General features: G+C 46.6%; 57 protein-coding genes and 1 tRNA gene (2 of these 58 running past the window's edge). 8 read left to right on the plus strand and 50 right to left on the minus strand.

Annotated features, from left to right (window positions below; genetic code table 11):
* Nucleotides 1–312, plus strand: the 3' portion of a protein-coding gene (locus QZ176_RS02420) for a hypothetical protein (protein ID WP_295150994.1). It extends 102 nt beyond the left edge of the window; 312 of the gene's 414 nt are visible here — the last part of the coding sequence; the start codon falls outside the window, past its left edge; the stop codon is at nt 310–312.
* Nucleotides 313–322: 10 nt separating this feature from the next.
* The gene (locus QZ176_RS02425) at nt 323–706 is read left to right on the plus strand and encodes a hypothetical protein (RefSeq protein ID WP_295150996.1); all 384 of its coding nucleotides are present in this window, start codon (nt 323–325) and stop codon (nt 704–706) included.
* Nucleotides 707–760: 54 nt separating this feature from the next.
* On the opposite strand, the gene QZ176_RS02430 is transcribed toward QZ176_RS02425, so the two are convergent.
* From QZ176_RS02430 to rplU, 27 genes are all read right to left on the minus strand, one after another.
* Nucleotides 761–2,227: an aldehyde dehydrogenase family protein gene (locus QZ176_RS02430; protein ID WP_295150998.1), complete on the minus strand. Its 1,467-nt coding sequence runs from the start codon at nt 2,225–2,227 to the stop codon at nt 761–763.
* A gap of 997 nt (nt 2,228–3,224) precedes the next feature.
* Nucleotides 3,225–3,974: an ATP-binding protein gene (locus tag QZ176_RS02435; RefSeq protein WP_295151000.1), complete on the minus strand. Its 750-nt coding sequence runs from the start codon at nt 3,972–3,974 to the stop codon at nt 3,225–3,227.
* Entirely contained in the window at nt 3,971–4,669 is a 699-nt protein-coding gene (locus tag QZ176_RS02440) for a 5'-methylthioadenosine/adenosylhomocysteine nucleosidase (RefSeq protein ID WP_295151002.1), read from the minus strand. The genes QZ176_RS02435 and QZ176_RS02440 overlap by 4 nt, the downstream gene beginning before the upstream one ends.
* Complete coding sequence (gene fabD, locus QZ176_RS02445; protein ID WP_295151004.1) at nt 4,666–5,610, minus strand: ACP S-malonyltransferase; 945 nt, start codon at nt 5,608–5,610, stop codon at nt 4,666–4,668. Before fabD ends, QZ176_RS02440 begins: the two co-directional genes overlap by 4 nt.
* 8 nt (nt 5,611–5,618) lie before the next feature.
* Entirely contained in the window at nt 5,619–6,269 is a 651-nt protein-coding gene (locus QZ176_RS02450) for an FKBP-type peptidyl-prolyl cis-trans isomerase (RefSeq protein ID WP_295151005.1), read from the minus strand.
* Between the two features lie 50 nt (nt 6,270–6,319).
* Complete coding sequence (locus QZ176_RS02455; protein ID WP_295151006.1) at nt 6,320–7,138, minus strand: tetratricopeptide repeat protein; 819 nt, start codon at nt 7,136–7,138, stop codon at nt 6,320–6,322.
* Between the two features lies 1 nt (nt 7,139).
* The gene (locus QZ176_RS02460; protein ID WP_177389412.1) at nt 7,140–7,613 is read right to left on the minus strand and encodes an OmpA family protein; all 474 of its coding nucleotides are present in this window, start codon (nt 7,611–7,613) and stop codon (nt 7,140–7,142) included.
* Nucleotides 7,614–7,668: 55 nt separating this feature from the next.
* The gene (gene tolB, locus QZ176_RS02465) at nt 7,669–8,916 is read right to left on the minus strand and encodes a Tol-Pal system protein TolB (RefSeq protein WP_177389413.1); all 1,248 of its coding nucleotides are present in this window, start codon (nt 8,914–8,916) and stop codon (nt 7,669–7,671) included.
* A complete protein-coding gene (locus tag QZ176_RS02470; RefSeq protein WP_295151007.1) occupies nt 8,913–9,326 on the minus strand; it encodes a hypothetical protein in 414 nt (137 codons plus the stop codon). Before QZ176_RS02470 ends, tolB begins: the two co-directional genes overlap by 4 nt.
* Nucleotides 9,327–9,344: 18 nt before the next feature.
* Nucleotides 9,345–10,313 carry a TonB C-terminal domain-containing protein gene (locus QZ176_RS02475; RefSeq protein WP_295151008.1) on the minus strand — a complete coding sequence of 323 codons (969 nt, stop codon included), beginning with the start codon at nt 10,311–10,313 and terminating at the stop codon, nt 9,345–9,347.
* The gene (locus QZ176_RS02480) at nt 10,306–10,704 is read right to left on the minus strand and encodes a biopolymer transporter ExbD (protein WP_005869629.1); all 399 of its coding nucleotides are present in this window, start codon (nt 10,702–10,704) and stop codon (nt 10,306–10,308) included. Before QZ176_RS02480 ends, QZ176_RS02475 begins: the two co-directional genes overlap by 8 nt.
* Complete coding sequence (locus QZ176_RS02485; RefSeq protein WP_005869630.1) at nt 10,704–11,279, minus strand: MotA/TolQ/ExbB proton channel family protein; 576 nt, start codon at nt 11,277–11,279, stop codon at nt 10,704–10,706. The genes QZ176_RS02480 and QZ176_RS02485 overlap by 1 nt, the downstream gene beginning before the upstream one ends.
* Before the next feature lie 2 nt (nt 11,280–11,281).
* On the minus strand, nt 11,282–11,686 hold the full coding sequence (gene atpC / locus QZ176_RS02490) for an ATP synthase F1 subunit epsilon (protein WP_295151009.1): 405 nt from the start codon (nt 11,684–11,686) through the stop codon (nt 11,282–11,284).
* Nucleotides 11,687–11,696: 10 nt separating this feature from the next.
* Nucleotides 11,697–13,094: a F0F1 ATP synthase subunit beta gene (gene atpD, locus QZ176_RS02495; protein ID WP_295151010.1), complete on the minus strand. Its 1,398-nt coding sequence runs from the start codon at nt 13,092–13,094 to the stop codon at nt 11,697–11,699.
* An 11-nt stretch (nt 13,095–13,105) separates the two neighbouring features.
* Entirely contained in the window at nt 13,106–14,014 is a 909-nt protein-coding gene (gene atpG, locus QZ176_RS02500) for an ATP synthase F1 subunit gamma (RefSeq protein ID WP_295151011.1), read from the minus strand.
* Between the two features lie 12 nt (nt 14,015–14,026).
* Nucleotides 14,027–15,541, minus strand: coding sequence for a F0F1 ATP synthase subunit alpha (gene atpA, locus QZ176_RS02505; protein WP_295151012.1), 1,515 nt, complete (start codon nt 15,539–15,541; stop codon nt 14,027–14,029).
* 11 nt (nt 15,542–15,552) lie between these two features.
* Nucleotides 15,553–16,083, minus strand: coding sequence for a F0F1 ATP synthase subunit delta (locus QZ176_RS02510; protein WP_295151013.1), 531 nt, complete (start codon nt 16,081–16,083; stop codon nt 15,553–15,555).
* On the minus strand, nt 16,083–16,598 hold the full coding sequence (locus QZ176_RS02515) for a F0F1 ATP synthase subunit B (RefSeq protein ID WP_295151015.1): 516 nt from the start codon (nt 16,596–16,598) through the stop codon (nt 16,083–16,085). Before QZ176_RS02515 ends, QZ176_RS02510 begins: the two co-directional genes overlap by 1 nt.
* 10 nt (nt 16,599–16,608) lie before the next feature.
* A complete protein-coding gene (locus QZ176_RS02520) occupies nt 16,609–17,031 on the minus strand; it encodes a F0F1 ATP synthase subunit B' (RefSeq protein WP_295151017.1) in 423 nt (140 codons plus the stop codon).
* 74 nt (nt 17,032–17,105) lie between these two features.
* Nucleotides 17,106–17,969 carry a ParB/RepB/Spo0J family partition protein gene (locus QZ176_RS02525; RefSeq protein ID WP_295151018.1) on the minus strand — a complete coding sequence of 288 codons (864 nt, stop codon included), beginning with the start codon at nt 17,967–17,969 and terminating at the stop codon, nt 17,106–17,108.
* The gene (locus QZ176_RS02530) at nt 17,957–18,748 is read right to left on the minus strand and encodes an AAA family ATPase (RefSeq protein ID WP_177389424.1); all 792 of its coding nucleotides are present in this window, start codon (nt 18,746–18,748) and stop codon (nt 17,957–17,959) included. The genes QZ176_RS02525 and QZ176_RS02530 overlap by 13 nt, the downstream gene beginning before the upstream one ends.
* Nucleotides 18,745–19,380, minus strand: coding sequence for a biotin--[acetyl-CoA-carboxylase] ligase (locus QZ176_RS02535; protein ID WP_295151020.1), 636 nt, complete (start codon nt 19,378–19,380; stop codon nt 18,745–18,747). The genes QZ176_RS02530 and QZ176_RS02535 overlap by 4 nt, the downstream gene beginning before the upstream one ends.
* Before the next feature lie 364 nt (nt 19,381–19,744).
* The gene (fmt, locus tag QZ176_RS02540; protein WP_295151022.1) at nt 19,745–20,665 is read right to left on the minus strand and encodes a methionyl-tRNA formyltransferase; all 921 of its coding nucleotides are present in this window, start codon (nt 20,663–20,665) and stop codon (nt 19,745–19,747) included.
* 114 nt (nt 20,666–20,779) lie between these two features.
* Complete coding sequence (locus QZ176_RS02545) at nt 20,780–21,121, minus strand: hypothetical protein (protein WP_295151024.1); 342 nt, start codon at nt 21,119–21,121, stop codon at nt 20,780–20,782.
* A 127-nt stretch (nt 21,122–21,248) separates the two neighbouring features.
* Nucleotides 21,249–22,304, minus strand: coding sequence for a GTPase ObgE (gene obgE, locus QZ176_RS02550; protein ID WP_295151025.1), 1,056 nt, complete (start codon nt 22,302–22,304; stop codon nt 21,249–21,251).
* Between the two features lie 110 nt (nt 22,305–22,414).
* The gene (gene rpmA / locus QZ176_RS02555) at nt 22,415–22,672 is read right to left on the minus strand and encodes a 50S ribosomal protein L27 (RefSeq protein WP_295151027.1); all 258 of its coding nucleotides are present in this window, start codon (nt 22,670–22,672) and stop codon (nt 22,415–22,417) included.
* Between the two features lie 10 nt (nt 22,673–22,682).
* Complete coding sequence (gene rplU, locus QZ176_RS02560; RefSeq protein WP_040303368.1) at nt 22,683–22,991, minus strand: 50S ribosomal protein L21; 309 nt, start codon at nt 22,989–22,991, stop codon at nt 22,683–22,685.
* 219 nt (nt 22,992–23,210) lie between these two features.
* Here rplU and QZ176_RS02565 point away from each other — a divergent pair, with 219 nt between their 5' ends.
* Complete coding sequence (locus tag QZ176_RS02565) at nt 23,211–23,639, plus strand: hypothetical protein (protein WP_295151029.1); 429 nt, start codon at nt 23,211–23,213, stop codon at nt 23,637–23,639.
* 158 nt (nt 23,640–23,797) lie between these two features.
* Nucleotides 23,798–24,259 (plus strand): DUF411 domain-containing protein, encoded by a 462-nt coding sequence (locus tag QZ176_RS02570; protein ID WP_295151031.1) that lies wholly within the window; start codon nt 23,798–23,800, stop codon nt 24,257–24,259.
* 164 nt (nt 24,260–24,423) lie between these two features.
* Here the strand turns inward: QZ176_RS02570 and QZ176_RS02575 are convergent.
* From QZ176_RS02575 to QZ176_RS02660, 18 genes are all read right to left on the minus strand, one after another.
* A tRNA-Gln gene (locus QZ176_RS02575) sits at nt 24,424–24,497 on the minus strand.
* A gap of 844 nt (nt 24,498–25,341) precedes the next feature.
* Nucleotides 25,342–26,400, minus strand: a complete 1,059-nt coding sequence (locus QZ176_RS02580) for an HAD family hydrolase (protein ID WP_295151033.1) — start codon at nt 26,398–26,400, stop codon at nt 25,342–25,344.
* Between the two features lie 66 nt (nt 26,401–26,466).
* Nucleotides 26,467–27,489 (minus strand): OmpA family protein, encoded by a 1,023-nt coding sequence (locus QZ176_RS02585; RefSeq protein ID WP_295151035.1) that lies wholly within the window; start codon nt 27,487–27,489, stop codon nt 26,467–26,469.
* 99 nt (nt 27,490–27,588) lie between these two features.
* Entirely contained in the window at nt 27,589–27,978 is a 390-nt protein-coding gene (gene rpsI, locus QZ176_RS02590) for a 30S ribosomal protein S9 (RefSeq protein WP_005869670.1), read from the minus strand.
* 2 nt (nt 27,979–27,980) lie between these two features.
* Nucleotides 27,981–28,406 carry a 50S ribosomal protein L13 gene (rplM, locus tag QZ176_RS02595; protein WP_005869672.1) on the minus strand — a complete coding sequence of 142 codons (426 nt, stop codon included), beginning with the start codon at nt 28,404–28,406 and terminating at the stop codon, nt 27,981–27,983.
* Between the two features lie 115 nt (nt 28,407–28,521).
* Nucleotides 28,522–31,440, minus strand: a complete 2,919-nt coding sequence (locus QZ176_RS02600) for a RecB-like helicase (RefSeq protein ID WP_295151037.1) — start codon at nt 31,438–31,440, stop codon at nt 28,522–28,524.
* Nucleotides 31,427–34,336, minus strand: a complete 2,910-nt coding sequence (locus QZ176_RS02605) for a PD-(D/E)XK nuclease family protein (RefSeq protein WP_295151038.1) — start codon at nt 34,334–34,336, stop codon at nt 31,427–31,429. The genes QZ176_RS02600 and QZ176_RS02605 overlap by 14 nt, the downstream gene beginning before the upstream one ends.
* 276 nt (nt 34,337–34,612) lie before the next feature.
* Entirely contained in the window at nt 34,613–35,296 is a 684-nt protein-coding gene (locus QZ176_RS02610; protein ID WP_295151040.1) for a response regulator transcription factor, read from the minus strand.
* A gap of 848 nt (nt 35,297–36,144) precedes the next feature.
* Nucleotides 36,145–37,263 (minus strand): glutamine-hydrolyzing carbamoyl-phosphate synthase small subunit, encoded by a 1,119-nt coding sequence (gene carA / locus QZ176_RS02615; protein ID WP_295151042.1) that lies wholly within the window; start codon nt 37,261–37,263, stop codon nt 36,145–36,147.
* Nucleotides 37,263–37,814 carry a DUF507 family protein gene (locus tag QZ176_RS02620; protein ID WP_295151044.1) on the minus strand — a complete coding sequence of 184 codons (552 nt, stop codon included), beginning with the start codon at nt 37,812–37,814 and terminating at the stop codon, nt 37,263–37,265. Before QZ176_RS02620 ends, carA begins: the two co-directional genes overlap by 1 nt.
* Nucleotides 37,815–37,891: 77 nt before the next feature.
* Nucleotides 37,892–39,142 carry an adenylosuccinate synthase gene (locus tag QZ176_RS02625; RefSeq protein ID WP_295151045.1) on the minus strand — a complete coding sequence of 417 codons (1,251 nt, stop codon included), beginning with the start codon at nt 39,140–39,142 and terminating at the stop codon, nt 37,892–37,894.
* A complete protein-coding gene (locus QZ176_RS02630) occupies nt 39,139–40,002 on the minus strand; it encodes an ATP phosphoribosyltransferase regulatory subunit (protein WP_295151047.1) in 864 nt (287 codons plus the stop codon). The genes QZ176_RS02625 and QZ176_RS02630 overlap by 4 nt, the downstream gene beginning before the upstream one ends.
* The gene (locus QZ176_RS02635; protein ID WP_295151048.1) at nt 39,999–44,066 is read right to left on the minus strand and encodes a diguanylate cyclase; all 4,068 of its coding nucleotides are present in this window, start codon (nt 44,064–44,066) and stop codon (nt 39,999–40,001) included. Before QZ176_RS02635 ends, QZ176_RS02630 begins: the two co-directional genes overlap by 4 nt.
* Before the next feature lie 51 nt (nt 44,067–44,117).
* The gene (modB, locus tag QZ176_RS02640) at nt 44,118–44,807 is read right to left on the minus strand and encodes a molybdate ABC transporter permease subunit (protein ID WP_295151050.1); all 690 of its coding nucleotides are present in this window, start codon (nt 44,805–44,807) and stop codon (nt 44,118–44,120) included.
* A 988-nt stretch (nt 44,808–45,795) separates the two neighbouring features.
* Entirely contained in the window at nt 45,796–46,644 is an 849-nt protein-coding gene (locus QZ176_RS02645) for an ATP-binding cassette domain-containing protein (protein WP_295151052.1), read from the minus strand.
* Nucleotides 46,631–47,023: a hypothetical protein gene (locus QZ176_RS02650; RefSeq protein WP_295151054.1), complete on the minus strand. Its 393-nt coding sequence runs from the start codon at nt 47,021–47,023 to the stop codon at nt 46,631–46,633. The genes QZ176_RS02645 and QZ176_RS02650 overlap by 14 nt, the downstream gene beginning before the upstream one ends.
* The gene (gene modA / locus QZ176_RS02655) at nt 47,023–47,790 is read right to left on the minus strand and encodes a molybdate ABC transporter substrate-binding protein (protein ID WP_295151056.1); all 768 of its coding nucleotides are present in this window, start codon (nt 47,788–47,790) and stop codon (nt 47,023–47,025) included. The genes QZ176_RS02650 and modA overlap by 1 nt, the downstream gene beginning before the upstream one ends.
* Before the next feature lie 101 nt (nt 47,791–47,891).
* Nucleotides 47,892–48,680, minus strand: coding sequence for a TOBE domain-containing protein (locus QZ176_RS02660; protein ID WP_295151057.1), 789 nt, complete (start codon nt 48,678–48,680; stop codon nt 47,892–47,894).
* Nucleotides 48,681–48,863: 183 nt separating this feature from the next.
* Between QZ176_RS02660 and QZ176_RS02665 the strand changes: the two genes are divergently transcribed.
* From QZ176_RS02665 to QZ176_RS02680, 4 genes are all read left to right on the plus strand, one after another.
* Entirely contained in the window at nt 48,864–49,583 is a 720-nt protein-coding gene (locus tag QZ176_RS02665) for a VacJ family lipoprotein (protein ID WP_295151059.1), read from the plus strand.
* A 2-nt stretch (nt 49,584–49,585) separates the two neighbouring features.
* A complete protein-coding gene (locus tag QZ176_RS02670) occupies nt 49,586–50,170 on the plus strand; it encodes an ABC transporter substrate-binding protein (protein ID WP_295151061.1) in 585 nt (194 codons plus the stop codon).
* Between the two features lie 23 nt (nt 50,171–50,193).
* Nucleotides 50,194–53,004, plus strand: a complete 2,811-nt coding sequence (locus QZ176_RS02675; protein WP_295151063.1) for an MMPL family transporter — start codon at nt 50,194–50,196, stop codon at nt 53,002–53,004.
* A 265-nt stretch (nt 53,005–53,269) separates the two neighbouring features.
* A complete protein-coding gene (locus QZ176_RS02680) occupies nt 53,270–53,998 on the plus strand; it encodes a hypothetical protein (protein ID WP_295151065.1) in 729 nt (242 codons plus the stop codon).
* Nucleotides 53,999–54,143: 145 nt separating this feature from the next.
* Here QZ176_RS02680 and trxB read toward each other — a convergent pair whose 3' ends face one another.
* The 5 genes from trxB to QZ176_RS02705 form a co-directional block, all read right to left on the minus strand.
* On the minus strand, nt 54,144–55,088 hold the full coding sequence (trxB, locus tag QZ176_RS02685; protein ID WP_295151067.1) for a thioredoxin-disulfide reductase: 945 nt from the start codon (nt 55,086–55,088) through the stop codon (nt 54,144–54,146).
* A 110-nt stretch (nt 55,089–55,198) separates the two neighbouring features.
* The gene (gene trxA, locus QZ176_RS02690; RefSeq protein ID WP_295151069.1) at nt 55,199–55,513 is read right to left on the minus strand and encodes a thioredoxin; all 315 of its coding nucleotides are present in this window, start codon (nt 55,511–55,513) and stop codon (nt 55,199–55,201) included.
* A 70-nt stretch (nt 55,514–55,583) separates the two neighbouring features.
* Nucleotides 55,584–55,922, minus strand: a complete 339-nt coding sequence (locus tag QZ176_RS02695) for a YraN family protein (RefSeq protein WP_295151071.1) — start codon at nt 55,920–55,922, stop codon at nt 55,584–55,586.
* 2 nt (nt 55,923–55,924) lie between these two features.
* Nucleotides 55,925–57,193 (minus strand): homoserine dehydrogenase, encoded by a 1,269-nt coding sequence (locus QZ176_RS02700; RefSeq protein WP_295151073.1) that lies wholly within the window; start codon nt 57,191–57,193, stop codon nt 55,925–55,927.
* Nucleotides 57,193–57,671, minus strand: partial view of an LL-diaminopimelate aminotransferase gene (locus tag QZ176_RS02705; protein WP_295151075.1) — the end only. 727 nt of this gene lie beyond the right edge of the window; the window shows 479 of its 1,206 coding nt (coding positions 728–1,206); its start codon lies off the right edge, out of view; it ends in the stop codon at nt 57,193–57,195. Before QZ176_RS02705 ends, QZ176_RS02700 begins: the two co-directional genes overlap by 1 nt.

Consider the following 57,671-nt stretch of genomic DNA (forward strand, 5'->3'; position numbering starts at 1 on the left):
TGCGACGGTAATGAATGCCGCAACGAATACAATAATAAGGCGTTTTCTATTATAACTGATAATTTAAAGGATAAGGAAAATAGAGATTGGACGTGCGGGTCTATTGACAACTATGAATACTTCATAAATTTTTACGGACCTAGCAACGATGATTTAGAAACTTTATTAAAGAATGTAGCAGAAGCGGCACAAATTCCAAATGTCAAAATTACTATATCGGTTTATGAGAGATATTGGAAATGGGGCAGCAAAACTCCGCCACCATTTAGCAAGAATATATTAACCGTAAAATTAGACACAAAATCAAATTAAGGAAAATGAAATGCTGAAATTTACAAAGTGTTTCTTTTTGATAGTCGCCGCATTTATATTATTCGGCTGCGACGGCAGGGAATGTCGAAATGAGTATAACGACAAAGCAGAAGAAATAATATTTGAAGGAATAAGAGATTTAAATCATCTAGGCGGTTCTTGGTCTTGTGGAAAAATTACCGATAGATATGAGAGTATAGCAAACATTTATGGCGCTAGAGATGATGATATAAAGTTGCTCTTAAATAATTTTTCAAAAGTTACCGACATACCAAATGTTAAAATCACGATAAATGTTTATAAAGGCATAAGGTTGGCAAATAAAAATTTACCACCAAATGATGAGCCTATATTAATCTTAAAATTAAATACTCAATCGAGTCAAGCAGAATAAAATTTCGGGCGGCGCAAACCGCCCGAAACGTAGCCCGAGGTACCGCTCTAAGCCTTACTGCTCGTAAAAGCCGCTCGGTTTGGAGATCGTGTCGATGTAGATGTTTTTGGTCTGGGTGTAGTGCTCCAGGATCATCTTGTGCGTTTCGCGACCAATGCCCGATTCTTTGTAGCCGCCAAACGGCGCGCCAGCGTGGATCTGGTTGTAGGTATTGACCCATACGCGACCCGTCTCAAGCAGGCGTGCGACCGTGAGCGCCTTTGCGATGTCACGCGTAAATACGGCGCCGCCTAGTCCGTAGAGGCTGTCGTTTGCCATACGGACGAGCTCGTCTTGATCTTTAAATTTAATCACGACGCCCACGGGGCCGAAGATCTCCTCTTGCGCGACGCGCATGTCGTTGCGCACGTCCACGAGTAGCGTAGGCTCGACGAAAGCCTCTCCCGCGCTATGTCGCTTGCCGCCTACGGCGATCTTAGCGCCCTCCTCTACGCCGATTTTTACGTACTCTAAAATTTTATCGGCTTGCTTTTTGTTGATCTGGCATCCCATCTGGGTGTTCGGATCGAGCGGATCGCCCACCTTGATGCGCTTAAATTTCTCCACGAGCGCCGGTACGAATTTATCGTAGATGCCCTCCTGCACGAAAATTCTACTTCCCGCGCAGCAGACCTGGCCTTGGTTGAAAAGAATTCCCAGCTGCACGCCGTCGATCGCAACGTCGAAGTCGCAATCGTCAAAGATAATATTCGCGCTCTTGCCGCCGAGCTCAAGCGTAGCGGGGATGATCTTTTGCGCTGCGGCTAGCGCTATGCCTCTGCCGACCTCGGTCGAGCCCGTGAATGCGAGCTTATCAAGTCCTTTGTGAGTGCGGACGAACTCGCCTGCCTTGCTTCCCTTGCCGGTTACGACGTTGATGACACCCTTTGGAAGTAGCGGCGCGATTAGGCGGATGAACTCCAAAATGCTAAGGCTGGTTTCGGAGCTTGGCTTAAACACGCACGTATCGCCCGCAGCAAGTAACGGAGCGAGCTTCCACGCGCCCATCAAAAACGGGAAATTCCACGGCACGATCTGTCCTACTACGCCGATCGGCTCGCGTAAAACGACGGATAGATAGCGCTCTTTTAGCATATTGGCGCTGCCCTCCTCGCCCAAGATCACGCCCGCAAAATAGCGGAAATGCTCGATCGACCACGCTACGTCGACCGCGCGCGTCTCGCGGATCGGCTTGCCGTTGTCGATAGTCTCTACGGTGGCGATGAACTCGGCGTTTTGCTCTAGGACGTCGGCGATCTTATTTAGCAGCGCGCTGCGCTCATAAACGCTAGTGCGGCGAAAGCTCTCAAACGCCTTGCGGGCCGCGGCGACCGCTCTATCGACGTCCGCCTTGCTAGCATCTGCGATCTTTGAAATTTTCTCGCCAGTAGCGGGATTAAAAACGTCTAGGCTCGCGCCGCCTTCGGCACTCACAAACTCGCCGTCGATGAAAAGCTTATAGCTTGGTTGGATTGTAGCCATGCTTACTCCTTACGTGAAATATGACATTCGCTATTATATATCCGCGGCGATTAATGCGGCATAAATTTCGGAGCGAAAATCGGTTAAAATTTTGCGGTGTGTAAATTTGAGAAGCAATGCGGCGCCCGCGAAATTTTAAAATTTAATCTACGCGCGCGACAGCGGAGGTTTGAAGCGGCTTTGAAGCGGAGTGAAATTTGACCCGGCGCAAGCGGATAAATTTCAAAAGGTAACGTTTATGGAATGAGAGCGAGAATTCGGCTACGATAAAATTTCAGAATTCGGCTTTGCTAAATTTTAAAATTCGGTTGCTTTGAAATTTTAAAATTTGGCTCCGCCGGAATTTTGAATTCGGCTTCGTTAAAATTTTGAAATTTTGCGAGGTAAAATTTTAGAAACATTTTGCGGAATAAACTTCTAAAACAATCTTTTGCGGAGCGGGCGGTTTAAATTTACGGTGCACGACGATCGAGTCCGCACCCGCAGCCCGAAAGGAAGCCTCCGATAAAATTTTAAAATTTTACGGGATTAAATTTCTAAAGCATTTTTTGAGATGAAATTTCTAAAACTGTCTCTCGCGCAAACTTTGCAAGCCTCCTAAAGCTCGCCCATAAAGCTCGCTTGAGCGGCACCCGAGTATGACGAGAGTACAGCGCCGAAAGCAACCGCAAGCGTTTCGAAAAAGCAGATACAGGCGGCGTAACCCGCTTTCGCTCGTAGCTTCTCGGGTACAGAGGGCGTAACCGCTCGGGCGCACAGCCTAAGCTCGTGTGTACAGCTTCGGACGCAGAAGCGTAATCACTTGTGCTGCAATTTAAACGCAGTAAGCCAACCGCTCGCGCTGCGGCTCGCGGCTCATTCGAGCGCAGGAAGGACAACCGCTCCGCGTGTATCAAGCCCATTCAAGCCAAAAAATCGAACCGAGCGTACGAAGTCTCCGTCCCCACAAAAGCTATGCTCGGGCTTTTCTAACAGAGAGATCAAACCGCTTAAAATTTTAAAATTTAGGCTCGAAAAAGGTCTCTTCGTGGATGTTGGCAAAGGCGGCTTGTAGACTGATAAAAAACCTCGGATGGGCCTTTTCGTACTGCGCCAAAAGCTCCTTCGTAGCGGCGCGCGCAGTGGGCTCCTTGCCGCCGTATTGCCTCGCGGGGCAAACCTCCTCCTCGCGCATGATCGGAAGCTCGTTATCTCTGGCGCAGGCGGCGATTTGGCGCTCGCGCGTGAGAATGAACGGGCGGATGATCACAAGCCCGTTTTCGGCGACGTAGCGCGGAGCGAGGGTGCGCAGCGCGCCGTTGAAGGTGAAATTCATAAAAAAGCTTTCCGCGGCGTCGTCGAGGTGGTGGGCGATGGCGATCTTATTAAAGCCGTGTTCGAGCGCGTAGGAGTAGATGTATCCGCGCCTCATACGCGAGCAAAAGCTGCAAAACGTGGTGTTCGCGCGGATCTTTTCCTTGCCGAATTCAAAAATTTTAGTATCGATTATCTCGTAGGGGATCTCGTGCTCTTTAAAATGGGCGCTTATCTCGCGCAGGTCCTCGCCGATACCGTAGGTGACGGTAACGGCTTTAAACTCCCAATCTAGCGGGCTTACGCTTTGGAAGTGCTTCAGCACGTGCGCCAAGCTCATGCTGTCTTTGCCGCCGCTAAGAGCTAGTAAAATTTTATCGCCGCGCTCGAACATCTGGTATTTGGCGTTGGTTTGTCCGACACGGCGAAGTAGTTTTTTGGAGAGGTTTATCATAACCTTTCGATCATTTTTAGGACGAAATTTGCGCTCGTCTGCGCGCTTTTTACCATAAACTCGTCAAAGTCGAACTCGGCTTTGTGTCCCGCCTCGTCGCTTATCGCGCGCAGCACGCAAAACGGTACGCCCAGCGCGTCGCACACCTGCGCCACGCTCGCTCCCTCCATCTCGACCGCGCTCGCGTCAAACGTCCGCTCGATCCAACTCTTGCGCTCCTCGCCGCTTACGAACTGATCGCCGCTAGCGATGATGCCCGATTTTAGCGTGATGCCTAGCTGCTCGGCGACGCTTTGCGCTATGGAATTTAGCTTCGCGTCGGTTTGGACCGAAATTTTACTTCCCGGCACAAATCCGTGCGGATGCCCAAATGCCGTGATATCAAGATCGTGCTGCACGAGCGAGGTGGCGTATAAAATTTCGCCGATCTTAATGCCGCGCTTCAAAGCCCCCGCGACGCCCGTAAAAATGAGCGCGCGCGCACCGAATTTCTCGATCATAACCGTAGCGGTTAGGGCGGAATTTACCTTGCCGATCTTCGAATATGCGATCACTAGATCGTGGCCGTTAAGCTTAGCGGCGTAGAATTTATTATTCGCATGATCCACGGCCTCCACGCTCACGCCTCGTTCGCGCAGTGCGGATAGCAGCGGCTCGATCTCTTCGGGCATAGCGCCTAAGATCGCAACTTTCATCTATTCTCCTTTGCAAATTTCAGGAACTCGTCTAAGCTCGCAAGATCCGTGATGCTGAAGGTCGGCTTTTGCGTGATCTTTTTGTTTATACCTTTTAAAACTGCCGCGCCGAACTCGACGAAGCAGTCCGTCTCGCCCTCGTAATTTTTGATGCTTTGTTTGTAAAGCACGGGACTGATAAGCTGGGCTTTAAGCAGCTCCAGCGCTTCGGATTTCGCCCTGTATGCGCGCGCGGTGGCGTTAGCGACGACAGGAGCGAAGCTCTCTTTTAGCGCAGGGCGCAAAAATTCCAAAAGCTCGTCGCTAGCACTCCCTAGCATCGGACAATGGCTTGCGACGCTCATATTTAGTAGCATTGCGCGCTTTGCGCCCGCGGCTTTAAACTCGCCCTCGAGTGCTGCGAGATCATCTTTTTTGCCAGCGACTACGATCTGCCCGTCGCAGTTATAATTCGCCGCCCAAACCTGCCTACCGGCGCTTCTCGCATCCGCGCAAATTTTTTCAACCGCCTCGTCAGCAAGAGCTAAGATCACCATCATTCCTGCGTCTTTGCCCTCGCAGGCGCTCTGCATGAGCCTGCCGCGAATATTTACGAGCTTTAGCATCTGCTTCGGCTCTATGCCTCCCGCAGCGCTTAGCGCGCTAAACTCGCCCAGCGAATGTCCGAGTAAAAACTGCGGAGCGATGTTAAGCTTTTCTTGATCCGCTCTTTCTTGCAGCGCCGCAAGCACCATCATGGAATTTAATGCAATCGCAGGCTGCGTAAATTCCGAAACGTCGAGCTTGTCGTTAGGTTCAAACAGTAAATTTTTAAAATCGATGCCCGTAAAGCCTGAAGCCTCATCCAAAAGCGCGCGCGCAGAGGCGGAGTTTTCGTAAAACTCCCTGCCCATGCCTACGCTTTGGCAGCCCTGTCCTGGGAAGATAAAAGCAAATTTCATAAAAAATCCTAATGCTCGTGGTGGTGCCCGCCGCAACACTCGTGATCTTTTCCGTGATCGTGACCTCCGCAGCATTCATGACCGTCTGCATGCCCATGACCTCCGCAACACTCGTGATCCTCCGCGTGATCGTGTCCGTGTCCGCCGCAACACTCGTGTCCCTCGTGATGATGGTTATGTCCGCAGCCGCAGCTGTGCGCACCCTCCGGCTGCCCGGTAAGAATTTCGTCCGCCGTCGCTTCGCGGTTCTCGACGATCTTTATATTAAATTCCAGCTCCTTGCCCGCAAACGGGTGGTTAAAGTCAATAGTAACGTCCTGCTCGCCGATAGCTTTGACGCTCACGCGGGTAGTCGCGCCGTCCTCCGCCTGTCCGAAAAGCTCCATACCAACGACCAGGTCGATGCCCGCAAACTGCTCTTTAGGTAGGATCTGCACGGCGTCCTGCTTATACTCGCCGACCCCGTCGCTCGGGCTTATGCGAACCGTTTTGCTCTCGCCTGCTTGTAGATTTAAAATTTCATCTTCCAGTTTTTGGATGATTTGATCTTTGCCGCTAAGAAAGGCAATCGGGTCGGAGTTTAAATTTGATTCTAAAATTTCGCCGGTTTTACCGTCTTTTAGCTCATAATGCATCTTTATAACTCGGTTGTTAGCCATAGTTTTCTCCTATTTAAAATTTTATTTTTGATTTTGTATTTAAATTTAGGTTATCTAGTGGGCGCGGCTTTAGCTTCTTTGGAATCCGGGTATGAAGCTTTTAGCGCTTTGTAGAATTTATCTGCGCTGTCTTTATCGCCAATCTTATCGAAGCTGATCGCGGTGTGATAAAGAAGTTTTGGGGTGTAGTCTTGGCTCTCATTGTGCGAGATGCTCTTTTTATAGTAGTTTATCGCTTCTGCGTATGAGCCGGAAAAATATGAAATTTCGCCCAGCATATAGTTCGCCTTAGCGGGCTTGTAGTTCTTAGATACTAAATAATTATAGCGCTCTTTTGCGCCGGAATAGTCTTTTTTGGCATATAAAGCGTCAGCCTCTTTCAATACTGAAGCTTGATCTTTTGATTTAAAATCGGAGTCTGATTTTGTACTAGCAGGGACTGAAGCAGTACCTGCGTCTAATTCAGCGTTTTTTTTTACGCTGCCGCCGCTACCTAATTTTTTATTGATTTCAGCGATTTGGGCTTTTATAGCAGCGATGTCTCGTTTCATCTGGTCTAGCTCGCTGTTACCTTGGCTCTTGCCCGTAGCGCGAATTTCTAGATCCGCTACCCTGTTTTCCAGGTTCGAAATTTTAGAATTTGTTCCTTCAAGGACACTTCGCAAGCCTTCGACGCTCTCGCGTGTATTATCTACACTAGTTTGCATCTCGCTTATACGCTTGCGGTTATCGCGCAATACTTGTTCGTTTTCAGTTAACCCGTAAGAGCTGCCTGAATCAATATTGCCAGCATCAAATGCGGAAGTTTCTGCATTTAAAAAAGTGGCAGCTCCCAAAAGAGCCGCCACCGTGAAATTTTTAAATTTCAAATTAGAATCCAACTTTGAATTCGTCGCGTCTGTTTTGAGCGTCGCACTCTTTAGAATGCTCTGTGCAAGCCATATTGCTCTCACCGTAGCTTACTACGGAAATTCTGCTCTCATTTACGCCTTGAGCAACCAATGCGTCTTTAGCTGCAGTAGCTCTCTTTAGACCAAGAGCATAGTTGTACTCATCAGAACCCCACTCATCGCAGTTACCCTCAACTTTAACAGTTAGAGACTCTGCGCCTGCTTGGTTGAATAGAGCTGCGTTATTATTGATTGTGCCTTGTTGATCGGCTCTAATATTAAATTTATCAAAGTCGAAATAAACAGTGCCAACTTCACTTTGGATCTGAGATGCCAAAGCAGCTAGTCTATCTGCATCACTTGTGCTTGTAGTATCGGCCTCTGGGGTCTTTTTAGAACAACCGCTCAATAATAGAGCAGCAACTGCTATCGAAGATAAAACTAAATGTTTCATTTTCTATCCTTTCAAAAAAAATTGAAGTCATTATATCACGAGATTTTTTAATATTTTACCAATCAACCGATTGAATTTTACCCACTCTTAACGGAAATTGGAAACTTTTATTCTCGTTAACTCTGATAATACCTACCGAGCTTCCGCTGCCGTCTTGCTTGATAAACATAATGCTGCCGCCATCGCTAGAAAATCTAGGAAACATATTTTTGCCGCTAGCCGTTAACTGGCGAATCATATCGGTTTGAGTAGAGATTAAATATATATTAAATCCGCCCCCGCCGTCGCGACTAGAGTAAGTAACGTAATTGCCATTTGTGCTGATGGAGTTATTGTTTTTGCCGTGATAGACGAGCTGCTGAACGTTGCCGCCATTTATGCTAGTGGCAAATACGTTTGGATAGCCCAGACGATCGCTCACAAAAGCCACGCGCGAATCGCCGTCGATAAAATTTCCATTTACATCAATGCCAGCGTAATCGGTAATTTGCTTAGCGCTGCCCGAGGCTATATCATACAAATAAATATCGGGTTGATCCTTAGGCGCATTGGTGATTAGAAGCTTTCTGCCGTCGGCGCTTACATCTGAAGCTATCGTCATGCCATGACCGGTAAAAATTTTACTCTTGCTACCGTTGGATAGATTAAATTTATAGATAGCGGGCGTATTTTTATTGACGTAATAGGTGTAATAAAATTCGTTCTGCGCTGCGCTTGCCCATTTAGGGAAGATATTTAATCCGCCGCGAAGCACAACCTGCTGGTAAGTAAGCGTATAATCAGCCACCATGATCTCGCTCTCGCGCGTCGAAGTATAGCGCGATAGCAAAATCATCTCCTTCATCCAATCGACGTTTGAATAGCCTAACTGCTTGACGATCTCGGATACCGCCATATGGGCTAAAAACGGATATTTCTCGGCATTTGAAAGCGTAAAGCTTTTCTCGTACATCACCCTGCCGCTGTTCGCTTCAAGTACTTTGGCTTTTAGGCTCATCGGCGAGCTTTTATCACTTACCGCGTAGCGCACGATCAGAGCGGCACCGCTAGAGCCTAGATTGTCGGAAGCGCCCGCATCATAGCTGCTTTGTAGATACTCGTCGCTGACTTCAAAAGTCGCGCCAACCTTTAGATCGCCCACCATAAGTTTAAAGAATTTGTTGCCAAATTCTGAATTCGCAAGGTTCGATGCATCCTGAACAACGATTTTAGGGAGATTTACCCCTTCGTTTACGATAGACATAGTCGCATCTGCCGCGAAAATGCTACTACAAAATGCAAGAATCAAAAGTAATTTCTTCATCTTTTCTCCTTAATTTGATCTGATTTAACATTATATTTTAAAAAAATCCCAAATTTACGAGGCTTGTTGTCTGGCACTTTTGCAAAGCGTTGTTTCGGAAGCCTCACCAAAAAGTTCTTAAGTTTTTTGCGGAATATTTCATCCCCCTCCAAATAATCTGTGCTATAATCAATAACTTTCCCATCAGCACTTAAGCTTACGTTGAGCAGCACCCTACCTTCAGCAGGGGTCATTTTTTGCGCCCGCCACAAATAACCCAGCTGTTTTTTAACATCATTATAATAAATCTCAATCTTATAGGAATTTTGAATTTCAATGTTTAAATTTGAAGAGGTAGAATTTTTAGTAGAATCCGCATCTTCTGCAAAAAGCATACAGCAAAACGCAAAAATACAAAAAAGTCTCTTCACTTTTTTCCTTACAAAATTCTAATTTGTCTTCATCACGTCGGACATCCTAGTATCAATCTCGTGCGACGCCCCGTCGGGAGACTTCGGGAAAGTCTGAGTCGATAGATTATCCAAAAAATCTCGCAACTTCTGGTTAAATTCCGTCTCTCGCCCCAACTCTATAATAGTATAATCCGTCACTCGCCCATCTGCGCCAAAGACTATCTTAATCCTTGCGTCGTCCTTCGCGGTCGCTACATATCTGCTCCATAGAACTTGAAGCTTCTTCTCGATAGCGCCGTAATAAGCGTTATACTCACCCGTCCTTTGCGTCCTACCGCCAAGTTTATCGGATTTAACGACAGCATTTTTAGATGCTGCTTTATCCTTAGCACTAGAGGTGGCGGTTTCTTTATCGGACTTTTTGTTACTCTGAACGGCGTCGCTAGCTTTAGCGCTCTCCTCAAGCTTCTTATTGTCCTTAGTAGTATCCGAAAAAAGATCGCTCAAGCTCGGTTTTTCCTCTTTTTTCGGCTCCGGCTTAGCTTCCTCTTTTTTCTCTACTACTTTTTCGGAAGGTTTATTTTCCAACTTAGGCTCAGGCTTGGGCTCCTCTTTTTTGGGCTCAGCTTTAGGCTCGTCCTTTTTAGGTTCTGGCTTCGGCTTTTCGGGCTCTTTCGGCTTTGCCTGCACCGGAGGAGGCGGGACTACTTGCGCCGTAGTCTTAATTTTATCCTCCGGCACATCCTTCACATTTTTATTGTCAAACTCGCCTTGCTTTGTTTCTTTAGCGATTTCAGGCGCGGACGGAAGTTTATCATCTATTTCGAAATCAAAAGTAACATCCATATAATCGTTGGGATTGTCAGTATATTTTTTAAATTTTTCCTGCGGCTTTGAAATTTGATATAAAAGAACAAAAATCACCAGCAGATAGGCAAAAAGGGCGATTAAAAACGATTTAAAATTATCGTATTTAACCCCCGTAAAATTTGAATAATTAGCCATTTGTTTGAAGTGCGACTTTTGTAAAACCCGCCTGCTTTAGGCTCTTTAAAACAAACATTACATCGTCGTAAACAAGTCTCTTATCGGCTTGGATATAGACGGGTTTTTCCAAGCTATACTTGCCGGTGCCTTTAAGCAGCACGAGATTATCCGGGAATTCAGCTAGGCTCATCGAGCTTTTGTCGATATAAACCTTGCGATCTTCGCCGATACGCACAAGCAAGAATTCCGCGGTATTTTCCGAAACCTGTGCTTTTGAGCCACTAGGCAGTTCGATCTTCTCATCGTAGATAATCGCCGTTTGCGCGACCATTAAAATCGCTAGCAAAACAAGCATAATATCGACGAGCGGAGTGATATTTAACTCTGGATTTTCGTCGAAATTATACATTAAATGGCTTTTCCAGTGTTTGCTTTAAATAGCAAAATATCTGCCGTACGATTTATGATACTCATAACTTCGTATGCTTTGCGTTTTATAAGTAAGCTAAAGGTATATGCGGGGATCGCTACAAAAATTCCACATCCTGTGGCAACCAGCGCCTCGCTGATCGCAGGAGCGATGGTATCAATGCCGGAATTTCCGCCGCCAAGCTTGGAAAATGTGTGAAGTATGCTAACGACTGTACCAAATAGCCCGATAAACGGCGAAGTAGAGGCGACTATAGATAGCCAGGTAAGTCCGCTAGTCGAGTCGCGTTCGGCTTTGCCTTTATAAATTTCCAAGGCCTCTTTTGAAATTTTATCGGTATTTACTTTTTGAAAAATAGAGCCCGAAAGCGAAATCCTACCACCCATCAGCAAGGATTCGAGTGCCTTTGCTTCGCGGTGTTGCCACGCACTAAGCCCTACAAATCTGGAGATCAAAATCGTAAAAGTAACGACAAAATAGACGGATAGCCAAGAAAGCACGAATATCGTAATAAACGTGCTTCTCGTAAAATAACTTAAAATTAGATCTAGCATATTTAACTTTGCCTTGCGAATTCGTCGACTCTAGCCATGATCGCTGCGGAATTTGCCGCATCAGAGCTAATGGACGCAAGCATATCTTTGGCGCGCTGCAAAGACTTCGCTACGGCGCTTTCGCTATTACCTCCGATAGCTACGGCTTGAGTGGCTAGGATAGTAGTTTTTTCTTCGGTAACTTCCAAAAATCCGTCGTTTACCAAAACAAGCTGCTTTTTGCCGTCTTTATCTACGATCTCAACGACTCCACCTTCGCTTTTGTCTTTAAGTCCCGTTAGCAAGCTCGCATGCCCTGGCAAAATACCCATTTCGCCAGTAATGCCGGGGAGCTGGACGGATTTGACCTCACCCGAAAAGACCATCCCTTCGGGCGTAACGATATCTAAAAGCAAAAATTCTTTCATCTTAAAATTCCTATGCTTTCATCTTTTCAGCTTTTGCTACTACCTCGTCGATATTTCCTACCATATAAAAGGCATTCTCCGGCAGATCGTCGTATTTGCCCTCTAAAATTCCCTTAAAGCCAGCAATAGTCTCCTCTAGCGAGATATATTTGCCCGGACTTCCGGTAAATACCTCGGCTACGAAAAACGGCTGAGATAGATAGCGCTCGATCTTTCTAGCGCGCTCGACTACGAGCTTATCCTCTTCGCTAAGCTCGTCCATACCCAAAATCGCGATAATGTCTTGCAAATCTTTGTATTTTTGAAGTACTGCTTGAACGCCGCGAGCGACCTTGTAATGCTCCTCGCCGATAATTTGCGGATCAAGCATTCTTGAGGTCGAATCAAGCGGATCGACGGCAGGATAAATTCCTTTTTCGGCAATCGCTCTGTTTAAAACGGTTGTCGCATCAAGGTGCGCGAAAACGGTCGCAGGTGCAGGGTCAGTAAGGTCGTCCGCAGGTACGTAAACAGCCTGAACGGAGGTGATGGAGCCCTTCTTTGTAGAAGTGATGCGCTCTTGTAATTTACCCATTTCGCTAGCAAGCGTAGGCTGATAGCCGACCGCGGACGGAATTCGTCCTAAAAGCGCGGACATCTCCGAACCCGACTGCGAGAAACGAAAGATATTATCGATAAACATCAAAACGTCAAGCCCAAGCTCGTCGCGGAAATACTCAGCCATCGTAAGACCGGTTAGCGCGATGCGATTTCTCGCCCCCGGCGGCTCGTTCATCTGACCGTAGGTTAAGGCGACTTTATCCAAAACGCCCGATTCTTTCATCTCGTTATAAAGGTCGTTTCCCTCTCTCGTTCGCTCGCCGACGCCCGCAAATACGGAGTAACCGCTGTGTTTGAAAGCGACGTTGTGAATCAGTTCCATGATGATGACGGTCTTACCGACGCCAGCGCCGCCGAATAGGCCTACCTTGCCGCCCTTTGCGTAAGGGGCGAGCAGATCGACTACCTTAATGCCAGTTTCAAAAATTTCGCTCTTCGTGCTTTGGTTTTCAAAGCTAGGCGGATCTCTGTGGATCGACCAGCGGGTTTCAAATTTCTCATCCTCGCCTTCGTCGATCAGATCGCCCGTGACATTAAAAATTCTACCCAAGACCTTCTCGCCCACAGGCACTGTAATAGGCGCGCCAAGAGCCGTAGCCTCAAGCCCTCGCCTAAGTCCATCGCTCATATCCATAGCGATCGTGCGGACGCGATTGTCTCCAAGGTGCGCGGCTACCTCTAGAATCAGCCTGCGATGAGCGCCTTCGACGTCAAATTTAACCTCGATAGCTTCATTAATCTTTGGTAAGTAGTCCTTGAAATCGACATCGACCACGGGACCCATTACCTGAGAAATTATTCCTTTCATCCGTTTTCCTTTCATTTCATTGATTCGACGCCGCTTATGATCTCGATAAGCTCAGTCGTGATAGAGCCTTGTCTGGCTTTGTTGTATGCTAAATTTAACTGCGATACGCGCTCCTTGGCGTTATTTGTCGCATTCTCCATAGCGTTCATTCTAGAGCAGTGCTCCGCTGCCAAAGAGTCTATCAGCGCGTAATACATGCTGTAGCTAAGATAGCTCTGGATTAAATTTAACATCAATGTTTCTTCGTCCTCAGGGCTTTCAACCTCTACTTCCAATGTAGATGTTTTTAAAGCATCCTCGCTAATCGCAGGCTCACCGATTGGCACCAGCGTATTTACGCGCATCTCCTGAGAGATCATATTTAAATAGCCGTTATGGATAAGTATAACTTCGTCAGTTTTACCTTCGTTAAAATCCTTAACTGCGGCTTGGACGATTTCGTTAGCTTTCCCGGACGATGGAGATGAGCTCACGCCGATATATCGCTCCAAAAGCTCAATGCCTTGAAAATCAAAATACTCTATCCCCTTTTTGCCGACGGCGCGAAGGCGAACCTTGATCTTTTTAGCTTTAAGCTCCTCGATCAAAGCTTTGATCTTTTTGATGGTGTTGATATTAAAACCGCCGCAAAGCCCTTTATCTGCGGTGATAAACAGCAAATCAACCACCTTTACCTCTCGAGTGGTATCAAAAATTCTAAGTTTTTCGTCGTTGCCTGAATTATTGCCTACGTAATTTTTAACGCGCGCAGAAATTTCACCCAAGACCTCGTTAATCTTCACCGCATAAGCTCGCGAGCGCATCGCCGCTTCTTTAGTGTTTTTAAGCTTGACGTTGGAGACCAGCTTCATAGCTTTGGTAGTCTTCTCCGTATTTCTGACGCTCTTGATCTGTAGCTTTATATCCTTTAAATTTGCCATAATTTAGCCTTTTTAAGCGGCAAAGGTCGCTTTAAAGTCATTTAGAGCCTTGATTAAATTTTCTTCCAAATCCTTCTCGATGGTCTTTTTACTTCTGATCTCTTCAAAAATTTCAGGATATTTTGCCTCGATATACGGATAGAGCTCAGCTTCGAATTCGCCAATTGAGCTCGTAGGCAAATCGTCTAAAAATCCGCGGCTTCCTGCAAAGATGATCACTGCTTGATTTTCGACCGGAAGCGGCGAATAAGGAGGTTGCTTTAAAATTTCGACCATTCTTTGTCCGCGATCCAGCTGCTTACGGCTACTCTCGTCCAAATCACTCGCAAACTGCGCAAACGCCTGAAGTTCGCGGTATTGAGCAAGATCCAGACGCAAGGTTCCCGAGACTTTTTTGATCGCTTTAATCTGCGCGGAACCGCCGACGCGGCTAACCGAAAGACCCACGTTGATCGCAGGACGAATTCCCGAGTTAAACAAACCAGACTCCAAGAAAATTTGACCGTCGGTGATGGAGATGACATTTGTAGGGATATATGCCGAAACGTCGCCTGCCTGCGTCTCGATAATAGGAAGCGCCGTTAGGCTGCCTGCACCGAGTGCGTCGCTTAGCTTACTAGCACGTTCAAGCAAACGAGAGTGCAGGTAGAATACGTCGCCAGGATACGCCTCACGTCCTGGCGGACGGCGCAAGATAAGCGACATCTCGCGATATGCGACCGCATGCTTGCTAAGATCATCGTAGATGATAAGCGCGTGGCGGGAGTTATCTCTGAAATACTCACCCATGGTGCAGCCCGAATACGGTGCCAAATACTGAAGCGCAGCCGCCTCGCTAGCACCGGCTGCAACTACGATCGTATAATCCATCGCGCCGTATTCTTCAAGCTTTTTAACGACTTGTGCGACGGTAGATTGCTTCTGGCCGATTGCTACGTATATGCAAATGACATCCTGGCCCTTTTGATTGATGATGGTATCAACAGCAACGGTGGTTTTTCCTGTTTGGCGGTCGCCGATGATGAGCTCGCGCTGTCCGCGACCGATCGGCACTAGCGCGTCTATCGCTTTAAGACCGGTTTGAAGTGGCTCATGGACGGATTTACGAGCCATGATGCCTTTAGCCTTTTCTTCGACAAATCTAGTATCGCTAGTCTCTATCGCGCCTTTGCCGTCGATCGGCTCGCCTAGAGCGTTTACCACGCGACCTATTAGAGCATCGCCTACCGGAACGCGCAAAAGCTTACCCAGCCTTTTAACGCTACTACCTTCGTTAATACCGCTAGTATCGCCTAAAATAACGATGCCGACACTGCTCTCCTCTAAATTTAACGCGATACCACGAGCTCCGTTTTCGAATTCGACCATCTCGTTAGCCATTACGTTTTTTAAGCCGTAAACATTAGCAACACCGTCTGCGACCGAAACGACCTTACCGGTTTCTTCGATATCAACGCTAAGATCGAAATTTTCGATTCGTTCTTTGATTATGCTGCTGATTTCGTCTGCCTTAATTTTCGCACCCACGCTTTACTCCTTTAAATTGCTTTTAAAATATATTCGCTCATTTTTTGTTTCAATCTATCAACTGAAAAACTAATCTCAAATCCAAGATCCTCTACTTCGATCTTAATGCCTTCAAGCTCGCTTTTAACGGGTTGCAGAGTAATATCTGCATTAAATTTGTTTGAAATTTTGGCCTCTAGCTCTTTTATTTTCGCGGCATCTATTTCGGTAGCAGAATAAATTTTACCCAAATATTTATTATCCAGTGCTGCAATATTCTTGCGCAGTTCCTCGACTATCTGCGGGATCAGCGCAATACGTCTATTCTTAGCTAAAAGTTTAATAAAATTTACGATTTTTTCGCTTGGATTTTTTATAAACGACGCAATAAGTTCCACTTTGGATTCCTCTTTTAGCGTCGGGGATTTTACAATATCTTGGAATTTTGGAATTCTAAATGCACTCGCGACGCTCTCGAGCGTCTGCAAAACAGAGCCTAGTTCATCTTTTTTATAGTTCAGTATTAAGGCGTTTACATATCTTTTTGAGGTGTTATTTATCATCATCCGACCTTTTTCTCTACGATTTTAACCAGTTTTTCTTGACCGAATTTAATGTCATCCGATGCAAAAATATCATCCAGAATCTCGCCTACGACCTCTTTTTTGATCTTACGCGCCTCAAAGCTCTTCTGTTCGTCGAAAGATTTTTGCAAATTCGCAATCTCTTGCTCGGTCGCATTTTTTATCTTTTCGGCAGCGAACACGATCTCTTTTTTAGCGGTTTCGATTAAAGCTGCGCCTTGAACCTTGGCATCTTGCAGATCTTTTTTAGCTTGCTCCTTACGAGCTGCGGACTCTTTTAAAATTTTTTGATTAGCTTCAAGCCTAGATGCGATGCCGTCGATCCTACCTTGATATGCTGCTTTTGCGGGACCTTTTAAAAGATAAAGCAAAATTCCGAAAAACAAAATGAAATTTATGCTTCGCCACAGCACGTCGTAGTCTTTGACTCCATCGTGCCCACCGCTTGCTAAAACAAGCGCGGGAATTATAAATAAAAATAGATATTTTTTCATACTGAAATCCTCATACTTTAGCCACGGCAGTGCTTAGAGCTTTTTTAAATTCCGGAATTTTGGCTTGCAAATCATTTCTTAGGTTGCGCTTTTGCTCATCCAAACCGCCTAAAAATTGATCAAAATCTTCTTCCATTGCGGTTTTTTTCTCGGCTATTTCTCTGGCGGCAGCCTGCTTCGCACCATCCATCGCCTCTTGCTTTATTTTAACAGCTTGCAATTTCGCAGCATCCATGATTCTTACGATCTCTACTTTATCGGCATCTGCATCCTGTGCATTTTTCATCGCATTTGCCTCATCTTCTTTAATAATAGCCTCTCGCTTTTCCATATGCAAAAGCAGCGGTCTATAAAGCTTGATATTCAAGAAGTAAATCAAAGCTAAAAATACGACGATGGTCGTTATCATGGCGGTCAAACTTACGTCTAGCATCGCACCTCCTCTAGGTTAGTTTTAAACAAAATGCGTATTTTACAATATGAAAAATTAAAATACACTATAAAAAATCATCCGATTTTCTTTAAAAACTCGGAAATTTGTAAAATTTCGCTAAATTCAATCGAAATTTTACGCTCTTTGATACTTATTTTACCAAATTGATCAAGCTTAGCCTTTAGCTTTAAAAGTTCAGGCTTGAAGTTTTGAAATTCCGAGCCAGACTTTTTCTCTTTCGGAACGGTTTTATCTTTGAGCTTTTTTACTAAAGTTTCGGTATCTCTTACGCTTAGGCGCTGTCCTAAAATGGTGTTTAGCGCTAAAATTTGATCCTCTTTTTCGAGCCCAACCATTATCTTGGCGTGCCCTTGCGAAATTTTATCTGCGCTTATGGCATCTTGCACTTCGGAGCATAAATTTAAAAGCCTTAGCGTGTTGGTAATCTGCGTGCGGGACTTTTTGATGATGTCGGCGAGTTCCTCTTGCGTGATCCTGTATTCGCCGATGAGCTCTTTATAGGACTTAGCAAGCTCGATAGGATTTAGATCCTCGCGCTGGATATTTTCGATGAGGGCAAGCTCTCTTAAATTTTGAGATTTTATGTCCGCGACTACGGCTTTGATTTTACTTTCGCCCAAAAGCTTCGTCGCCCTTAGGCGTCGCTCGCCGGCGATAAGGACGTAAGAATCATCTTTTTGAATAACAATGATAGGCTGAATAAGCCCGTGACGGGCAATGCTCTCGCTTAGCTGCCTAAGTGCCTCTTCATCGAAGCTTTGACGCGGTTGATATGGATTTGGCTCGATTTTATCGACATCGATTTCGATAACTAAGCTATCGGCATTTCCGCTTTCTAGCTCCCTGTTATAAGAACTTTCTACGTCGTCTAAAATCGCACCGAGCCCACGCCCGAGCGCTCTTTTTACCTTGCCCATTTTTGCTCCATTATGGATTTAGCGAGATCTTGATAGGCGATGGAACCAGCAGATTTTATATCGTATAAAACCACCGGCTTGCCAAAGCTTGGGCTTTCGGCTAGCTTGATATTGCGCGGGATGATGACTAGATCATCACTCTTACCGATACGAAAGAGCTTATCGTCGAAATATTCGCGTAAATTCGCGACTGTTTCTTTGGCGAGGTTGTTTTGCAAGCTATACATCGTAGGCAAAAATCCGCGAATTTTTAAATTTTTATTAAGCGTTTGCTTGACAACTTTTACGGTATTTAGGATCAGCGCGACGCCTTCAAGTGCATAGAATTCGCACTGAATCGGGATGATGACGCTATCGCTTGCGACCAAGGCATTTACCGTAATGCTACCGAGCGTCGGCGGCGAATCGATGATAATGAAATCATATCTGTCCTTAACCTCGGAAATTTTATTTTTTAGCATCAGTTTGAAGTCTTTCTCTTCGCTTACTTCGCGCTCGATGCCTACAAGTCCGATGTTTGACGGCACCAGATCCATAAACTCAAGTTCGGTCTTTTGGATCACTTCGGACATGCTCTTACGCCCTGTTAAGACGTGATAAATGTTAAATTCAAAGTCACTGCGGTTAAAGCCAAGTCCGGTCGTAGCGTTCGCCTGAGGGTCTACGTCAATCAGTAGGACCCGCTTTTTCTTTATCGCTAGCGACGCAGCGAGATTGACCGCTGTGGTCGTCTTTCCGACGCCGCCTTTTTGATTGGCAATCGTAATTACTTCACTCATCTTAAAGCATAAACCCTTTCTTTATTTATTATGATCGATCCGTCTTCGCAAAGTTTAGCCTGCGCGAGTGAAATTTTTTCGCCGCCTAGATGAACGCTAAATTTTTGCGATTTTTGGAATTGTAACGAAAAATTTCTAAAAATTTGCTTCCACGAGATTTTATTTTCATATAGCGCAAAAAAGCCCTCTATAGCGTCTTTTGCGCTGATTTTTATATCTAAAATTCCCGCATATTCGGGCGCGCCGAGTAAGTTCATGCCGATGCCGCAGATGAGGGTATTTTTGATCTTATTCGTCATCGCCCCGCCGATTTTACGCTCGCCTAGATAAAAATCGTTAGGCCATTTAAGCCAAAGCTGCGAACCGAGCGATGCGAGAAATTCTTGCATAATCATCGCAAAATATATGCTTGCCGACTGCGGCGGCACATCTGCGGGCAGATCGCTCTGCGCGACACAGAACGAAAATGCGAGATTGCCGCTTACGCCCTCCCAATCATTGCCGCGCGAGCCGATACCGGCGCTTTGGCGATTTGCGGCGATCGCAAAAGGCGGCGTTATCCTGCCTTCGCGCACGGCGCCCACCAAAAACTCCTGCGTGGAGGGCATTTGCCCTACAAATTTTACTTGCAAAACCTGCTCCTTGCGTAAGACAAAGTGCTCGCCTTACAATATCGCAAGTGTTTAAATTCCACACTGCGATAAAATTTTAAGGCTTTATCGCGCAAAAATTCTGCGGCACGATTATAGAATTTTAAACTGTGCGTGTTCGGTATAGCGCTGTAAAGTCCGCAACTGCGGCGGCGAAATTTCAAGCTCCTGTGAGCGTAAAATTTTAGAGCATAGAAGTGAGGTTTTAAAATTTTATAAAGCTTTGGTTTTGGAGCTTCATTTCGAAATTCCGCACGGCAAAATTTTACTTCACGACCGTACCTGGAGCAAAATTTCGCCGCGACCCCGAAAGCGTGGCACAAAACGCGATAATTTAAAATCTCGCTTAGCATAGCAAATCGCCGATCTTTAGCCGCTTGCCGTTTAGATACGCACTAGCGTCCACTGGCTTTTTGCCGGGCTCTTGCACCTTTATGATCTTAACCGCGCCCTCGCTGCAAGAAACGCAAAAGCCGGTCTTATCGGCGCGCAAAATTTCGCCCGCGCGCTGAAATTTACGCCCGCAAGATTCGCGCAAAAGCTCTAGTTCTAAAATTTTTAACCCGCTAGATAGATAGATCCCGGGCCAGGGCGTCAGCGCGCGAAATTTATTATAAATTTGCTCCGCGCTTTCCTCAAAGCCAAAAAGCCCGTCAGATTTGCTTATCTTTTTGCAGTGCGTAGCCTGCACGCCCTCTTGCTTAAGCGGCGTCAAATTCGAAAAATTTCGCAGCACGCGCACTATCAGCTCGCCCGCTAGATCACCCAGCTCGTCAAACAGCTGCGCCGCCGTTTTATCCTCGCAAGGCGTATAGGCAAAATCAAGCATATCGCCCGTATCAAGCCCCGCATCCATCAGCATCGCCGTCACGCCCGTCTGCATTTCGCCGGCCAAGATTGCGCTTTGAATGGGGCTTGCGCCGCGGTATTTAGGCAGGATCGAAGCGTGCAGGTTTATGCAAGGCGCGATGTCAAGGACGCTTTGCGGCAAAATTTTACCGTATGCGGCAACCACGATAAAATCAGGCTTTAGCTCTTTTATCTGCGCTACAACCGCTTCGTCTTTTAAGCTCGCAGGCTGAAAGATCGGCACGGCAGGCAGATACTGCTGCGCGTAAACTTTAACCTCGCTAGGAGTTAAAATTTGTTTTCTGCCGACGGGCTTATCAGGCTGCGTAAAGACGGCTGCGATCTCAAATTTCGCCTCCGCAAGCGCGCGTAAAATTTTAGCCGCATACTCGGGCGTTCCCATAAAAACTATATTCATTCTTTTCCTTTAAATTTAGCCACATCACGGCGCGAGCGATCATACGGGCGCAATCGTGCTCGCAATAAATTTTACGCAGACCATGAGGTAAACCCTGGTTCACGCTCGTGCGCCTTATTTGACGGCGGATTGATTTTTATCCTCGGATCCGTCCGGCCAAGGCCAAAAAGCGCACGGATCTTCGGACCAATAAATCTTTGCAGACGGTTTCGCTCCCAGCTCGTCAAGGCTAATCTTGCCGTCACGATTAGCATCGAGCCTCTTAAATTCCGAGCCTGAGCGCAGATTTAGCTCTACTCTCAGCCCAGGCGGCACCTCGCTCGCCATCCACTCCTGCAAGCTCAGTGCGCCGTCGTGATCCTTGTCGTTAAAGTCCATAAAATTCGGCACCGGATCGGCGGGATCGCAACCGTATGCGCCAAAGCATAAAAATACTAGAATAAAAATTTTATTCATTTCGCCTTCTTAAATTTTATCTTTTTGCGGCGTTTGCGAGCGATAAACATAAAATTTACCCGCATATTCGGACGCGCTTAAGACCTACGTTCGCAAAAGCCCTCTGCGGCGCGGCTTTTGGCGCGATCTACAGCTCCTTTTTAAGCAGCTCAAGCAGATTAAATTTTAGCTCGTTTATATTTTGTCCCGTCGCCGAGGAGATCGGCATCACGAAAAACGGCTTAGCGGCGTCAAACTCATAAATATCTTGTTTAAATTTCATCTCGCCAGCCGTGCCCGCAAGTCCCAAATGCGACAAAAAAGCGTCAAATTTTTCCTGCAAATTTTCGGCCGCGTCCGCGCGAGTTAGAGCGATCGCGTAATCTCTTTTTGCTAGCTCTCCTGAAAATTTCGCCGTCTCGGCCCTCAGCGCGTCAAACTGCTCCTCAAGGCTGCGGTAGTTCGCAAGATCGAGCATAAAAAGTAAAATTTTAGTGCGCTCGACGTGTTTTAAAAACTGCACGCCAAGCCCGCGCCCTTCGCTTGCGCCCTCGATAATGCCCGGAATATCGGCCATGACAAAGCCGCTGTATTCGTCCACCTCGACGAGGCCGAGCTTTGGCGTAAGCGTGGTAAACTCGTAGTTTGCGATCTGAGGTTTGGCGTTTGAGACGGTCGAGATTAGCGTGCTTTTACCGACGTTTGGAAAGCCTACGAGTCCAACGTCTGCGATGAGTTTTAGCTCCAGTCTCACCTCGCGCGTCTTGCCCTCTAGGCCTTTTTGCGCGTATTCGGGAGCTTGATTGATCGAGCTTTTAAAGTGCACGTTGCCAAGCCCGCCTTTGCCGCCTTGCAAAAACAGCTTCGTTTCGCCGTCGTTTAGCATATCAAGCACCAGCTCGCCGCTATCCTCGTCGTAAATGCTGGTGCCGGGAGGGACGATGAGATAGAGATCCTCGCCGCTTTTACCGGTCTTTTTGCGACCCTCGCCGGGCGCGCCGTTTTGCGCCTTAAACTCCCGCTTGCCCTTATAGGATGAGAGGGTATGGGAGTTTTTATCGACTTTGAAATACACGTCGCCGCCGTCGCCGCCGTCGCCGCCGTCGGGACCGCCCGAGATGACGAATTTTTCGCGGCGGAAGCTAACGCAACCTGCGCCGCCGCCCCCTGATTTAACGCTAAGCTTTACGCTGTCTATGAACATAGCTATCCTTAAATTTAAAACGGCAATTATAGCCAAATGAGTTGAAGATAATTTTTAAACGGATGAAATTTTAAAAGAGGGGCTTGCGCCCCCGAAGATTTTAGCGGCAATTACGCAGCGGGATAAACCGATACTTTTTTGCGATTTTTGTCTTTTCGCTCAAATTTTACGACGCCGTCGATCAGCGCGAAAATCGTGTGATCGCTACCCATGCCCACGTTGCTGCCTGGGTGCGTCGCAGTGCCGCGCTGGCGGATGATGATGTTACCTGCGCGAACGAACTCGCCGCCGAATTTTTTGACGCCTAAGCGGCGTCCGATACTATCTCTATTATTTTGGGTTGAGCCCTGACCTTTTTTGTGTGCCATTTCCTATCCTTTATGCGTTAATCGAAACGACTTTGACGCGGGTGTATTGGCGTCTGAAGCCGCGTTTTACTTTTGAATCTTTGCGTCTGCGTTTTTTGAAGATAACGACTTTTTTATCCTTGCCTTCGCAAACGACCTCCAAAACCACCTTGGCACCCTTTACGAACGGTGCTCCTACCTTTAACTCGCCGTCGTTTAGCGCTAAAACTTCGCTAAGCTCGAGCTTTGCTTTCGGCTCAGCATTAAAATGGTCCAAATTTAGGTAGTTACCCTCTTCGACCTTATACTGCTTGCCGCCGTGTTTGATGATAGCATACATCAAAAATCCTTTAAAATTTGGTAGCCAAAAAGGCATTTGCCGTGCAAAATTTAAAAGCCCGTTTGGTATGAAACTTTGAATATTATCCGAAATTTTATAAATTCCTACTGAAACGCCTCGCAAAATTCCTGCGAAATTTCAAATTTCAAGGGCTCGGATTTATTTTAAACTAAAGATAAATGTGCTACTATCGCAACGAAATTTTTGAAGGAGAATTTTATGAGAAATTTAATAGCTGCGCTCATAGCAGCGGTATTTTTTATCGGTTGTTCCAACTGGAATATATCCAACGAACCAAGCGGAGTACGCAATCAAACAAAATCCCAAAGCAGTAAAACAAATATCGGCGGCGTAAATGATAAAGTCCAAGAGGTTTCCACCGCAGGCACCACTGATATGGTCGAAACGACCTTGCCCGATAGCACAGGCATGACTAATGCGCCGAAAGATCGTAGCGATGCATTTCATATCAACCAAGTAATTTCTGCGTGGAATAAACAGCCAGACTCCATCAAAACAACCGAAGACAATGGCAATATCTACACCTGGAAAAACTATAAGCCAGGATGCGACGTATCACTTACCAGCGACTCGGAAGGCTACGTATCAAAATCCGCTATCAAATCAGCACTGTCTCAGTGCCTATAACCAATTTATCCGCGACGCCGAAATTTTAAAATTTCGTAAAATTTCGGCTTACGAGCGGGTATGCTTCGCCAAATCTAATCTTAAAATCCTACGGTTCGCTCTTAAAAATTTACTATTCGTATTGTATAATCGAGGACTTTTAATCACTGGAGTAAAATATGAAGAAAATTTTATTTGTAGGTGCGCTTTTAGCGGCATTAGGTAGCTATGCGGCGGCGGGTGAACACATCAAGGTCTATCACGGCGAGAGCTGCGGCTGTTGTCACAACTGGGCAAAATACATGGAGCAAAACGGATTTGAAGTCGAGATGATTTCGCTGGCTGACGAGCCGCTTATCCAGAAGAAGAATGAGCTCAAACTTCCGCTGGAGCTCGCTAGCTGCCACACCGCGATCATAGACGGGTATGTAGTCGAAGGACATATGCCAGCAGGCGAAGTCCGCACGCTACTAAAAAATAAGCCTAAAGACGTCATCGGCATAGCAGTGCCTGGCATGCCGCTAGAAGCGCCAGGTATGGAGCAAGGCTCACAGCCCGAGGTCTATGATGTGGTAGCGTTTAAAAAGGATGGCTCGTATCAAAGCATCGCCACTTACAAAGGCAAAGAAAAAATCAAATAATCCGCCGCTTTAAAGCGGCAACTTACTTATTGGTTCGATAAAATTTTGCCTATTTATGGCTTGGCACAATTTACTTTAGCCGGCGAATGCTGCCACGATCTGCAAAAATGACGCGTAAATTAATTTCAGACGCTAGCTATGATAAAGGGGATTAAAAATTTAAGTGGATGGGCTAATAGGGGTCGAACCTATATTCACAAATCCAGAGTTTGTTGTCCTGCCATTAGACGATAGCCCATTGCGGAAGCGGTATTTTATAGAATTTTGCTTTAAAAAAGCATAAGAGCGGGCGGAATTTTAAAATTTCGTAAAATTTTATATTAAATTTAAAGCCCTACTGCGCCGAAACGATAAAATTAAAACGCAAAAGCTAACGCTGCTTTCATAGGCTTCGATAAAAGAATATGGCTATCATCGCGGAGCTAAATTTTAAAATTTGGCTAGTTTATCCTATATTTACGCCTTTGCGAGCTATTTGTCGCAGGATGAAATTTTATCATATAAGCCTGCCTTCAAAACATATATGTTTAGTGCTCGCCGCAAGCGTAGCATATAATTTATCACGATTAAATGGGGGGGTATAAACTAAAATTAAACCAAAATTTGAGCGCGAAGCTTGCATAAAATTTATTGCAAAAAGCCTTTTATAGGCTCAAAAGACATTATGAAATTGCGTAAAATTTGGCTACGGCAAGATTTTCCAGTACATTGTGTTAATACAAACCGAAAATGAATACAACACAATTGCTCGAGGTAGCAAAATTTTCCCATACGCTGTTAATACCGAACATTGACGAATCAGATCAAGCACGACGAACAGAGTGAAATCTCTCATGCATCGTTAATACGGCACGGGCTATTTGCTAGACCAGAGTAGAAATTGCGAAATTTAACTCCGCGTATCGTTTGAACACTTAGAAAGCGCCTTGCCCTCCAGCTAAATAGCGCGGACATTTATATCGCGTGCTGTTTAAAACGCAAAATTAATTGGAATTTCAAATTTTAAATTTCGGGCACGGGTTCGCTTATAAGTATTTGCAAAAATAGTGCATCGAAGCTAGAAAAATTTCGCTCCGTCGCGCCTAAAATTTCGATGAAATTCCGCGTATTAGCTCAACCGCCTCTTTTGCGTCCGCGCATACGAACTCGAAGTGCGCCCGTAGCTCCGAGGCGCTGCCGTAGCCGCAGCTCACGCCGACGCTTCGCACCGCTGCCGACTTTGCCGCGATGGCGTCAAGCGACGTATCTCCGATCATAAAGATATTTTGGCTTACAGAAGGCGTGATTTCGTCACTGCAAATTTTGTCATAACAAGGAGTGGAATTTAGCTCATGCACATCATAAATTTTACTGCCGCGCGCTCCGCCTTTATCGCTCTCACCCTCGATGCCGACACCGCTCTTTTGGCTATTATCGCCAGCTTTATATTTAATACCAATCGCTTCGCTTAAATTTTTAAGCGAAATTGTATCGGAATTTTGACTCGCGATGCTGCTTAAATTTTGCTCGAAAACTTTGCTAGAATCAGGATCAAGCGCAGGAAGGCTCTTTAAATCAGGCGCTGAAATTTCACTCAAAATCGCGTTCCTGCTAGCAGCGCTTGTATTTTCATCGGCAGTAGCATAGCAAGCTTTACTGCTAATTGTATTTGAACTTTTGCTAGTGGTCGCGCCGCAAATTCCTAAATTTTCGAGCGCCTTTAAGATCGGTTCGGCGCTTGGTTTGGGTTTTTTCACATCCTCTCGTCCGACGATGGTGCCAAAAAGATCAGCGATGCCAAGATGCTGCAATAAAATTTTAGAAAATTTCGATGTCTTGGTCGTCACGACGCCTAAGTTTGCAAACTCGCTCGCCGCACGAACCGCTTCGAACGCACCGCTTAGCAGAACGGTCTGATCCAAAAAAGTCTGCGCGTATCGCTGTTTGTAGGCGAACACGAAATTCTGCACATCGCGCGTCACACCTAGACGCTCAAACATTACCTCTAACGGATGCCCGATAAGCTTTTTAATCGCTTCGTCGCCAGGCTCTGCAGCGCCCAAATGCGTAAACGCGTAGTGAAAGCCATCCAGTATCGCGGGCGTGGAGTCTATGAGCGTGCCGTCCAGATCGAAAAGCAGTGTAATTTGGAATTTTGGCATTTTAAAATTTAATTTGGATATAAAAAAAGCGGAGCCGAAGCTCCGCTTATGTGGATCTAGAAAAGATTATTTTCTAAATTTAGCATCTACGCGTCTATTTTGAGCGCGGCCTGCTTTAGTAGCGTTTGTAGCGATAGGCTTAGTCTCGCCGTATCCTACAGTGGTGATTCTGCTAGCATCTACGCCGAAGCTCTTAAGCGCACCTCCAACAGCAGCAGCTCTGCGCTCGGAAAGCTTTTGATTATATGCATTCGAACCGGTGCTATCGGTGTGACCCTCTAGAATTACTTTGTAATCAGGGTGAGCTACTAGCACGTCGCTTACGTTTTTAATCTGGTTCATAAACTCAGGGGAAATTTTTGAGCTATCTGTAGCGAAATTTACGCCCAAATTTAATCTAATAACTTTCTCGCAGCCATATTCATCAACAACTACGCCAGCAGGTGTGCCTGAGCATCTATCGACATTATCGCATACGCCGTCGTTATCTGCGTCTTTGCAGCCTGTAGGAGCCGGAGCGGCAGCTGGGGCTGCGTCAGCATATCTCTTGCCAAAATCAACTGCAAAACCTAGAGTATAGAATAATACGTGGTTGCCGTCGTCAAATCTGATAGCATCGCGTGCTTCAAGTTTTGTAGCAAAATTGTCGGTAATATAGTATTTTAGACCCAAGCCGTATTGACCGAAGCCGCTATCTTGATCGCCATCGTTGTAAACGTCTTTAGTGTAATCCATATATCCAAGACCTAGCAAGCCGTATAATTTGAAATTATCGGTGAAATTTACCAAATCTTTTACAGCATTGATGTGATAATATTTAGCGTCAGGCTTATCGTTGCCTACTCTGTGAGCTAAATCCTCTACGCCAATATTGCGAGAGTAATCAAAACCAACCTCTACTTGATCGATAAACGAATCTTGTAAATTTTTGGCAAGACGTAGACCGAACATAAAATTCGAATCCAAATCCATATTACCCTCATGAGTCATTCCGCCAATAGTAGGGGTGATCTCCCAGTGATAATCAGCATCGCTAGCGAACAATGCGCCGGATGCACACAAGCTTAATGCAAGTAGAACTTTCTTCATTAAACATCCTTTCAAATAAAGTTATAATTCGATATTACCATAAAATTTTTAAAGAATTTACAAATTTGCGACAATTTTGCCACAAATTTGTAAAAAACATTATCTCTTAGAGAACTGTGGACTTCTACGCGCTTTGCGGCGACCGAATTTCTTTCGCTCAACCACGCGGCTATCGCGAGTTAGCAGACCTTTTGGCTTAAGAGCCGCCCTAAAATCTTTGTCCATCGCGGCAAGCGCTTTTGAAATTCCGTGCTTTAGCGCATCCGCTTGAGCCGAATATCCGCCGCCCAAAGTCTGTGCAGTGATATCCATCGAGGTCTCTTGTTTAGTCGCCAAAAGCGGCTGAACGACTCTTAGCTTAATCGCTTCGTGACCGCCTAGCCAGGTGTTTAGATCCATGCCGTTTACTACGATTTTGCCGCTTCCCGGTTTTACCCAAACCTTAGCTACGGCAGTTTTTCTCTTTCCGGTTGCATAAATTGTCGCCATGATTATTTTCCTTTTTTAGTTGTTTGCGCAGTATGAGGGTGCTCGCCGCCTTCATATACGAATAGCTTTTTGATCATCGCCTTGCCGAGCTTCGTCTTAGGAAGCATACCGCGAACCGCAAGCCTGTAGAGCTTTGCGGGATTATTTTTAAGCAGGTCTTGAAATTTCACGCTCTTTACGCTTCCGAAATAGCCCGAGTAGCTGTGATAAAGTTTATCGTCGCCTTTGTTATTGCCGGTAAATACGGCTTTTGAAGCGTTGATGATAACGACGTAATCTCCGCAATCCACGTTTGGAGTATAGCTTGGTTTGTGTTTGCCGCGTAGCAATACGGCGACTTCGGTAAGCATCCTACCGAATCTTTTGTCGGTCGCGTCGATAACGACCCAGTCGCGCTTAACTTCGCTAGGCTTTGTAATTTCTGTCATGGTTTCCGCCTTATTAAAATTTGAGCTGTGATTATATAGAAATATCCTTACGTATAGCTTAATTTAAGCTATCTTTAATCTATCTGCGCTCAAATTTTATCTAAGCTTTAAAATTTTATCCCTCCTCATTTACTTCGATCAGCCTAGCGCCCGCAGCTTCGAGAGTCAGCACGAAGGCGCGCACTCGCGCATGCGGATAAAACTCGCGGATCACGCTTTTATATCGCGCCACTTGAGCTTTGTTTTGCGCGAGGTATTTTTCGGAGCTTTTGTAATCAAAAAGCAAAATTTCATCCTGCCTAAAGCATGCCAGATCTACGCGCAAAAGATCACCCTCCGCGCTTTTAATTGGCATCTCTTTATAAGCTTGAGCGCCTCTTATCAGAGCTAAAAATTCCTCGTTTTTGCTTAGTCCTAGCGCCCGCGCCGCGATATTTTCAAAATCTGCATCGTTTAAAAATTTAGCGTAGCGACCTCTTGCCAGGCTTACTCCTCGTAAAATTTCATCTGCAGCAAAGCCTTCGCTCATCTCCAGAGCATAGTGCAGCGCCTCGCCGAAATATATCGCGCTTAGCGCCTCCGTTTCGCCGCCGCTAGCCTTTTCTTGCGCGCCTTGAGGCTCGCCCGCTACGAGCGCGATCTTTTTTTGCGGCGGCTGCTCTTCTGATTTTACGGAGCTTGGAATTACGTAGCCGTATTGAAAATCCGGTATATCCAGCCACTCCACGACGCCCGCACCCTTGGTCTTTTTAGCGTAAGGCGAAAAAAAGCTATAATTGTATTGATCTATTTTTGCCTCGGAGCGTTTTACGATGATGAGCGAGCGTTCGGCGCGGGTAAATGCCACATAGAGCTTATTTATATCCTCTTCATGCGCAGAGCGATCGTTTTCATCCATTAATGCTGCAAATTCCGTATCCAGGCTCTTTCTGCTCGCAAATTTATAAAAAATTCTCCACTTATGCGTGGCAAAATCATAGTCCGTCGCGAGCTTTGAGCTCTCGCCCCGGTTTTTTCCTCCGATGCGGTCGCAAACGATTACGTGCGGGAACTGAAGCCCCTTGGACTTATGCACAGTCATAATTTTAATGCCGCTTTGTTCCTTGGCAAATACCTCCGTTTCGTCGTTTGCAAACAGATACTCGCTAAAACTATTAAATTTTGCCAGCGTCTCAAAAAATAGCAGCAGATCCGGATCGACAAAATTTAATTTCAGCGAGCTAGCTATAAATTCTGCCGTTTTTTGCGCATTTTTATGCAAATCGACCGCTATCTTTTTAAGCCGCCTACCCAAAATCACTTCGGCGTTTCGCAGATAAATTTCATCGCCACCTACGCAAAATTTCGCGTACTGAATTACGGCATTTACCTGCTCGCTGCAACGCAGAGCCTTATTTGAGCCGCTACACACCTCGCAGAATTCTGATAGCATCTCTTTTAGCGCGCTTACATGCTCGTTTTTCCAGCATAAAATCGCGATATCATCAGCTCTTATACCGCACTCCTCAACAAGTCTGCGCGCTTGCTCCGCAGCCCCCTTTAGCACGTCGTCGTATGAAAATGCCGCTACGTAGCCGTAATCGTCGCTTTGTACCTCAAATAGCGGCATTTGCGGATGGGAAAGCGGATAGTCCTTGATTTTTTGCAGCACCGAAGCAGGCAGATCGCTATCTAGCTTATTTGCTGCGATTTGATCTTCATAAGACGCAAATTTATCGCGCAAGATCTCATTTACAAATTTTACAATGAGTTTCAAGCTGCGATAATTGCGCGGCAGACTCTGCGTTTTGATTTGACTAAACTGCTCGCGCAAAATATCAAAAATTTTTCTCTCTGCGCCGCGAAATTTATAGATGCTCTGTTTTTTATCGCCTACGTAAAAAAAACTACCGCAGCACTCCTTCACCCCTTTGCCAGCAAGCGCTTCAGAGATTAGCGGCAGCATGATTTCATACTGGCAAATGTCGGTATCTTGGAATTCGTCGATTAAAATATGCGTGATTTTAGAATCGAGCCTGAAATACAAAAGCTCGCGGTTGCCCTGCAATGCCTCTGCGCTTGGATTTAACAACGAGTGCACGGCTGCGGTGACATCGCCGAATGTAAGCTTGCCGCTTTTGCGCTGCACTGATTTAAGCGCTTCGGCATAAATTTTAATTAGTCCTGCCAGCTTAGCCGCATATGTCGCATCCATCCACGCTATTTCGCGAGCTATGGCGTCTTTTAGCCTTGCTAGCTCGCCGTCAAGATGCGAAATTTTTTTAAGCTGTGAGCGCGGATAATCGAAACTACCGTTGGCAAGAGCCGAAAGAATGAAACCAGAGGATAATTTTGACAAATCGCTAACAGGGCTTAGCCCATTTACGGCTCCCGCGCTTACGCCCGCATCTCTCGCCGCTTTTTGCAAGTGGGATAAAATTTCATTTATCTCTGCTAGCGCGGAGCTTGCAGGAAGCGTGGGCGGATTTATGCTTATATCGCCTCTCCAAATGCTTTGCAAGCTATTTAGAAACTCGCCCTTTGTCATTCCTGAGTCGCTTACGTAGTCCACGACCTCTCTTAATAGCGCTTCGTTTTTACAAATCGCGCCTAAAAACGCCGCCTGCTGCACGCCTAGTATGCTTTCGTCGTTTTCAAAGCTTGGATCGATGCCGCTGTTTAGCGCAAAAGAGCGCAGAGCTTTTGCAAAAAACGCATCGAAGGTAAAGACGTTTAGGCTCTCGCTTAAAAATTTAGGCAGTAGGCGCTGTTGCGCTGCCAAAACCTCATCCACGCTTAGCCCTAAATCAGCACAAATCTGCTCCAGCTCGGCGCTAGGCTTTAACGAACCATCCTGCAAAAGCAGCAAATTTTGAAATTTCTCCACGATGCGCGTTTTCATCTCAGCAGCAGCTTTTTTGGTGAAGGTAAGCGCTAAAATTTCATTGATCGGTTCGCCCTTCAGCACCAGCTCGATGAACCTCACTGCGAGATTGAAGGTCTTGCCGCTGCCTGCGCTTGCTTCAAGCGCCAGATAATTTTCAAATTTTGCCATCGATCTGCCCCTTGCAAATGATTTTATAATCGCAGTATTCGCAGCTTTGCACCGCCTCCGTGCGCGTAAAAGCAACCTCGCTTGCAAATTCCTTGCCGATAGAGCTTAGCGTCTCGCGTAGATTTTCTAAGCTAGGCGTTTTGTCGCCAGGAGCTGCAAACGCGCAGTCTTTTAGCGATAGATAGGCGCATTCGCACTCCTGGGCTAAAAGCGCGCGATAAAACGTAAGCTGGAATTTTTCCATATGTTTTTTAGCTGAACCACGTTTGTAATCTATGATGAACTTCCGCCCCGTCTTGTCTTCGTCGATGCGGTCGATCCGCCCGCTCAGCCGTACTCCGTCAAGCTCGCCTTTTAGCGATACTTCGCTACCGCTAAAGCTCCAAATTTGCTCATGCCCTTCTAAAAGCCCAGCTAGCTTTTCTACCGATTTTAGTTCAAGCTCCGCATCAAAGCGCGCGATGCCCGCTTCTCGCGCAAGCTGCGAATAAATAGAGCGGAATTTTTCCATGCTAAATTTTATCCCCGCTCGCTCATATAAACGCTGAAAACTCGTATGTAAAATTTTGCCCAAAAGCGCATTATCCTCGCCAAATTTTAGCCCCTCCTTCAGCCCGAAAACGTAGCGGTAATAATACTTCCTCTTGCATTCTAAAAACGTATCCAGCCGCGAAAACGATAGCTCCTCGGCAAAAAAATCATGGCGAGCCACGGGATCTTCTTGTCCGCATAAGGCGGGCTTAAATTCCTCTCGCCCAAAAAGCCGCAAATAATCCTCCTGCGAAAATTCCGCGTCTTGTCGCACTTCAAAGCTTTTCAAAAACCGCGAAGGCAGTTTCTCGACGCTTTGCAGATAGCAAATCGCGCTTTTTTTAGCGCCTCTTAGCAAGCCGTCGTAGTAAAATCTTTGTAAATTTTCGCGATCTGTGTGGCTGATAAGCCCTGCTCTAGCGCGCAAAGCGGAGTTTAAAAACATCTCTCCGCTACTGCGCTTAGGCACTAGATCATCGTTAAAATCGGGGATTATCACGCCGTCAAATTGTAGCCCACGGCTCTCTAAAAGTCCCATTACCGTGACCTTTCCGCCACGAACATCATCGAGCTTAATGCGCGAAATTTCTAACAAAAAAAGATCGATCAGATTGCCCAAGCTTAGGTTTTCGTCCTTAAATTTTCGAAGTAAAATTTTAATTAGATATAGCGGCTCTTTTAGCTTTTCTTGCAGCAGCGCGTCGCTAATTTTAGGCAAACAGGCGAGCTTGGCAATTAGCGCCTCGAAATGCTCGAAGCTTACTTGCTTTGCAAAATCGCGTGCGAACTCGCCAAAAAGCGCCTCATCAACGCCCACACTCGCAAAAAACAGATCAAGCTCCTGTGGGTTTGGGCGCTGCGGATACTCATCTGCGCCCTCGCATATTTTAGAGCGCCTAAAGCGATCGCGCCGCTCAGGGCTTTTTGAATACCCATCTTCTTCCTCAAGCTCTATATGCTCCAGTTGCATAGAGTATCGTAGGCTCTCTTGCTGCTTTAAAAGCTCCTGCCGTTTTGCGCTAACCGAATAATCGGGCTGCTGCGTACACTCCAAGGACTCTTGAAACTCTGCAAGATCTAGCGAAAGGCTTTGCTCTTCCGCGCTATGCGTGCGTTCCCCTGAAATTTCGTGTAGAATTTCAAAATTTTCCGTATTTTCAAACTCTCGCGCAGACATAAAATTTAAATCCGTTTTAGAATTTGAAAAAATTTCGCAATCAAACGCAAAATTTTGCTGTGCGAAATTTTGCGAAATAGAATTCTCCGAAGCGAAATTCCCTAGCGCTAAATTTTGCTGTACCGCGGAATCCTTTGTATCCAAAAATCCTCCATCCGGGCTTTTAATTGCGTGGTAATCTACGCCAAATTTCGGCATGCGTGCTTCTTTTAAGCACTGCGAAATTTTCTCTAGCGTTACGTAAAATAGGCTATCTTTAAGCTTCTCGCCCATCGCGAAATTTAGCATGCGGTGTGAGCTGCGAGCCCTTGCGATGCGCTCGTCGTAAAGCCGCAGTGTGCCGGCAAAGCTCTCGTCGGGCAAAATTACCGCGATGCGCTCCGGCGCGATGCCCGCGCGCACGAAGGATGAAATTTTTTCAAAAACATAGCTCGCCTGCAAGCTTCGCAGCTCAAAGCCTCTACACACAACCGCTCCGCCCACGCTTAGCAGCCCTCGGCTTAGAATTTCACCCGTACCAAGATTTACGCGGTATGCAAAACCTAACTCTAGGCTTATGCCGCAAAGCTCCTCCACTGCGCGCACGGGCTTAGAATTTAAAGTCGTGGCTCTAAAGCTCAGTACGACCTCGCTAAGCTCTGCAGCGCGCTTAAAAACCTCGAACTCAAATGCGCTGGGATTGCCGTCGATGTTGATTTCTATCCGCTCAAATCCGCGCAGATAGGACTCGTTTAGCTCATAAAGCGCGGGCAGCGTGATCTCGTCGTAAAATCCATGCTCGCGCAAAATCCTTGCATACGCCCTCGCTAGCTCTCGCAGAATTTCAAAATGCTCGGCGTACCACGCGTAGGTGTCGCTAAGATCGAGCGCATCGATACTCACGCGCTCCGTCGCAAGCTCCTTGAAAAAACCGAAAAGATACTCGCGGTTGCGCATAAACTCGTAAAGCTCACTAGGGAATTTAAGCCTCTCGCCTGCGCGCTTGCTCTCGTTTACCGCCTGCTTCATAAAAAGCGCGCGATCTATCTCGCCGCAAGCGACAAGATCCGGTACAAAAAGCGCCTTTTCGTAGAATTCCGCCAAAGTAATCCTAGGCGCCAGCACGCCGCCGCTCTCGTTTTGCAGCGCCGCGCGTAGCGCACGCGAGCTGGTGTAGACAAAGAGATTTTTAGAGGGCAAATTTTTCAAAACAAATCCTTTAGAGCGATTCGCAGAACGCGGAATTTTGCGATATTTTAGCAAGAAATTTTTAGTTTGGGCTTTTAAGCAAAGAAGTTTTTAAAAAGCTTGAGAGGCTAAATTTTATCAAGTCAAATTTAGTAAGTTGGATGAGCGTAAAATTTTAATCTGTGGCGCTCTGAGCGCGGAAATATGCCTCGCTACACATTATGTCGCGACATATTTCGACGCAAAATTTTACGAGTGGATTCCGTAAATTACAAAGCGGCAAAAACGCGACGGAATTTAAGCAGGCTCAAGCTCGATCTTGTATCCCAGGCTCGGGACGTTTTTTATGATTTCGCCTCCCACTTTATCGCGGATACGCTTGACGAAGGTGCGAAGCGCCGTATCGCTCACGGCCCCTTCGGTCCAGACGTAACGCTTGATCTCCTCGTAAAGCACCAGCTCGCCCACGCGACTGGCTAGCAGCGAGACAAAAGAAAGCTCCTTTTTAGTAAGCACGATCTGCTCGCCATCCTTCAGTAAAATACGGCGAAGCCCGTCAAATACGTAGCCCGCACCCATATTTACGACTCGTACCGAGTCCAGCTTAGACTTCATCAGCGCACTTATCTCTAGCACAAATGCGGCGATATCTACCGGCTTAAAGTAATACCGCTCGACGCCAATCTCCATAACGCCTTTTAGCTGCTCCTCCCTACCGAAGCCGCTAAGCACCACGATAGGGGCATGTGGAAAGATCTGCTTAATCTGACGTATCATCGCTAACCCATCCTCGATCGGCATTAGAATGTCGGTAATGACGAGATTGGGGCTAAATTTTTTGAATTTTTTCACACCTTCAAGCCCGTTTTGGGCATTGTAAACGTTATTAAAAATACCCTCAAACGCCTTATGCAGCGAGGCTAGTAATTTAGTATCATCCTCGACTAGCAAGACGTCCAGCTCTTTTAAAGCGCAGCTCATAGCAGACCCCTAAGGCGAAATTTCAAACGAAATTCTTTCAAATTTTCTCTTTTATTGAGCTTAAAATAATGTTAAGTTAAAAATTTAATTTCATAAAGTAACACAACTCTTATTTTAGGTCAAATATGGGCGGGATTAAAAAAGAAGCGTGGATAAAAACCACACCATAGGAATGGGCAAAATTTAAAGTGATGCGGGCTAAATCTTATCGGTACGAAAGAGATTTAATAACGGCTGAAAGTAAAATTTTAAAGCTGGCGCAGGTAAAATTTCACTACGCGACGGGGCAGAATTTTATTTTAGACAGACGATCTTTAGCGAGCAATAAAAACGGCGCCGATAAGGTTTTAGTAGGTAAACGGCGCTAGAAAAAATTCTACGGGCGGCAAAGCGTTTATTGGTATAACTTTGCAGCAACAAGACGGCTCGTCAAATTTAAAGGGCTTGAAGCCATGCGAAATGTACCGCAGGATCGATCTGTTTTGAAAGGGCTAAGTGCGCCAAGTCCAATTTTTAAATTTAAAACGCATGAAATTTAGCTGCGAGCTTAGAAGTTATACGGACACGAAATCGCACGAATAAAAAGCATGCGGCGCGCAGCCGGTTTAAATTTAAAACCTCGACTAGCACAGATCGCTTCATACAAAAACCGCTTAATCCAAAATCACTGCGGCAATCCTTAGTTCGCAAAAGCGCGCTTTGCGTACCGCTCCAGCCTGCAATTATCCAGGCTGCGACGAGCTTTAAATTTACGACGCAAAGACCGCATTAAAATTTAAAGCTTGCCGTAAATTTAAAATTTTACCGCAGGGTCGCGGTAAAATTTCATGCGGGCAAAATTTTAAAAATCATAAAATTTCAAGAAATTCTTTGAAGATATATTTGCTCTCGGTAGGCCCCGCGCTGGCTTCGGGGTGGTGCTGCACCGAAAATACGGGATAGTCTCTGTATCTTACCCCCTCGATCGTGCCGTCGAAAAGATTTCGATGCGTGATCTCGCAGATCTGCGCAATCGTTTCGGGGACGTTGTAGTTGTGGTTTTGCGCGGTGATCTCGATCGATTTGGTGCGCAGGTTTTGCACGGGGTGGTTTGCGCCGTGCTGGCCGAATTTCAGCTTGTAGGTCTCATACCCCATCGCGTTGCTTAGCAGCTGATGACCTAGGCAAATTCCAAAAATCGGCACGCGGGCCCCCACCATCTTTTTAATCTGCGCGATCTCCTCTTTAAGCATGCGAGGCTCGCCCGGGCCGTTTGATAAAAACACGCCGTCGATCTGCCCCTCTTTAAGCTTAGTGATCAGGCTCTCCGCTTTAACGTCGTGCGGAAAAACCTCTACTTCGAGCCCTAGATCGCAAAGCTCGTTTAGGATGTTTCGCTTGACGCCGTAATCGATCACGGCTATCTTTTTGCCGCAGCTTGCGGGCTGCGCGTAGCTTCCGCGTGCGGCATCCCAGCGACCCGATGTGTGCTTATACGGCGCCTTCGTGCTTACGATGCTTACGTAGTTGATCTCTTCTATGCGCGCAGACTCGCTAAGCGCCTTTTTAAGAGCCGTCTTATCGCTGATCTCGGTAGAGACGAAGGCGCGCAGACTGCCCTGATCGCGCAGCATTTTGGTTAAAAATCTAGTGTCGACATCGTAAACTCCGAATTTTCCGTTTTGCAGAAAATAATCCTCCAAGCTCATCTGCGAGCGGAAATTTGAAGGCTCGTTGTTAAAATTTCTTACAAAAATTCCGCTGGCGTGGATTTTAGAGCTTTCTTTGTCGTTTTCGTTGATACCTACGATACCGATTTCAGGCATAGTGAAAATAATAAACTGCCCCGCGTAACTAGGATCGGAGATGATCTCCTCGTAGCCGGTGACGGAGGTGTTAAACACGAGCTCGCCGAATGCGCTACCTCCCTTGCCGAACGCCTTGGCTTGCAGATAGATGCCGTTTTCTATATAGATATACGCGTTCATTACAGCATGCCCCGTTTTCTTAGCTCCTCTTCGTAGAGCTTTTCAAACACAAGCTCGTATTCTTCGGTGCCGGGGATCAGTTTTTGCTTGTAGCCCTCGATCTTTTCATAGACCGCATCCTCAATCTTTTGATAATTTTTAAGATATTCGTCGATCGCGTTATAAATTATCGTCTTTAGCCTATTTTCCGAGACTTTGTAATCGATCAAATTTTTCTTCCAAACGGTTTCTAAAATTTTATGCGATATGGTGCCGTAGCGATCCTCGAAATTTAGCTCAAAATTCTCGTCGTTTGCGATATGGCGTTTGATGAGCCAAAACATATCTTTTTTATTCACGCTCATCTCATCTAGCTCGCTTATGCGCTCATCTATTAGCTCGTTTGCGCGCTCGTCTATCGCTCTTTCTTTTTGCAGATCGGCCCTTATGATCTCATCCGCTTCCTTGGCGACGGGCTCTATGCCCGCACTCAGCGTAACGCAGCCCGAGTTTAGCAGATCTAGCGCTATTTTATGCGCGATATATGGCACGTGTGGTAGTCGTATTCGCATGATCTCGTTCCTTTAAATTCAGTTCTATGAGCGGTCGCGCCGCCCGCAACGGGTGAAATTTTAAAATTTCACCGGGTTTATAAAATTATCGTGTCGCTTCTTTCGGGACTGGTAGAGATAAAGCCCACCTTCGCGTCGCTTAGCTCCTCTATTTTGCGGATATAATTTTGCGCGTTTTGCGGCAGATCCTCAAATTTTGAAATTCCTTTGACGCTATCCCAGCCCGGCATCTGCTCATAAACCGGCTCGACAGCTTCCAAATCGATCGGGAAATAATCGATCTCTTCCCCCTTGTATCGATATGCACGGCAAATTTTAATGCTCTCAAAGCCGTCTAGGACGTCAAGCTTCATAAGCGCGAGCTTGTCGATGCCGCTAAGGCGCACGGCGTATTTCGTAGCCACCCCGTCGAACCAACCGCAGCGACGAGCCCTGCCCGTCGTAGTACCGTACTCTTTGCCGATCTCGCGCATCGCCTCGCCTTGCGGACCTTTATCCTCGGTAGGAAACGCGCCGTTGCCCACGCGGGTGGTGTAGGCTTTTAAAATTCCCATCACCGTGCCGATATCTTTCGGCGCAAGCCCGAGCCCGCTGCAAGCTCCGCCCGCGATAGTCGTCGAGCTCGTGACGTAAGGATAGGTGCCGTGATCGATATCAAGCAGGCTTCCTTGCGCGCCCTCTACGAGTACGCGTTTGTCGTAATCAAGCGCCTTCCACAGCATGTGCGTCGTATCGGCGATGTATGGCTCGAGCGCGCTTTTATATCGTTTTAGCTCGTCATAAATTTCAAGCTTGCTAGGAATTTTAACCCCCGCTTTTTCAAAAACGCTCTCATGCGAAGCAAAATCGCGCGATAGCGCCTCGGCAAGCCTTTCAGGCTCCAAAAGCTCCGCTACGCGGTGCCCCGTGCGCGCGATCTTATCGGCATACGCAGGCCCTATGCCCTTGCCGGTGGTGCCGATTGCGAGCTCGCCCTTGCTCTTTTCGCGTGCCTGATCGATCAGCGAGTGGTACTGTAAATTTAAAAACGCCTTCTCACTTATGAAAAATCTGCCCTTTAAATTTTCAAACTGCGCCATCTCGGTAATCAGCACATCGGGGTTGATCACGACGCCGTTTCCGATGATGTTGATGATATTTTTATGAAGCACGCCGCTAGGCACCAGATGCAGCGCAAATTTCTCGCCATTTATGACGATGGTGTGGCCCGCGTTGTGCCCGCCGCTGCTGCGACATACGAAATCGTAATTCGCGCTTATCATATCTACGATCTTGCCCTTGCCCTCATCGCCCCATTGAGCGCCGATGACTACATCAACTTTACTCATTTCTCATCCTTTTGCATAATTTTTTCTATCAAAGCATCCACTAGCAGCGCAAAGCCGCTGGATTTTAGCCCGTCAATCTCGTAATTTCCGCCGTTACAATACACTGCGCCCGCGTCTAAAAATCTAAAAAATAGCGCATCGTAATAGCGCATTTTAGAGTAATACAGCAGCGAAACGCAGATACGCTCGTAATCCACGCCCAGACTTAAAATTTCATCTAGGCATGGCACGAGCTCTTCAGGCACCTGCGCGCGCAGAGCCTGCACGTCCTTTAGCGACGTGGCGCGAGCCGTAGCATCCAGCCAAGGCAAATTTTGCTCAAGCAGCGTCTCAGTCTTGCCCTTTTCAAAAATTTCAAGCGGCAAATTTAAAATTTCGCAGATTTTTTTCGGAATTTCTATGTTGCTTAGCTGAAGCGCGGGCACAAGATCAAATTCTTTAAAAAATTCCTGCGCGATTTTAATCGCAAGCGGCAGATTTTTCTCCCCGATCAGCTCCGCGCCGATCTGATAAAACTCGTCGCTTGGGTATTTGAAGGTCGGCTGGACGTAAAATAGCCGCCTTAGCTTATCGTCTTTCAGCCGCTTGCGCACGATACGCACGACGTCCACGGTGCTGTCTGCGCGAAGCGCTAGCTCGTGGTTCGTGGGATCGGAGAGCTTAAGAAGCTTTTGCGGCGCGACGCTTAGGTGCTGATGATATGAAAAATATGGCGTTAAAATTTCGCTAAAGCCGTTTTTAACGAGGATTTCGCTCGCTTTATTTTCCAGCTCGCGCTTGAGCTGCGCGCTCTTTCCGAAATAAAGTCTCGAGCCGTTGGGTATCTCGTGATCGAAATCGGCGCTAACACTATCTATCATGCTGCCTCCAAATCGCTTATGAACTGATTCAGCCGCGTTTTAAAGCTCTGAATGAAGCTTGCCAAAGCGCGATAATCAAGCGAAAGAATATCTAAAATTTGCTTACGTATTTCTGTATTTAGCGCAAATTTTTCGCTGCCCGCGCTTTGAGTTTTGTTTAAAATTTCGCCGAATTTCGCTCTAAAGCCTTCAAACTCTCCGGGGCTTAGATCGCCCGCATCGGCACGCGAAATGAAGCTTAAAGCAAGCTCTTTGTAATCAAGCGCGTTTAAGAAGCTGATAAACTCATCTTTGTCGATGGCTGCAAGCTTCGGCGTATCTTTAAATCGCGCGATGAAAGCGTCTATCTCCCTGCGATCAAGCGCTTTTGCAATAAAATTTCCCTGTAGATAGTTAAATTTCAAATTGTTTAAGAGCCGCAGCGACAGCGCGTTTTCGACCCCTTGAGCACCCAGAGCAAATCCAAACTCCCGCTTTAGCTTGCCCGTGATCTCCACCATCGTTCGGATAGCATTTTTTTTCTTGCCTATGTCAAGGCAGAGCTCGCGGTCGATTTTAACGACATCGAAAGGTTGGGCATTCAGGAATGGGATATTGCTTTTATTTGCGCTATTAAGAGCAAATTTAATCCCAAGATCTGCATAACGCCCACGCGCAGGGGCGAATTCCTTAAAATTTCGCTCGCTAAAATCGGTTATCTCGAACATCAACTCGCCTTTTGCATTAGCCCTGTCTCGCAAACTGTGAGCTACAAAATCGTAAAATTCGTCGTTTGCAAGCACGGCTAGACTCACGTTTATCGAGCAGTTTGCGCCCGTTTGAGCGTTAAATTCCATCATCTTTGAAAACGCAAATTTTGAGATTGGCAACTCAAATCGCGGCTCGCTTAATATCTGCGCAAAATCCTGCGGGGCAAGAATTCCGCGCTTTCCGCGATCCCAACGTAAAAGCAGCTCATATCCATAAATCTGTGCGCCGCTAATGATCGGCTGATAGAGCACGAAAAACTCCCCTTCTTCGATCGCTGCAGCAATCCCTTCCTCGCTGGGTTCGTCTGCCTCGGCGCGCTCAAAGATGCAGTAGCGGTTTTTGCCACTCGTTTTGGCGCGGTACATCGCCCTATCGGCGCGCGATAAAAGTCCTGAAAAATCGATCTTTTCGCTGCCATCGTAAAACGCTGCGCCAACGCTGATGCTTGCGCTAATTTCATTGCCTTTGAGGTTAAATTTCATCTTTGAAATTCCAAGCAGACGGTCTAATAGCACATGCGCGGCATCCTTGCTTTGCAGATCGCCGATGATAGCGCCAAACTCATCGCCGCCTAGGCGCGCTAAAATATCGCCTTTACGCAGCAGTCCGCTCATCGCCTTTGAGATCGCTTGCAAAAACATATCACCAACCTCGTGCCCGTAGGTGTCGTTGATTGCCTTAAAGCCGTCAAAATCGATAAAAAGCACCGCCATAAGCTTGGAATTTTCGCCCGAGTTTGCCGTAAATCTCTGCGCAGCCTTCATAAAATACACTCTATTTGGAAGCCCGGTAAGCGCGTCGTGATGGGCGATCTTGGCTAGCTCGCTCTCTTTTTGCTTGATCTGCGAAATTTCAGTAAACATCAAAATGAAATTTGAAGTAAGCGAAAAATCATCCTTTATCGCAATTGCCGTAAATAGCGCAGGAAAGGTGCCACCGCCTCTTTTTAGCCCGTAAATTTCATCTTTATAGGAGGTCTGTTTGCCGACGAGATTTTTTCTAATCCTCTCCATCACGTCTGCCCCGCCCTCCGTAGGAGCGAAGAAATTTGGAATTTTGCCGATAGTTTGGCTTTCGCTATAGCCGGTGATTTCATAAAAGGCGTTATTAGCGCGCAGCACGCGACCGCTCTCATCTGTGATTAAGATCGCCTCTAGCGAGCGCGAAAAGACGTTGGCGTTTAAATTTAACTCCAGCTCCGTCTGTTTGCGCGAGCTGATATCTTCGAGCGTAGTTTTTACAAGGCGAGAGCGAGAGCCATGCTTTTCGGTGACGTAGCCTTGCATACTGATCCAAGTATAGGCATTAGCGGCATTTCGCAGACGGAATTCGCAGCTAAAATCATTTCTAAGCCCGGCGGTGCATTCGCGGATCATTTTGTTGAAATTTTCTAAATCCGCGAAGTAAATTTCATAACTAAACTCCCCAAAGCTCATCGCAGTGTTTAGCCTTTTGCCGCGATATTTTAAAATTTTAAAGTAATTTTTATCAAACGATAGCGTCTGCGCGTCAAGATCGATTAAGCAGGTGCAAAAATTCCTAGTCTCGATTACCGTGCGATAAAAGTCCAAATCCTCCTGCAAGCCGCGGATCGCCTTAACATCGTCATCAATATTTTGAAAATAAAACGCAGCCCTGGCGGCGGACTTTTTGACATAGATGCTCACTTCGTAGCTATAGCGGATATTGTCATTGTGGCGAATTTTATAACTTTGAGAAAAGCTTAGCTCTTCTGCGGGCATATCGGCTAAGCGGTTTAAAATTTCATTTTTAGCCTCATTCGCGTCCTTTTCATCCAGTAAATCCCATAGCCTTATCTCGCCGCTTAAAAACTGCGCCGCTTCGTAGCCCCAAAGCTCTTTTATATTTTTGCTAGCATCTACGATCTTGCCCGAAGTGTAGTCAAACACGAGCGTAACGGTAGGCGCGTGATTTAAATACTCATATTTTTGCTTAGTTTCATCGTAAAATCTGCGATATTTTGACGCATCCAGCACCACAAAAAGGGTTGAAATTTTACTTCCATCGCGGATATAAGATTTTTTAACATAGAGGTCTTTGACGCCATTTTTGGTTTCTTGGCGGGTTACGACATAGTTTTCTTTGACATAATTTGCGCGCTGGGTTTGATAGGCGTGATCGTAAAACGAGCCTGCTTGTAGCGCGAAGATATTCCGCCCCACGACGTCATCGCCATAAAGCTCGCGTGCGCCGTTACTAGCGCTTTCGATCGTGCCTGCTACGTTATCGATGCTAAGCACAGAAAGAGAGCTGTATTTTAGCGCATCTTTAAAGCTGAGGCTAAAATCGCCGTGGCGCAGATTAGACTTCAAAACCTCATCTATGGATTTAGAAATTTCTAAGACGGAGTTTAGTGGATTTAGCGCTTCTATATCGCGAATTTTGGAGTGGTAATCCCCTTGGCGCAGAGCGTTTTGAACTGCCGCGAGCGGGATAAAAACGCGCTTTTTTAAAAACGTAAAATTTGAAATTAGAAGGATTAAATAAGCTAAAATCGCCGTTGCTAGCGCTACGACGATAAAATCGTCCGCGCCTAAAAAATAGCCGGCTCGTTCGCGAGCCATTACGAAATTATCTCCAAATTTCGCAAGATAGGCAAAGCTTAACCCAGATTCGTCTTCGAAGCTTACCACTTCGCCTAGGCGTGAAAAATCAAAATCCTGCCCCAATATATCGGTTGCGCTGCCAGGAGCGTTAAAAAATTTACCTTCGGCGTTAAAGACCAAAATATCTCCCAGCGAAGAGAGCCTAGCAATCGGCCTAGTGGTGTTGGCAAAGCCTAGTAGATACGAATCAGCATTTACGCGCTTGATCAAAAAATACCGCCACGCCCCATCCATCATCATATAGCGCGATACCCATTCTTCCTTTTTTAGCTCGCTTGCGATATCCGCAAGCCGTATCTCGCCAAGATCCGAAATGCGCCCATCCGATGAAAAATGTGCTAAGCTCTTCTGCTCTGCGCCGCGGGCGCGTAGATAAAAAATAGCGTCAAATCTATGAGAAGATTTTACGACGTTGCGGATCAAATCCGCATAAAGCTTGCTTTGTGCAGCTTCATGCCTTGCGTCCAAAGAAAGGATATTTTCTTTTAAAATTTCAAGCTCGCTAAAAAGCGACTCGTCGGTATTTTTGAGTAAAGTAATCGCCGTGCGCGTCCGCAAATCAAGCTGCGTAGCGATCCTAGTGCGCAAAAAGCTAATCTCACAAACTACTACAAGCGTAAGTAGCGCAGCGCCTAGAACCAAGGCGGCGTTAAATCTTTCGGTAACGAAGTCTTTTTTGTTTTTCATGCCAAATTCCAAATTTTGCGGGATTTTAGCAAATTTCGTTTTAAAGCCTATTTAAGCTTTGATTTTTGCTCCGCGCGCGCCCAAAAAATGCATAATCAAAAGCACTGCAAAGCTAAAAATAAGCATCAGCGCCGAATACGCGTGAGCCTGCGCAAAATCCAGCGTCTCAGTCGCTTCGTAAATCGCAATGGAGGCGACCTTGGTCTGCTCGCTCACGCTGCCGCCGATCATCAGCACGACGCCGAACTCGCCCATCGTGTGCGCAAAGCAGATCACCAAGGCGCTAAGCAGGGAGTGGCGAATCGCAGGCAACGCGACGCGAAAAAGCTTGGAAAAATAGCTCTTATCTAGCGAATCGCACGCCCAAAAAAGCGAGCGCGGAAGCGAGCGAAAGCCCGAAACCAGCGGCGCAAACATAAACGGCAGCGAGTAGATACAGCTCGCGATAACAAGCCCGCTGAAATTAAATACGAGTCTAAGCCCGAAGTGTCTGTCAAAAAACTCCCCCAGCACCGAATACGGCGATAGAAAAACGAGCAGGTAAAACCCTAGCACTGAAGGCGGCAGCACTAGCGGAAGCGAGATAATCGATTCGATCACGCTTTTGCCGCGGAAATTTTTTCTCGCCATAAAAAATGCAAGCGGCACGCAGATGATAAACAACGCAAATGTCGTTAAGCTCGCAAGCTTTAATGAGACGAGAAACGGCGTGTAATCGAGCCCCTTTAGAATTTCAAACATTTATCCTCCGAGCCGAGCCGCTGGGCCCAAACTATAAAATCTTAAAAGCCTAGCCCTACTTTAAAATTTAGAGGCAAAGCTGGATAGAATTTGCGAAAACCACATAGCCATAAGGTCTTGCAAAATGAAATTTTGAAAATTCCGTGCAAGCTAAAGCGAGCGGAATTTTATAAATTGCTTGGCTAATAAATTCCTTCAAGCGTGCAAATCTCGCCAGGCTTTTAAGCTCTACCAAGCTGGCGGTTTTTTAAGACCACAAATTTTGCTGAGCTAAATTTCAAAAAGCTTCAATAGGCTTTAAAACTTGAGCGGGCAGGATTCATCTGAGCGCAAATTTCACGCAAGATAGGCTAAACGACGCCCTCCGAACAACTTAGTGGAATTACATTGAGCCCGACAAGACGAAATTAAAATTTCGCATAAACCTAAAAGAGTCGGGTTAATGAAATTTTGCCGCAGCTCTTATTAAGCGAGTTTAACACGCAAGCTTCAAGCCGTTAGAGCTTTTAAAATTTCAAAGCCACAAAATCCAGGCAAAATTCCAAATCTAAAAATTTAAGTTTTTGCAAAGCTTTACATTAAATTTTTTACCAAAATCGCATGATAGAATTCGCACAACTCCTGCCAAAAAAGTAAGCTAAAAGCCGCTAAATTTAAAGATAAACTGACCACCGCCAATTAATAAAAAAGAAGGAATTTAACGGCGCCCGCCCACGTAAATCTAAAATTTAAAGCTTAATTTCCACACGCTATCTAGTCTTGCATTGCAGTTTCGCTCTAGCCTGCGTTTAATTTTGCGTTTCATGAAAATCTAAGCACGATGTGAATGAAATTTTAAAATATTACCGTATTTTACGGGCAAATCTAGCTAAAATTTTGCAAAATTCCTCGTCTAAATTCCGCGCAAAATTCCATAAGAGTCTACATTTAAATCTCTAATCTAGTTGAAATTTCTCACCCAGGCACGCCCAAAAGCTTGCCTACAAGTTTAAATTTTACGCAGAGTGATATTAAAGGCTTTGGCGCCAGCTTTGACCTCATCGCCTACTTGCAAACCCTCGACTTCTGCATTGCTTAGCACCACTTCGCTCAGCTGGCTACCGATCGCTACGACGGCTACTTTGACCCCATCGCGTGCTTGCAAATCGACAATCTTGCCCGCGAAAGAAAACTTCTGCGAGCCGCTAGTTTTAAGAAAAATTTCCTCCGGCGTACCGGTGCGGACGATCCTGCCGTCCTTCATCTCATAAACTCGCTTGCAAAGCCTATAGATCTCGCTTACGTCGTGGCTTACTAAAATTATGGTCTGATGAAACTGCTCGTGGATCTTTAGCAAATACTCTTGGATTTTTTCGCGCATCGTAAAATCAAGCGCCGAAAGCGGCTCGTCAAGTAGCAAAATTTCAGGCTCTTGCATCAGTGCGCGAGCAAGTGCCACGCGCTGCTTCTGTCCGCCGCTAAGACCCTCGACGCCGGATTTTGCAAACTCACTAAGCTCTAAAATTTCAAGCAGCATCGAAGCTTTTTGCGGATCGTTTCTAGCAAAAAGCAGATTACCCGTCACGCTCATATTCTCAAAAAGTGCGTAGTCTTGAAACAAAAAGCCGATCCTACGCTTACCCGCACTTAAGAATTCATTGCCTTCTTGAAGAACGCGATCGCCGTCTTTTATGCTACCGCTATCTGCGCGCAAAAATCCCGCTAAAATGCGCAGCAGTGTAGTCTTACCGCTGCCGCTGCGCCCATATAGGCACACAAACGAGCCTTTGTTAATCTCTAAGCGAGCATCAATCGAGAAATCATCACTGATTTTTTTCTTACAATCAATCGTTATCATATTTTTCTATATATATCGCAGTGGCGCTAATGTATGCGAAAACCTCGTCGCCCTCGCGTAAAGCAAGCTCCTGCGCAGAATGCGCGCTAATGAGCACATCAAAGCTTATCTTGCCTTCAAACCTGAGCGTGCATAGAATTTCACCTAAGCTTAGGCTCATAATCTTGCCGTGAATTTCATTTTCGCTAGATACACCACTTAGGGCCTCGCGAGATAAAAGCACATCGGTGCTTTTAAAGCCCACGTAAACTTCGCTACCCACCTTAAGCTCACTACTTAGCTGCAGAAATACGCCACGTAGCTTGATGCCGCCCGCGATAAATCCTACAGAATGGATGCCGTCTTTTTGTAAAATTTCGTTGATTCTCGCTCTAATCATTAAAACTCGTATCCGTATTTAGCAAAGATCGCCCTGCCCTTATCACTTAAGATAAAATCATAAAACGCCTTGGCTTCGGCATTGTCTTTAGCGCGGTTTAGCACGACCATGCCTTGAGCTATCGGCTCGTAGAGGTCGGTACCGACCAAGACGAAATTTTCGCCCTGCTTGCAAGGCTTGTCGTTGCAGCCATCCTTTGCCATCTTAGGCGCATACATCGCGCTAGCCGCGATAAAGCCGACGTCGGAAGCTTTAAGCGCTTGCGAAAGAGCCTCGCCGATCGATTTTGCTTCTACGATTTTGCCTTTGATCTCGTCGTAAACTCCTGCTTTTTGGAAAGCCTGTACGCTTGCGGTGCCGTAAGGAGCGGTCTTTGGATTTGCTATCGTGATAGTTTTGACGCTAGGGTCTTTTAAAATTTCAAGCCCCTTGCTAAGATCTACGCCGCGCACGCTGAACATCGCCACTTTGCCCTTGGCGTAGGTTTTGGCAGGCGCCGTCGCAAAGCCATCTTTATGCAGATCGTCTGCAAATTTCATATCCGCCGCCATAAAAATATCAAACGGCGCGCCGTTTTTGATCTGCGCACTAAGCGCACCGCTCGCACCCAAGCTCACGTTTAGCGTAGTTTGCGGATGTAGCCTGGCAAATTCCGCCTTGATCTCGTCAAACGCATACGTCGTGTTCGCAGCAGCTGCTACGCTGACCTCTCCTGCGCTTAGCGCGCCTGCCATTAAAATTCCTAAAAGCACTGCTTTCAACTTCATTTTATGCCTTTCGTTTCGGCTCTCACCGAGAATTGAATTGTATCTAAAATTTTAAATTTACGCCTTAAATTTTAAAATTTTGCGCACCCAATTTCACCCTATTACGCGCCAATAATGATCTCGCTAGGCTCGATGATCGCCGTTACTTCATCTCCTACTCCTAGAGCCATCGCGGTGGCAGATTCTCGCGTGATGATCGCGGTGATGTTTTGATGCGAGCTTGTGCCTAGACAGATCTCTGCGTTTACCGCGCCGATTTTGACCTCGCTAATCGTGCCCTTGATTTGATTCGCCGTACTAAGTTTTAGCTTCTCCGAGCTTCCTTTGGCAATGATGACGCTTGGAGCTTTGAATAAAAACAGCACATCCTTGCCAGCCTTCAGCCCTAAATTTTTTTCGCTCTCTACGGTTACCGTCGCGCATAAAATTTCGCCACCTGCTAGCTTAGCCGTGATTTGAGAATTTACAGCGCCTGTTTGAACATCCGTAATCTCAACACTTAGCTGATTTCGCGCAGAAAGCTTCATACCGATCTTCTCTAAGCTTAGAAGGCTCTCTTCGGTGATCTCGTCAAGCTTTAAAATTTCACTCAAAAACGTCTCGCCCGCGTGGCTGATAGCATCATAAGCGCGAATTAGCTTGTGAGCGTATGGAGTGAGCTCCGAGCCGCTATTTTTCTTTGTGCCTTGAGTGCGGACGATGAGGGGTTTTTTGCTCGCGTTGTTGATTAAATTTAGTGCGTCCCAGCCGTTTTTATACGACACTCCTACGATCTCTGCGGCCTTTGTAATACTTTTAGTCTCATCTACGGCCTTAAGCAGCTTAATGTGTTTGGCTAAAAGCGATGCTTTGTTGCCAAGCAGGAATTCCAAAGCAAATTTTGCGTCCATTTTCATCCTTTCTTATTTACTTTCACGTGATTTTATAATATATCCTCTGATATATTTCTTAAAGAGCCACAGGCTTTATTTTGCGCTATAAAGAGGGAAATTCTATATGAAATTTTACCTTTATTGACAAAATTTCTTTAAACTTGTAAAATCGCCACTTTGATTTATAAAGAAGGGTCACATTTGAAATTTATAAAACTTATATTCTTAGCCGCGGCATTGGCACTCTGCGGTTGCTCACAGAAGCAAGACGTAGCGCCTAGCGATACGGATGGTTTTGATGAGGAGTTTGCCAAGCGCGAGGTTTTCGATCCGCTTAGCGGCTATAACCGCGTTATGACGAGCTTTAACGACGTATTTTACTCATACATATTAACCCCCGTAGCCAGCGGCTACGATTACGTAATGCCCGATCCGATCCAGGGCGCGTTTTCAAATTTTTTCTATAATATTTTATATCCGATGAGGCTCGTAAACAACCTATTGCAGGGTAAATTTGAAAATTCTTGGGACGAGACGAAGCGGTTTTTGATCAATTCGACCGTCGGCTTCGGCGGACTTAACGATATGGCGGGCAAATACTACGGGATTTCGCGCCACGACGAGGATTTCGGGCAAACACTCGGGTATTGGGGCGTGCCGGCAGGTCCGCACATCGTCTGGCCGATTTTGGGACAAAGCAATCTACGCGATACAGCGGGACTTGTCGGAGATTATTTTTCAAACCCGATAAATTATATTAAAGACAGCACCGTTCGAAACTCCGTCAACGGATTTAGAATATTTAACGACTACTCGCGCGATCCGAAATTTTATGAAAAAATGACCAAAGATGCGGTGGATCTATATCCGTTTTTACGCGATGCTTACGAGCAAAATCGCGAGAAATTAATAAAGGAATAAAAATGAAAATTTTAAAAGTTCTAGCGCTTTGCGGAGCGCTTTTGATTTCGGCGCACGCTATTAGCGATGCGGATATCGAGCCCGTGATGAGCCAGAAGGTTGCCGAGGCCGTAAGCATCATGCGAAGCAGTACCCCGAAAGACGCAAAGCCTGCAAAAATTTTTGCACTTTTTGACGGCTATTTTGATTACAAGATGATGGCAAAGCTCTCCCTTGCTAAACATTACGCGAGCCTTAGCCCTGCGCAGATCGCGGAATTTAATAAAGCTTTCGAGGCGCATCTAAAGCGATCCTTTATCGAAAAGCTTTCGCTTTATACCGATCAGGATATGAAGGTGCTAAGCAAACAAAGCCCGAGCGATAAGCGCCGCGTGCTAAAAACACAGGTCATCGGCGAGCAGAAAAACTACGACATAGATTTTAAATTTTATCCTAACGGCGCCGATTGGCGCATCTACGACGTCGATATCGTGGGCGTCAGCCTCATTCAGACCTACCGCTCGCAGCTTGGCGACGTAACGCAAAGCTTGGGCTTTGACGAGCTTATAAAGCGGCTAAATTCCACCGTCATCAATAGCGGCGAATAGCAGCGCGCCTAAAAGAGCGGTATTTGAAAAAAATTTTTCGCTTAATCGTCGCGTTTCCGAAAATCACGCTTGCGCTGTTTACGGTGCTGGCGCTGTTTTTCGGATATTACTCCACAAAGCTCGAGATCGACGCTTCGAGCCAGACGCTTCTACTAGATAATGACAAAGACCTTCAAATTTGGCGCGAAGTATCCAAGCGCTACGAAACGCCGAATTTCTTGGTGCTTGCATACACTCCCGCGGGCGATCTTTTAGCGCCCGAGACGATCCACAAAATAGAGCAGATGGATGCGGCTTTTTCCAAGCTGGATTTCGTCGCTAGCGTCACAGATATTACGAATGTGCCGCTTTTGCTAAATAAAGGTGGCGGCATGAGCGAGCTGCTTAAACACATACCCACCCTTACCGACGCGGACGTAAATTTAACCGCGGCTAGGCGCGAGTTTGCCACTAGCCCCTTTTACGCGTCAAATTTAGTAAGCGCCGATTTTCGCACTACCGCAATTTTAATAAATTTAAAGCCGCAGACCCGCTACGAGGAGCTTTTGCGCCTAAGAGACGGAGCCAAAAGCGCTCTAGAGCAAGCGGAGCATGAGAGCAACCGCTCCAATGCCCAAATTTCACAGCTCAAAGATGCGCTTAAAGCTTCGGAGCAAAATTTCAAATCCTACCGCGACGAACTACGCGAAAAGGATCACCGCGACATTGTGGCTTTGCGCGCGTTGATCGCGGGTTTTGAGAAGGAATTTGCGGGCGATCGGCTATTTTTGGGCGGACTAAATATGATCGCCGACGATATGGTAGGCTACGTCCGCTCGGATCTAACGACCTACGGACTCGGCGCCTTGGTGCTTCTGTTAGCGTGCTTTTGGCTCTTTTTTAGACAGGCTAAATTTATCCTACTGCCGCTCATCATCTGCGCATATTCGGTCGTGCTCGCAGCGGGACTTTTCGGCTTTTTGAGCTTTGAGGTCACGGTGATTAGCTCAAATTTCATAGCGCTTCAGCTCATCATCACGGTTTCGGTCTGCATCCACTTAATCGTCGCCTACCGCGAGTTTAGCGCGCGCTTTCACGCATTTTCGCAGCGCCAGCTCGTTTACGCAGTGCTGCGCGAGCGCGCAAGACCCTGCTTTTTCGCAATATTTACGACCGTTATCGGCTTTATGTCGCTAATTTTTTGCGATATAAAACCCGTAATTTCTCTGGGAATTATGATGAGCGTAGGCATCAGTATCTCGCTAGTTACGGCATTTGGAGTATTCGGTGCGGTTATGTCGCTTCTAATGCGCACGCACAATAACCGCAGCTTCGAGCAGCACTTTAAATTTACCCTTTGGTGCGCCGAAACGGCGCTACGCAGCAGAGGCGCGGTCTATGGCGTATGCGCTGCGGCGGTGATCTTTGGACTATACGGTATCTCGCAGCTGCGCGTCGAAAATAGCTTCATCGGCTACTTCAAAAAAAGCACCGACATCCGCGCGGGCATGGAGGTCATCGATACAAATCTCGGCGGAACGATCCCGCTTGATATCGTCGTTAAATTTAAAAGTGCGGGCGGCGCAGATCCCACCGCTAGCGAGAGTGAAAATTCCGCGAGCGGCAGCGCAAATTTTAAGAGCGGCGAAAATTCTAATCCCGCAGGGCAAAATTTTACCGCGCAGAATCCCGCCGCACAGAATTCTACCGTCACGGCGCAAAATTCTATTGCAGAAAATTCCACGGCGCAAAGTTCCGTTGCCGCGGCGCAAAATTTAAATGATCAAAATTTTATCGCGCAAAGCTCCGTCGCGGCAGCACAGCCAAGCGGCGCCGTAAATTTAGATCAAACCCATGCCACAATTTTAGAACAAAATTCCACTACGAGCGACGATTTTGGCGATTTCGAAGCCGAATACGCCGCCAACGAAAACAAGCCGCAGTATTGGTTCACCTCCGAAAAGATGCGTATCATCGGCAAAATAGATGATTTTTTGAAGGACAAAAACGTCACGGGGCACGAGTTTATCGGCAACGTAAGCTCGCTTGCGTCGCTTTTAAAGCTCGGCAAGCAGATTAATCAAGGGCGCGATCTGGACGATCTGAGCCTCGCTCTTATCTATTCGGAGTTGCCGCAAAACTACCGCCAGATGGTGCTTTCGCCCTTTGTAAATATTGAAGCGAACGAGGCGCACTTTAGCGTCCGCACGATAGACAGCGATCCGCGCTTACGCAGAGCAAAATTCCTAAAAGATCTGCAAAGCGGGCTAAATTCTTTGCTCGAGGGTGAGCAGGCAAGCGCACAGATCAGCGGTATAATGGTGCTTTACAACAATATGCTTCAAAGCCTGATGAGCTCGCAGATAGGCACTTTGGGTATCACCGTGCTCGTGCTTTTCGTGCTTTTCGTGATCATCTTTCGCTCGCTGTCATACGCACTTATCGCGATCGTCGTAAATTTGATCCCTCTTTGCGCCTGCTTCGGCATCATGGGGGTTGCAGGCATTCCGCTGGATATCATGAGTATTACGATAGCGGCGATTAGCATCGGTATCGGCGTAGACGATGTCATCCACTATATTTATCGCTACAAGCGCGAGTTTGCGCGCCTGGGCGACGAGGCCGCGGCTATCCGCGCGAGCCACGCAAGTATCGGATACGCGATGTATTATACGTCGTTCGCGATCATTTTAGGTTTTAGCGTAATGATGATGAGTAATTTCTGGCCTACGATCTACTTCGGGCTACTGATATGTCTAGTGATGAGCCTGCTGCTTTTGGGCGCGCTCATAATTCTGCCGTCGCTAATAATGAGCCGAAAGGGCTTAAAATTTAGCCTCTTTAAAGCTAAATAAATTTTATCTCGCTATAATTCCCGCATTTGGAGAGGATGGCGACCTGGTGGCGTCTGCGGACTTCAAATCCGATAGGAGGGCGGTTGACCGTTTTCCGGGGGGTTCGATTCCCTCTCTCTCTCGCCGAATTCTTTCATCAAATTTCACTTTTGCATTCTTGATCTCTAGCGCTTCGCGAATTTATCTCAAATTTCAGCTCTAAATTTATCCGTTATTAAACAGAGATGGGTAGCATTGCTCGTTAACTTTTCTTCAAGGAGCGAGTATGAAATACGCATTAGGTGCTGCGCTTGCGGCATTTATTTTTGCAGGATGCGGCGATGACGATGTAGGACTTGTCAAAAACTACACCCTGCCGGATTTCAAATCGATGAATATTGGTACGGCGATCGAGGGTTCAAAAATCTGCAAAAATATCACCTGGAGCAAAGAGGAAAACGGCGGATTAAAGACGGTTAAGATGGTCTGCGACGTGGATGTAGAGCATAGGCTTAAATCATATAAACAAGAGATGTTAGACTCATCTTTAAAAAGGGTTATGACTTTTTATGAGGGCAAGGCTTACGACGCGCAAGGTTTGCTTAAGCTGGCAAAAGAACACTGTAAATTAAACGAAGCTAAATTTCAAGAAACGCTTAAAAACCAAAGGCAAAATAGAATTTTTGAGGAGGAATGGAAGTCGGTCGATTGCGACGACAAATTAAAAGGGGAGATACCGAAAGAAAGCGATACCGAAATCTACATAGACTCTATTATGGAGTGCTTAAAAGCAGCCATTTATTACTCGCAAATAACCGCAGAGCAGTTGGACGCGAGCTTCGGACATAAAGAAGGCGGATCATCAAAGCTTGCTATCGAGTTAAATTTTATCGTAAATGAGGGTAAAAGCGTAAATCTGTCTGATAAATTTAAACTTATCACGAATGGCAAAGAAGATCCCGTGAATAAAATGAAGTCAAAAGATGTCATAGCAGGCTTCTACGAAAGGCAATAAGCGCCTCATCTCGCGGCTAAATTTTATGAAATTTTAAAATTTAGCCGCTTTTTTATATCAAAATTTTATGTGAAGTTTTAAATTTTAAAACGCGACGGGAGTAGTTTCGCTCGCCGCGCCGTGAAATTTTACGCCGAATACAAGCTTATTTGTCGTGTCCTTGCAGATACGCGATCGCGCTAAGTGCGGCAACCGCACCGTCGCCTGCCGCGCAAACGACCTGCTTAGGCGCATCCTGTCTCATATCGCCCGCCGCAAATAGTCCGTGTACGCTTGTTTGCATCTTTAAATTTACCGCGACTTGCCCACCGGGCGTGACGTCGCAGATGAACTTGCCGCTTTCATTCTTTAACACCTCGTTTCGCACGTCAAGCCCCACGAATACGAAGATCCCAGGCAGCTGCAGTTCGCGCGTGGCGCCGCTTGTTTTATCTTTGACGACGACGCCCGTTACGCCGCTTGCATCGCCCTTGATCTGCTCTACGAGCGCATTTGTGATGAGCTCGATATTCTCACTTTCGCGCACCTTTTGCACTGTCGAAGGCGCGGCGCGAAACTCGTCTCGGCGGTGGATCAGATAGACTTTAGAGCAAATTTTAGCCAGATACAGCGCCTCCTCTAGCGCCGTATCGCCGCCGCCGAGGACGGCAACCTCTTTGCCCTTATAAAAAAACCCGTCGCAGGTCGCGCAGGTACTGACGCCGCGACCAAAGAACTCATCCTCGCCCTCGATCCCCGCGCGACGCGGAGTAGAGCCGATAGCCACGATAACAGCACGAGCGCGGCGCGTTTGATCACCCTCGAGATAGATCGTAAAATTTCCATCGCCGTCTTTTGAGATGCGTAGCACGCGCACCATCTCATGCTTTAAGCCGAAGCGGAAGCACTGCTCCTGCCAAGGCGCCATAAAGCTCATCCCGTCAGTCACCGCGGCGACGCCCGGGTAGTTTTCCATCTCGGAGCTTGAGGTGATCTGCCCGCCGGGCATCCCCATCTCAAACATCACGACGTCCTTTAAACCGCCTCTTGTAGCATAAAGCCCCGCCGCTAACCCCGCAGGACCGCCGCCGATAATTGCTAAATCTAACATTTTTTCTCCTTAATTATTTTATTAAGTAAAACCGCGGGCGTTAAATTTACGAATTTAGTTAATAAAACGATAAGTAGGAGAAAAAAGGGCGAAAGCCGCCCTTTTAAAATTTACAGAAGCGAGTTTAGCTTGTCGGCTATGATCTGCTTAGATTGCGCGCCGATGAGCTGAGCTTTTAGCTCGCCGTCTTTGAAAAATAGTATCGTTGGGATCGAGCGAACGCCGAACTGCACCGCCAAATCCTGCGCCTCATCGGTATTTACTTTGCAAATTTTAGCCTTGCCCTCGTAGTCGTTCGCAAGCTCCTCGATGATCGGGGCGATCATACGGCACGGTCCGCACCAAGGCGCCCAAAAATCGACTAGCGCGACACCCTCTTTAGTAACGTCGAAATTCTCCGAAGTAAGCTCTATATACTTTCCCATAATGTTCTCCTTGTGTTAAAATTTCGCGGATTATAGTTCATTATCTTAAATAAATAATAAAAATTCTAATTTAAAAAGATATGTTGGCGATAAATTTTATCTGCTTTGTATAAACTTCCACGACGTCGATCTGCCACGGCTCGCCCGTATCGCAGCTCATCAGATAAAATTCCGCCGCCTTTAAAATTTTAGCCATCTTGGCGTCCGTCACACGCTCTGCGGCGTCATAATCGCCGCTCGTAGCCTTCACCTCTACAAAGTGCAAAATTCCGTCTTTGCGCGCGATTATGTCGATCTCGCCGAAGCGGCAGCGAAAATTTCGCTTTAAAATTTCAAACCCTTCGCCGCGCAAAAATTCCACCGCACGGTCCTCGCAGGCAAAGCCGAAAAGATATTCTTTTAAACTCAACTTTAGCTTTCGATCCTGATCATAAAAGGCTTTTGCGTGATGAAATTTTCGCCGCCGATCACGCTTATTGCGCGCTTTATGTCCTTCTCGCAGCACGTATGCGTCGTAAAAAACAGCGTCACTTCCTCGTCCGTTTTAAGCTTAGGCTTTTGCAAAAAGCTGTCGATCGAAAGATCGTTTAAGCTCATAATGTTCGTGAGCTTCGCGAGCACGCCCTTCTCATCGCGCACGCGCAGCCTGAAATAATACTTCGTGCGGATCTGCTCGCTTGGCAGAATTTGCATAAAATTTTCACTAGGCAAAATTTTATAGCCGAGCATCGGGTTTTTGTTATCACGCGCGATGTCGATGAGATCGCTTATAACCGCGCTTGCCGTAGCGCTTCCGCCCGCGCCAGGGCCGTAATACATACTCTCGCCGACGCAGTCTCCGTAGATGCTCACGCCGTTCATTACGCCATCGACTTTTGAGAGCATTTGATCCTTTGAAATGAGCGCAGGATGGACGCGCAGCTCGACTTTGTTGTCGCACGCGCGCTTAGCCACCGCAAGCAGCTTGATTATGAAATCAAATTCGCGCGCAAAATAGATATCCTCCTGCGTGATCTCCTCGATCCCCTCGATTAAAATATCTTCAGGATCTCCGTGCACGCCGTATGCGATGCTAGCTAAGATCAAGAGCTTATGCGCCGCATCGAACCCGCCGATATCAAAGCTAGGATCGGCTTCGGCGTATCCGAGCTCTTGAGCTCGCTTTAGCGCGTCTTCAAATTTCTCGTTTTTTTGCATCATATTCGTAAGGATAAAGTTGCTTGTGCCGTTTACGATGCCGATTATTTTTTCGATACGATTGGCGCTTAGCCCCTCGCGTAGGGTTTTGATGATCGGAATTCCGCCCGCCACGCTCGCTTCAAAGCCAAAAGGCGTATCGCCCGCTAGAGCCTGGAGCTTGTAGCGATGATAAGCCAAAAGCGCCTTATTTGCGGTAACGACCGCCTTTTTACGCTTTAAAATTTCACTTACGACCTCGTAGGGCTTTTCTACCCCGCCCATAAGCTCTACAAAAACGTCGATGTCATCGCGCTCGATGATACTTCGCGCGTCGCTGCTAAGAGGAATTTGCACGCCCCTTTTTTTGCTCGTATCGCGCACGAGCCCGATTACGGGCTCTATGCTAACGCCTGCGCGCGCAAGGATGATATCTTTATTTTTGATCAAAATATTTGCAACTTCGCTACCTACGGTGCCGACGCCTAAAATCGCTACCTTCATCAGATCTCTTTCAAATATTTTTTTATATTTCTAGCGGCCTGGCGAGTCCTGTTTTCGTTTTCGATAAAAGCGATCCGCACATAATCGTCTCCCGCTGCGCCAAAGCCCACGCCGGGACTTACGGCGACGCGCGCCTTGGTAAGAAGCTGCTTGGAAAACTCCATACTTCTTAGATGAGCCGCCGCGGGCGGCAATTTCGCCCACGCAAACATCGACGCGCTAGGTTTAGCGATCTGCCAGCCTGCGTCCGCAAAAGCGTCAATCAAAAAATTTCTACGCTTCTCATAGCTCGCGCGGATCTGCTCTACGCACTCCTGCGGCCCGTCCAGCGCGATCGTGGCGGCTACTTGGATCGGCGTAAACATGCCGTAATCAAACCACGACTTGATCTTTTTAAGCGCGGCTACGAGCTTTTTGTTGCCGCTAACAAAACCCACGCGCCAGCCCGCCATATTGTAGGTTTTAGAAAGCGTGTATG

It is taken from the genome of uncultured Campylobacter sp., assembly GCF_905373215.1.
Lineage (GTDB): Bacteria > Campylobacterota > Campylobacteria > Campylobacterales > Campylobacteraceae > Campylobacter_B.

Coding starts and splice junctions, on each gene's coding strand:
- QZ176_RS02510 (WP_295151013.1), bottom strand. CDS start 16,083: ATGATAAATAACACCTCAAAAAGATATGTAAACGCCTTAATACTGAAC.
- QZ176_RS02570 (WP_295151031.1), top strand. CDS start 23,798: ATGAAGAAAATTTTATTTGTAGGTGCGCTTTTAGCGGCATTAGGTAGC.
- QZ176_RS02645 (WP_295151052.1), bottom strand. CDS start 46,644: ATGATAACGATTGATTGTAAGAAAAAAATCAGTGATGATTTCTCGATT.
- trxB (WP_295151067.1), bottom strand. CDS start 55,088: ATGTTAGATTTAGCAATTATCGGCGGCGGTCCTGCGGGGTTAGCGGCG.
- QZ176_RS02545 (WP_295151024.1), bottom strand. CDS start 21,121: ATGAATAAAATTTTTATTCTAGTATTTTTATGCTTTGGCGCATACGGT.
- QZ176_RS02680 (WP_295151065.1), top strand. CDS start 53,270: ATGAAATACGCATTAGGTGCTGCGCTTGCGGCATTTATTTTTGCAGGA.
- QZ176_RS02610 (WP_295151040.1), bottom strand. CDS start 35,296: ATGAGCTGCGCTTTAAAAGAGCTGGACGTCTTGCTAGTCGAGGATGAT.
- QZ176_RS02625 (WP_295151045.1), bottom strand. CDS start 39,142: ATGAGTAAAGTTGATGTAGTCATCGGCGCTCAATGGGGCGATGAGGGC.
- QZ176_RS02630 (WP_295151047.1), bottom strand. CDS start 40,002: ATGATAGATAGTGTTAGCGCCGATTTCGATCACGAGATACCCAACGGC.
- QZ176_RS02585 (WP_295151035.1), bottom strand. CDS start 27,489: ATGAAGAAAGTTCTACTTGCATTAAGCTTGTGTGCATCCGGCGCATTG.
- QZ176_RS02650 (WP_295151054.1), bottom strand. CDS start 47,023: ATGATTAGAGCGAGAATCAACGAAATTTTACAAAAAGACGGCATCCAT.
- modB (WP_295151050.1), bottom strand. CDS start 44,807: ATGTTTGAAATTCTAAAGGGGCTCGATTACACGCCGTTTCTCGTCTCA.
- trxA (WP_295151069.1), bottom strand. CDS start 55,513: ATGGGAAAGTATATAGAGCTTACTTCGGAGAATTTCGACGTTACTAAA.
- QZ176_RS02530 (WP_177389424.1), bottom strand. CDS start 18,748: ATGAGTGAAGTAATTACGATTGCCAATCAAAAAGGCGGCGTCGGAAAG.
- QZ176_RS02485 (WP_005869630.1), bottom strand. CDS start 11,279: ATGCTAGATCTAATTTTAAGTTATTTTACGAGAAGCACGTTTATTACG.
- QZ176_RS02475 (WP_295151008.1), bottom strand. CDS start 10,313: ATGGCTAATTATTCAAATTTTACGGGGGTTAAATACGATAATTTTAAA.
- QZ176_RS02565 (WP_295151029.1), top strand. CDS start 23,211: ATGAGAAATTTAATAGCTGCGCTCATAGCAGCGGTATTTTTTATCGGT.
- tolB (WP_177389413.1), bottom strand. CDS start 8,916: ATGAAGAAATTACTTTTGATTCTTGCATTTTGTAGTAGCATTTTCGCG.
- atpG (WP_295151011.1), bottom strand. CDS start 14,014: ATGGCAAATTTAAAGGATATAAAGCTACAGATCAAGAGCGTCAGAAAT.
- modA (WP_295151056.1), bottom strand. CDS start 47,790: ATGAAGTTGAAAGCAGTGCTTTTAGGAATTTTAATGGCAGGCGCGCTA.
- QZ176_RS02515 (WP_295151015.1), bottom strand. CDS start 16,598: ATGAAAAAATATCTATTTTTATTTATAATTCCCGCGCTTGTTTTAGCA.
- obgE (WP_295151025.1), bottom strand. CDS start 22,304: ATGTTCATAGACAGCGTAAAGCTTAGCGTTAAATCAGGGGGCGGCGGC.
- atpD (WP_295151010.1), bottom strand. CDS start 13,094: ATGAAAGGAATAATTTCTCAGGTAATGGGTCCCGTGGTCGATGTCGAT.
- QZ176_RS02430 (WP_295150998.1), bottom strand. CDS start 2,227: ATGGCTACAATCCAACCAAGCTATAAGCTTTTCATCGACGGCGAGTTT.
- QZ176_RS02525 (WP_295151018.1), bottom strand. CDS start 17,969: ATGGGCAAGGTAAAAAGAGCGCTCGGGCGTGGGCTCGGTGCGATTTTA.
- QZ176_RS02700 (WP_295151073.1), bottom strand. CDS start 57,193: ATGAAGGTAGCGATTTTAGGCGTCGGCACCGTAGGTAGCGAAGTTGCA.
- QZ176_RS02660 (WP_295151057.1), bottom strand. CDS start 48,680: ATGGACGCAAAATTTGCTTTGGAATTCCTGCTTGGCAACAAAGCATCG.
- rplM (WP_005869672.1), bottom strand. CDS start 28,406: ATGACAGAAATTACAAAGCCTAGCGAAGTTAAGCGCGACTGGGTCGTT.
- carA (WP_295151042.1), bottom strand. CDS start 37,263: ATGAACGCGTATATCTATATAGAAAACGGCATCTATCTGCAAGCCAAG.
- QZ176_RS02670 (WP_295151061.1), top strand. CDS start 49,586: ATGAAAATTTTAAAAGTTCTAGCGCTTTGCGGAGCGCTTTTGATTTCG.
- QZ176_RS02520 (WP_295151017.1), bottom strand. CDS start 17,031: ATGCTAGACGTAAGTTTGACCGCCATGATAACGACCATCGTCGTATTT.
- QZ176_RS02440 (WP_295151002.1), bottom strand. CDS start 4,669: ATGAAAGTTGCGATCTTAGGCGCTATGCCCGAAGAGATCGAGCCGCTG.
- atpC (WP_295151009.1), bottom strand. CDS start 11,686: ATGAAAGAATTTTTGCTTTTAGATATCGTTACGCCCGAAGGGATGGTC.
- QZ176_RS02580 (WP_295151033.1), bottom strand. CDS start 26,400: ATGCCAAAATTCCAAATTACACTGCTTTTCGATCTGGACGGCACGCTC.
- rpsI (WP_005869670.1), bottom strand. CDS start 27,978: ATGGCGACAATTTATGCAACCGGAAAGAGAAAAACTGCCGTAGCTAAG.
- fmt (WP_295151022.1), bottom strand. CDS start 20,665: ATGAATATAGTTTTTATGGGAACGCCCGAGTATGCGGCTAAAATTTTA.
- rplU (WP_040303368.1), bottom strand. CDS start 22,991: ATGTATGCTATCATCAAACACGGCGGCAAGCAGTATAAGGTCGAAGAG.
- QZ176_RS02450 (WP_295151005.1), bottom strand. CDS start 6,269: ATGGCTAACAACCGAGTTATAAAGATGCATTATGAGCTAAAAGACGGT.
- QZ176_RS02620 (WP_295151044.1), bottom strand. CDS start 37,814: ATGCGAATACGACTACCACACGTGCCATATATCGCGCATAAAATAGCG.
- fabD (WP_295151004.1), bottom strand. CDS start 5,610: ATGAAATTTGCTTTTATCTTCCCAGGACAGGGCTGCCAAAGCGTAGGC.
- QZ176_RS02600 (WP_295151037.1), bottom strand. CDS start 31,440: ATGGCAAAATTTGAAAATTATCTGGCGCTTGAAGCAAGCGCAGGCAGC.
- QZ176_RS02425 (WP_295150996.1), top strand. CDS start 323: ATGCTGAAATTTACAAAGTGTTTCTTTTTGATAGTCGCCGCATTTATA.
- QZ176_RS02460 (WP_177389412.1), bottom strand. CDS start 7,613: ATGAAACATTTAGTTTTATCTTCGATAGCAGTTGCTGCTCTATTATTG.
- QZ176_RS02435 (WP_295151000.1), bottom strand. CDS start 3,974: ATGATAAACCTCTCCAAAAAACTACTTCGCCGTGTCGGACAAACCAAC.
- QZ176_RS02480 (WP_005869629.1), bottom strand. CDS start 10,704: ATGTATAATTTCGACGAAAATCCAGAGTTAAATATCACTCCGCTCGTC.
- rpmA (WP_295151027.1), bottom strand. CDS start 22,672: ATGGCACACAAAAAAGGTCAGGGCTCAACCCAAAATAATAGAGATAGT.
- QZ176_RS02635 (WP_295151048.1), bottom strand. CDS start 44,066: ATGAAAAACAAAAAAGACTTCGTTACCGAAAGATTTAACGCCGCCTTG.